Annotated in this window: 51 protein-coding genes (1 of these 51 only partly in view); 27 read left to right on the forward strand and 24 right to left on the reverse strand. The window is 69.1% G+C overall.

Annotated elements, in window-relative coordinates; translation table 11 throughout:
* Window positions 1-207: 207 nt before the first annotated feature.
* The 4 genes from AC1RAD_RS18360 (at window position 208) to AC1RAD_RS18375 (ending at window position 4,937) form a co-directional block, all read left to right on the forward strand.
* On the forward strand, window positions 208-1,035 hold the full coding sequence (locus tag AC1RAD_RS18360; RefSeq protein ID WP_070062643.1) for a response regulator transcription factor: 828 nt from the start codon (window positions 208-210) through the stop codon (window positions 1,033-1,035).
* Between the two features lie 6 nt (window positions 1,036-1,041).
* A complete protein-coding gene (locus AC1RAD_RS18365; protein WP_492736444.1) occupies window positions 1,042-3,363 on the forward strand; it encodes a sensor histidine kinase in 2,322 nt (773 codons plus the stop codon).
* 129 nt (window positions 3,364-3,492) lie between these two features.
* Entirely contained in the window at window positions 3,493-4,080 is a 588-nt protein-coding gene (locus AC1RAD_RS18370; protein ID WP_062474958.1) for a PadR family transcriptional regulator, read from the forward strand.
* Between the two features lie 14 nt (window positions 4,081-4,094).
* Window positions 4,095-4,937: a siderophore-interacting protein gene (locus AC1RAD_RS18375; RefSeq protein WP_492736446.1), complete on the forward strand. Its 843-nt coding sequence runs from the start codon at window positions 4,095-4,097 to the stop codon at window positions 4,935-4,937.
* Between the two features lie 133 nt (window positions 4,938-5,070).
* Here AC1RAD_RS18375 and AC1RAD_RS18380 read toward each other — a convergent pair whose 3' ends face one another.
* From AC1RAD_RS18380 to AC1RAD_RS18395, 4 genes are all read right to left on the reverse strand, one after another.
* Window positions 5,071-5,532 (reverse strand): DUF2846 domain-containing protein, encoded by a 462-nt coding sequence (locus AC1RAD_RS18380; RefSeq protein WP_172438357.1) that lies wholly within the window; start codon window positions 5,530-5,532, stop codon window positions 5,071-5,073.
* Between the two features lie 156 nt (window positions 5,533-5,688).
* The gene (locus AC1RAD_RS18385; RefSeq protein ID WP_492736448.1) at window positions 5,689-6,678 is read right to left on the reverse strand and encodes a magnesium and cobalt transport protein CorA; all 990 of its coding nucleotides are present in this window, start codon (window positions 6,676-6,678) and stop codon (window positions 5,689-5,691) included.
* 33 nt (window positions 6,679-6,711) lie between these two features.
* On the reverse strand, window positions 6,712-7,341 hold the full coding sequence (locus AC1RAD_RS18390) for a hypothetical protein (protein WP_492736450.1): 630 nt from the start codon (window positions 7,339-7,341) through the stop codon (window positions 6,712-6,714).
* Between the two features lie 73 nt (window positions 7,342-7,414).
* The gene (locus AC1RAD_RS18395) at window positions 7,415-7,648 is read right to left on the reverse strand and encodes a polysaccharide deacetylase (protein WP_095948895.1); all 234 of its coding nucleotides are present in this window, start codon (window positions 7,646-7,648) and stop codon (window positions 7,415-7,417) included.
* Between the two features lie 276 nt (window positions 7,649-7,924).
* Between AC1RAD_RS18395 and AC1RAD_RS18400 the strand changes: the two genes are divergently transcribed.
* From AC1RAD_RS18400 to AC1RAD_RS18415, 4 genes are read left to right on the forward strand one after another with little or no spacing between them, the layout of a single operon-like run.
* Complete coding sequence (locus AC1RAD_RS18400) at window positions 7,925-8,104, forward strand: hypothetical protein (protein WP_492736452.1); 180 nt, start codon at window positions 7,925-7,927, stop codon at window positions 8,102-8,104.
* A gap of 32 nt (window positions 8,105-8,136) precedes the next feature.
* Window positions 8,137-10,794 carry a DNA mismatch repair protein MutS gene (mutS, locus tag AC1RAD_RS18405; protein ID WP_492736454.1) on the forward strand — a complete coding sequence of 886 codons (2,658 nt, stop codon included), beginning with the start codon at window positions 8,137-8,139 and terminating at the stop codon, window positions 10,792-10,794.
* A gap of 28 nt (window positions 10,795-10,822) precedes the next feature.
* Window positions 10,823-11,662 (forward strand): proteasome-type protease, encoded by an 840-nt coding sequence (locus AC1RAD_RS18410; protein ID WP_062474940.1) that lies wholly within the window; start codon window positions 10,823-10,825, stop codon window positions 11,660-11,662.
* 2 nt (window positions 11,663-11,664) lie between these two features.
* On the forward strand, window positions 11,665-12,471 hold the full coding sequence (locus tag AC1RAD_RS18415) for an alpha/beta fold hydrolase (RefSeq protein ID WP_492736962.1): 807 nt from the start codon (window positions 11,665-11,667) through the stop codon (window positions 12,469-12,471).
* A 7-nt stretch (window positions 12,472-12,478) separates the two neighbouring features.
* Here AC1RAD_RS18415 and AC1RAD_RS18420 read toward each other — a convergent pair whose 3' ends face one another.
* Window positions 12,479-12,991, reverse strand: a complete 513-nt coding sequence (locus tag AC1RAD_RS18420; protein ID WP_492736456.1) for an MOSC domain-containing protein — start codon at window positions 12,989-12,991, stop codon at window positions 12,479-12,481.
* 114 nt (window positions 12,992-13,105) lie between these two features.
* Here AC1RAD_RS18420 and AC1RAD_RS18425 point away from each other — a divergent pair, with 114 nt between their 5' ends.
* From AC1RAD_RS18425 to AC1RAD_RS18445, 5 genes are all read left to right on the forward strand, one after another.
* Window positions 13,106-14,404, forward strand: a complete 1,299-nt coding sequence (locus tag AC1RAD_RS18425; RefSeq protein WP_492736458.1) for an RNA polymerase sigma factor — start codon at window positions 13,106-13,108, stop codon at window positions 14,402-14,404.
* A complete protein-coding gene (locus AC1RAD_RS18430; protein ID WP_062474928.1) occupies window positions 14,386-14,766 on the forward strand; it encodes a YciI family protein in 381 nt (126 codons plus the stop codon). The genes AC1RAD_RS18425 and AC1RAD_RS18430 overlap by 19 nt, the downstream gene beginning before the upstream one ends.
* Before the next feature lie 100 nt (window positions 14,767-14,866).
* On the forward strand, window positions 14,867-15,679 hold the full coding sequence (locus AC1RAD_RS18435) for an SDR family NAD(P)-dependent oxidoreductase (protein WP_492736459.1): 813 nt from the start codon (window positions 14,867-14,869) through the stop codon (window positions 15,677-15,679).
* A gap of 113 nt (window positions 15,680-15,792) precedes the next feature.
* Window positions 15,793-16,506 (forward strand): response regulator transcription factor, encoded by a 714-nt coding sequence (locus tag AC1RAD_RS18440; RefSeq protein ID WP_095948901.1) that lies wholly within the window; start codon window positions 15,793-15,795, stop codon window positions 16,504-16,506.
* Entirely contained in the window at window positions 16,416-18,347 is a 1,932-nt protein-coding gene (locus AC1RAD_RS18445; protein ID WP_492736461.1) for a sensor histidine kinase, read from the forward strand. Before AC1RAD_RS18440 ends, AC1RAD_RS18445 begins: the two co-directional genes overlap by 91 nt.
* Here AC1RAD_RS18445 and azu read toward each other — a convergent pair.
* The 3 genes from azu to AC1RAD_RS18460 form a co-directional block, all read right to left on the reverse strand.
* Window positions 18,340-18,792: an azurin gene (gene azu, locus AC1RAD_RS18450; protein ID WP_307589052.1), complete on the reverse strand. Its 453-nt coding sequence runs from the start codon at window positions 18,790-18,792 to the stop codon at window positions 18,340-18,342. The genes AC1RAD_RS18445 and azu overlap by 8 nt on opposite strands.
* Window positions 18,793-18,890: 98 nt before the next feature.
* A complete protein-coding gene (locus AC1RAD_RS18455; protein WP_492736463.1) occupies window positions 18,891-21,239 on the reverse strand; it encodes a cytochrome P450/oxidoreductase in 2,349 nt (782 codons plus the stop codon).
* A gap of 10 nt (window positions 21,240-21,249) precedes the next feature.
* Complete coding sequence (locus AC1RAD_RS18460) at window positions 21,250-22,224, reverse strand: Bug family tripartite tricarboxylate transporter substrate binding protein (protein WP_307637583.1); 975 nt, start codon at window positions 22,222-22,224, stop codon at window positions 21,250-21,252.
* A gap of 113 nt (window positions 22,225-22,337) precedes the next feature.
* Between AC1RAD_RS18460 and AC1RAD_RS18465 the strand changes: the two genes are divergently transcribed.
* Entirely contained in the window at window positions 22,338-23,147 is an 810-nt protein-coding gene (locus AC1RAD_RS18465; protein WP_062474916.1) for an IclR family transcriptional regulator, read from the forward strand.
* Window positions 23,148-23,157: 10 nt separating this feature from the next.
* On the opposite strand, the gene AC1RAD_RS18470 is transcribed toward AC1RAD_RS18465, so the two are convergent.
* A complete protein-coding gene (locus AC1RAD_RS18470; RefSeq protein WP_062474913.1) occupies window positions 23,158-23,982 on the reverse strand; it encodes an undecaprenyl-diphosphate phosphatase in 825 nt (274 codons plus the stop codon).
* A gap of 182 nt (window positions 23,983-24,164) precedes the next feature.
* Between AC1RAD_RS18470 and AC1RAD_RS18475 the strand changes: the two genes are divergently transcribed.
* A complete protein-coding gene (locus tag AC1RAD_RS18475; RefSeq protein WP_492736466.1) occupies window positions 24,165-25,022 on the forward strand; it encodes a hypothetical protein in 858 nt (285 codons plus the stop codon).
* Here AC1RAD_RS18475 and AC1RAD_RS18480 read toward each other — a convergent pair.
* The 3 genes from AC1RAD_RS18480 to AC1RAD_RS18490 are packed head-to-tail and all read right to left on the reverse strand — an operon-like array spanning window position 25,014 to window position 27,976.
* Window positions 25,014-25,664, reverse strand: a complete 651-nt coding sequence (locus AC1RAD_RS18480; RefSeq protein ID WP_492736468.1) for an aspartate/glutamate racemase family protein — start codon at window positions 25,662-25,664, stop codon at window positions 25,014-25,016. The genes AC1RAD_RS18475 and AC1RAD_RS18480 overlap by 9 nt on opposite strands.
* A 14-nt stretch (window positions 25,665-25,678) precedes the next feature.
* Complete coding sequence (locus tag AC1RAD_RS18485) at window positions 25,679-26,596, reverse strand: transporter substrate-binding domain-containing protein (protein ID WP_492736469.1); 918 nt, start codon at window positions 26,594-26,596, stop codon at window positions 25,679-25,681.
* A gap of 45 nt (window positions 26,597-26,641) precedes the next feature.
* The gene (locus AC1RAD_RS18490) at window positions 26,642-27,976 is read right to left on the reverse strand and encodes an aspartate aminotransferase family protein (protein ID WP_492736471.1); all 1,335 of its coding nucleotides are present in this window, start codon (window positions 27,974-27,976) and stop codon (window positions 26,642-26,644) included.
* A 139-nt stretch (window positions 27,977-28,115) separates the two neighbouring features.
* Between AC1RAD_RS18490 and AC1RAD_RS18495 the strand changes: the two genes are divergently transcribed.
* The gene (locus AC1RAD_RS18495) at window positions 28,116-28,982 is read left to right on the forward strand and encodes a MurR/RpiR family transcriptional regulator (protein ID WP_492736473.1); all 867 of its coding nucleotides are present in this window, start codon (window positions 28,116-28,118) and stop codon (window positions 28,980-28,982) included.
* Here AC1RAD_RS18495 and AC1RAD_RS18500 read toward each other — a convergent pair whose 3' ends face one another.
* From AC1RAD_RS18500 to AC1RAD_RS18515, 4 genes are all read right to left on the reverse strand, one after another.
* Entirely contained in the window at window positions 28,983-29,714 is a 732-nt protein-coding gene (locus AC1RAD_RS18500) for a GntR family transcriptional regulator (RefSeq protein ID WP_492736475.1), read from the reverse strand.
* Between the two features lie 164 nt (window positions 29,715-29,878).
* A complete protein-coding gene (locus tag AC1RAD_RS18505) occupies window positions 29,879-30,343 on the reverse strand; it encodes a (2Fe-2S)-binding protein (RefSeq protein ID WP_492736477.1) in 465 nt (154 codons plus the stop codon).
* Window positions 30,344-30,371: 28 nt separating this feature from the next.
* The gene (locus tag AC1RAD_RS18510; protein WP_492736479.1) at window positions 30,372-32,651 is read right to left on the reverse strand and encodes a xanthine dehydrogenase family protein molybdopterin-binding subunit; all 2,280 of its coding nucleotides are present in this window, start codon (window positions 32,649-32,651) and stop codon (window positions 30,372-30,374) included.
* 53 nt (window positions 32,652-32,704) lie between these two features.
* Window positions 32,705-33,289, reverse strand: coding sequence for a TetR/AcrR family transcriptional regulator (locus tag AC1RAD_RS18515; RefSeq protein ID WP_492736481.1), 585 nt, complete (start codon window positions 33,287-33,289; stop codon window positions 32,705-32,707).
* 169 nt (window positions 33,290-33,458) lie between these two features.
* Here AC1RAD_RS18515 and AC1RAD_RS18520 point away from each other — a divergent pair, with 169 nt between their 5' ends.
* Window positions 33,459-33,824 (forward strand): SPW repeat protein, encoded by a 366-nt coding sequence (locus AC1RAD_RS18520; protein ID WP_062474873.1) that lies wholly within the window; start codon window positions 33,459-33,461, stop codon window positions 33,822-33,824.
* A 131-nt stretch (window positions 33,825-33,955) separates the two neighbouring features.
* Here the strand turns inward: AC1RAD_RS18520 and AC1RAD_RS18525 are convergent, their stop codons facing one another.
* From AC1RAD_RS18525 to AC1RAD_RS18540, 4 genes are all read right to left on the reverse strand, one after another.
* A complete protein-coding gene (locus AC1RAD_RS18525) occupies window positions 33,956-35,455 on the reverse strand; it encodes an efflux transporter outer membrane subunit (protein WP_492736482.1) in 1,500 nt (499 codons plus the stop codon).
* Window positions 35,456-35,466: 11 nt separating this feature from the next.
* The gene (locus AC1RAD_RS18530) at window positions 35,467-38,727 is read right to left on the reverse strand and encodes an efflux RND transporter permease subunit (protein ID WP_492736484.1); all 3,261 of its coding nucleotides are present in this window, start codon (window positions 38,725-38,727) and stop codon (window positions 35,467-35,469) included.
* Between the two features lie 733 nt (window positions 38,728-39,460).
* Entirely contained in the window at window positions 39,461-42,586 is a 3,126-nt protein-coding gene (locus AC1RAD_RS18535; protein WP_492736486.1) for an efflux RND transporter permease subunit, read from the reverse strand.
* On the reverse strand, window positions 42,583-44,145 hold the full coding sequence (locus tag AC1RAD_RS18540) for an efflux RND transporter periplasmic adaptor subunit (protein WP_492736964.1): 1,563 nt from the start codon (window positions 44,143-44,145) through the stop codon (window positions 42,583-42,585). The genes AC1RAD_RS18535 and AC1RAD_RS18540 overlap by 4 nt, the downstream gene beginning before the upstream one ends.
* A 396-nt stretch (window positions 44,146-44,541) precedes the next feature.
* Between AC1RAD_RS18540 and AC1RAD_RS18545 the strand changes: the two genes are divergently transcribed.
* From AC1RAD_RS18545 to AC1RAD_RS18565, 5 genes are read left to right on the forward strand one after another with little or no spacing between them, the layout of a single operon-like run.
* A complete protein-coding gene (locus AC1RAD_RS18545) occupies window positions 44,542-45,063 on the forward strand; it encodes a DUF6622 family protein (RefSeq protein WP_492736488.1) in 522 nt (173 codons plus the stop codon).
* Window positions 45,064-45,104: 41 nt separating this feature from the next.
* Window positions 45,105-46,070, forward strand: a complete 966-nt coding sequence (locus AC1RAD_RS18550) for a sterol desaturase family protein (protein WP_070062584.1) — start codon at window positions 45,105-45,107, stop codon at window positions 46,068-46,070.
* Entirely contained in the window at window positions 46,067-46,381 is a 315-nt protein-coding gene (locus tag AC1RAD_RS18555) for a 2TM domain-containing protein (protein ID WP_159270941.1), read from the forward strand. The genes AC1RAD_RS18550 and AC1RAD_RS18555 overlap by 4 nt, the downstream gene beginning before the upstream one ends.
* A complete protein-coding gene (locus AC1RAD_RS18560; RefSeq protein ID WP_492736491.1) occupies window positions 46,378-47,460 on the forward strand; it encodes a sensor histidine kinase in 1,083 nt (360 codons plus the stop codon). Before AC1RAD_RS18555 ends, AC1RAD_RS18560 begins: the two co-directional genes overlap by 4 nt.
* Before the next feature lie 26 nt (window positions 47,461-47,486).
* Complete coding sequence (locus AC1RAD_RS18565; protein ID WP_492736493.1) at window positions 47,487-48,326, forward strand: LytR/AlgR family response regulator transcription factor; 840 nt, start codon at window positions 47,487-47,489, stop codon at window positions 48,324-48,326.
* A gap of 81 nt (window positions 48,327-48,407) precedes the next feature.
* Here AC1RAD_RS18565 and AC1RAD_RS18570 read toward each other — a convergent pair whose 3' ends face one another.
* Window positions 48,408-48,767, reverse strand: coding sequence for a hypothetical protein (locus AC1RAD_RS18570; protein WP_492736495.1), 360 nt, complete (start codon window positions 48,765-48,767; stop codon window positions 48,408-48,410).
* A 137-nt stretch (window positions 48,768-48,904) separates the two neighbouring features.
* Here AC1RAD_RS18570 and AC1RAD_RS18575 point away from each other — a divergent pair, with 137 nt between their 5' ends.
* From AC1RAD_RS18575 to AC1RAD_RS18595, 5 genes are all read left to right on the forward strand, one after another.
* Entirely contained in the window at window positions 48,905-50,722 is a 1,818-nt protein-coding gene (locus tag AC1RAD_RS18575; RefSeq protein ID WP_492736497.1) for a glutamine--tRNA ligase/YqeY domain fusion protein, read from the forward strand.
* 138 nt (window positions 50,723-50,860) lie between these two features.
* On the forward strand, window positions 50,861-51,826 hold the full coding sequence (locus tag AC1RAD_RS18580) for a GSU2403 family nucleotidyltransferase fold protein (protein WP_095948921.1): 966 nt from the start codon (window positions 50,861-50,863) through the stop codon (window positions 51,824-51,826).
* On the forward strand, window positions 51,823-52,383 hold the full coding sequence (locus tag AC1RAD_RS18585; protein ID WP_492736499.1) for a pseudouridine synthase: 561 nt from the start codon (window positions 51,823-51,825) through the stop codon (window positions 52,381-52,383). The genes AC1RAD_RS18580 and AC1RAD_RS18585 overlap by 4 nt, the downstream gene beginning before the upstream one ends.
* A gap of 43 nt (window positions 52,384-52,426) precedes the next feature.
* The gene (locus AC1RAD_RS18590) at window positions 52,427-53,326 is read left to right on the forward strand and encodes a peptidoglycan DD-metalloendopeptidase family protein (protein ID WP_492736501.1); all 900 of its coding nucleotides are present in this window, start codon (window positions 52,427-52,429) and stop codon (window positions 53,324-53,326) included.
* A gap of 22 nt (window positions 53,327-53,348) precedes the next feature.
* Window positions 53,349-53,678, forward strand: a complete 330-nt coding sequence (locus AC1RAD_RS18595) for a hypothetical protein (protein WP_083259292.1) — start codon at window positions 53,349-53,351, stop codon at window positions 53,676-53,678.
* Between the two features lie 17 nt (window positions 53,679-53,695).
* On the opposite strand, the gene AC1RAD_RS18600 is transcribed toward AC1RAD_RS18595, so the two are convergent.
* The 3 genes from AC1RAD_RS18600 to AC1RAD_RS18610 form a co-directional block, all read right to left on the reverse strand.
* Window positions 53,696-54,631: a M14 family metallopeptidase gene (locus AC1RAD_RS18600; protein WP_095948925.1), complete on the reverse strand. Its 936-nt coding sequence runs from the start codon at window positions 54,629-54,631 to the stop codon at window positions 53,696-53,698.
* A 115-nt stretch (window positions 54,632-54,746) separates the two neighbouring features.
* Window positions 54,747-55,949, reverse strand: a complete 1,203-nt coding sequence (locus tag AC1RAD_RS18605; RefSeq protein ID WP_062476947.1) for an ammonium transporter — start codon at window positions 55,947-55,949, stop codon at window positions 54,747-54,749.
* Between the two features lie 173 nt (window positions 55,950-56,122).
* A protein-coding gene (locus AC1RAD_RS18610) for a LytTR family DNA-binding domain-containing protein (protein WP_492736503.1) crosses the window boundary here: on the reverse strand, window positions 56,123-56,179 show its end. 879 nt of this gene lie beyond the right edge of the window; the window shows 57 of its 936 coding nt (coding positions 880-936); the start codon falls outside the window, past its right edge — the gene reads right to left on this strand; the stop codon is at window positions 56,123-56,125.

The following is a 56,179-nucleotide window of genomic DNA, read 5'->3' on the forward strand; positions in this document are numbered from 1 at the left end:
AGCCCCCCGTTTTCCCTCTGACAGACCCCCTCGCCGCGGCACCTTTTTTAAGGCCTCGGGCGGCAATGGCGGGCGGATCGATCAGGAATGAAGACCGGTCATTGGATGAATTTGCATTTCTTGTGACAATGATTACCAAATTAATTTCTTGGTTACATTGTTTCGGCCACAGGGCGTTCCAACGCGGTGCCGGCGCCCCCTCTTTCCATGTCCTATTGGTCACCTCCGGAGCCCCGGAGAGCTCATCTGCTGGTTGTCGACGACAACGTTGACGAACTCAAGCTCTTGCTGGAAACGCTGCGGGGCACCGGCTACCGCATCACGCTCGCCTTCGACGCGATGGAGGGCTACCGGCGGGCGACGACGCTGCAGATGGACCTGGTGCTGCTGGACGTGCGCCTGGGCGGCACCGACGGGTTTGCCGCCTGCCGCCTGCTGAAGGCCGACCCGGCCACGGCGGACATTCCGGTGATCTTCGTGACCTCGTCGGCCAGCCTGGAAGAGCGCCTGACGGGCCTGCGCGCCGGTGCGGTCGACTACATCGTGAAGCCCTTCGACCCGGCCGAGGTGATGGCCCGTGTCGAGATTCACCTGGCGCTGGCGGAATCCCGCAGGGCGCGCACCGCCCCTGCCCCGCAGCCGGCGCCCCCGCCCGACAGCCCCGCCGCGAACGACGGTGGCGCGCCGGGCTCGGGCATGGACCGCGCGCTCATGCAGGCGGCCGAGCGGCTGATACTGGCCGACCTGAGCCGCGTGCTGCCGCTGCGCGAGCTGGCGGCGCGCGTGGGCACGCACGAGAAGCGCCTGTCGCGCGTGTTCAAGGAACTGACGAACCGCACGGTGTTCGAGTTCGTGCGCGAAGCGCGGCTGCACGAGGCGCAGCGCCTGCTGCTCGAATCGGCCATGCGCATCGAGGAGATCGCCGCGGCGGTGGGGTTCTCGAGCGCCGCGAATTTCGCGACGGCGTTTCGCGAGTACTTCGACTGCACGCCCTCGGCCTGCCGCCAGGCCGGTGTCGAACGTTCCGGCACCTGACGCGCGATGCATCCGGTGCGCACACGCCCCTGGTGGGCAAGCGGTCTGCTGCTCGGCCTGGCCTTGTGGTTGTGGGGCTTCGCGGCCAGCGCGGCGGAAGCCGTCAGGTTCAGCGCGCTGACCCGGGGCAACGTTGCCGTCGAACAGACCATCGAAGTGCTGGAAGACCCCACGGCCCGCCTGTCGGCGCGCGAGGTGCTCGCCTTGCCCAGCGGCGGTGCGAACGGGTTCGTGCCCGCCACGCCCGACCAGCTGATGCGCGGGTTCTCGACCTCGGCGGTCTGGCTGCGCCTGTCGCTGGTCAACGATGCGCAGGAAGTGCGCACGGCGCGGTTCGGGCTCAACGTGACGTGGCTGCGGCATGTCGACTTTCATCTGCTGCGCACGCGCAATGGCCAACCCGCATGGACGCACGCGCAGGCCGGCGTGTCCGACCCGATGGACAGCACGCACCGCCACGACCGCATTCCGCAGTTGCAGATCGACCTGCAGCCGGGCGAGTCGGTGCAGGTGCTGGTGCGCGTGATGAGCACGGGCCAGATCAAGCTGGTGCTGGAGCTGCACACCGACGAGGCGTGGCACCACATCGAACGCAACCATGCGCTGCTCAGCGGCCTGCTGATCGGCGGGCTGCTGGCCTTCGCGGTGTACTCGGCGGCGCTGTGGTGGATTTCGCGCGCGCCGATGCTCGCGTTCCAGGCGGGGAGCTTTGCATTGCTGGCGCTGTACGAGGCCACCTACCGGGGCTATGCGCGCATCGCGCTGTGGCCCGACAGCACCGTCTGGAGCTACCGCGGCCACAGCGTGATGGTGGCGGCCACGGCGCTGTGCCTGCTGCTGTACTTTCACGAGCGCGGCCGCCAGAGCCCGGTGCGCGTGCCGGGGCGCCCGCTGCTGTTCGCGCTGGCCGGTGTCGAGATCGTCGTGCTGCTGGGCACCCTGCTCGGTCCCTACGCGACCTTCGCGGCCATCGGCATCGTGAACGCGCCGCTGATCGTGCTCGCGCTGACGGTCTGCACCTTCATCTACCAGCGGCGCGCCGGGCCGGGCGGGCGGCTGTCGCTGATGGTGATGCTCGTGATCTGCGTGGGCGCGCTGATGCGCATGTCGGCGCTGATATTCGCGGAGCGCTCGATGTCCGACTTCGACCACTATGCGCTGGCCTTCCCGGGCATGCTGGTGGGCGCGTTCGCGATCACGGCGTGGTCGTTCCAGGAGACGCGCCAGCGCAATGCGGCGCAGCAGACGCTGCTGCAGTGGCAGGCCCAGGAGCAGCAGCGGCTCGAAGAAGAAGTGGTGCGCAAGACCCGCGCCCTGAGCGAGGCGCTGGGCCAGGCCGAGCAGCGCACGCGCGAACAGAAGGAACTGCTGGCCTACATCAGCCACGACCTGCGCGCGCCGGTGGCCACCATCCTGGGCAACCTGAAGCTGATGCAGGACGGCAGCGACACGCCCGCGCCCGCGCGGCTCGCCACCATCGAGCGCAGCGCGGCCTACCAGCTGGAGCTGATCGATGACCTGGTCGACTACGCCAAGGGCGAGCTGGCGCCGCTGGCCGTCGAGGCGCAGCCGGTGCAACTGCGCACGCTGGTCGACAACGTCGCGCAGTACGCGCACGCGCTCGCGCAGCGCCAGCACAACAGCTTCGAACTGACGATCGACGGCGAGCTGCCGGCCCTGGTCCGCCTGGACGGCAAGCGGCTGCAGCAGGTGGTGCTGAACCTGCTGTCGAACGCGGCCAGGTTCACGCGCAACGGCGCCATCGGGCTGCGCCTGCAGGCGCAACCGAGCGACGGCGCGTGGCAGCTGCATTTCGAGGTGACCGACAGCGGCACGGGCATCGACGCCGACACGCTCGAGCGCATGACGCGCCTGCTGGCCGACAACGCGCCCAGCATGGCGGGCGGCGGCCTCGGGCTGGTGATTGCGCAGCGCATCGTGCAGCGGATGGGCGGGCGGCTCGCCATTCACAGCGGCATGGGCTCGGGGACGCGGGTGGTGTTCTCGCTGTCGACCGAGCCGGCGCCTTCGTCGGACGCGCCTGCACCGCCGCCATCGGAACCCATCGCCGCGCCGCGCCCGCGCGCCAGGCCCCGGGCGCGCGGCCGGCTGCTGCCGGTGTTGACGCCGCTGTCGCCGGCGCAGAAGGACGAACTCGAAGTGCTTGCCCGCGACGGCCGCTGGAGCGACCTGCACGAGTGGGTGAACCGGCTGGCCACGGAGGCGCACAGCCAGCCGATGGTGCTGACGCTTCGCCAGGCGCTGGACCGGCTGGATTTCGAGCAGATCCGGTTGATTGCGCGCGCGGCGCCTTTGCGTCCGCTGTAGCCCGCTCTCGCCCGAAGGAGCCCCCCAGCCAGAACCCATGCGACCGGCAGGGTCGCCCGATGGGTGGGCTTTCGCTTTCTATTTCGATATATCTAGAATAGTCTCGACCCACTCAAGAAAGCCACCCCCATGCGCCACCTTCACCACGCTCCGCACCACCATCACCACCGCCACGCCCCGCGCGGCGAACACGAAGACGGCCTGGCCGGCGGCGGCCGCGGGATGCGCGGCGGACGCGGCGGCGGCGCGGGCCGGGTGTTCGGCCACGGCGGTCTGCGCTTCGTGCTGTTGCAGCTCATTGCCGACAAGCCCTCGCACGGCTACGAGCTCATCAAGGCCATCGAAGACCGCCTGGGCGGCACCTACGCGCCGAGCCCCGGCGTGGTCTACCCCACGCTCACGCTGCTGGAAGAGCTGGGTTATTTGAGCGTGGAAACCGCCGACGTCGGCGGTCGCAAGCGCTACAGCATCACGCCGAGCGGCCAGGAGTTCCTGGCCGCCAACCGCGAGACGGCCGACGCCATGATGGCCCGCATGGCGGGCGGCGTGGACGGCGCCGGCCCGCGCGCCGGACGGCCCCCGCAAGTCACCCGCGCCATCGAGAACCTCAAGCTCGCGATGCGCCTGCGCCTCGGCGGCGCCCCCCTCACCGAACAACAAGCCCACGAATTCGCCGCGGTGCTCGACAGCGCCGCACAACAGCTCGAACGCATCTGAACCCATCTCTGCAAATGACCGACTTCACCACCACTGCTTCTTCTTCCAACACGCCCGACCGCACGCCCCGCCGCGTGCGCCACGAACTGCGTTTTCGCCAACTCACGGTGAAGACCGTGCAGCGCGTGACGCCGCACCTGATCCGCATCACGCTGACCGGCGACGCGCTCGAAGGCTTCACGAGCCCCGGCTTCGACGACCACGCGAAGCTGTTCTTTCCCGATGCCGCCACCGGCCAGCTCACGCTGCCGACCGCCGGCCCCGACGGCCCGGTGTGGCCCGAAGGCGGGCGCCCCGCCATGCGCGACTACACGCCGCGCCGCCACGACGCACAAGCCAACACGCTGGAGATCGACTTCGCGCTGCACGACGCCGGCCCCGCCACGCAGTGGGCCGAGCAGGCCAAGCCCGGCGACATCGTCGGCGTGGGCGGCCCGCGCGGCTCGTTCATCGTGCCGACCGAATTCGACTGGCACCTGCTGATCGGCGACGACACCGCCCTGCCCGCCATCTCGCGCCGCCTGGCCGAACTGCCGGCCGGTGCGCGCGTGGTGGTGCTGGCGGAAGTCGACAGCGCAGCCGACGAGATTCCTTTCGAAACGCAGGCCGAGCTCACGCTGCGCTGGGCGCACCGCCAGGGCGCCGCGCCGGGCCTGAGCCCGGTGCTGGTCGACACGCTGAAAGCGATGACGCTGCCGGCCGGCGACTTCCATGCGTGGGTGGGCTGCGAATCGGCGATCGCGAAGGCGCTGCGTGCGCACCTCGTGGGCGAGCGCGGCGCGAACCCGAAGTGGGTTCGGGCCTCGGGTTACTGGCGTCGCGGTGCCGTGGCGACGCACGACACGCACGACGAGTGAAACGCGGCGCAGGCGTCTAACGACGGCGCCTGGGGCTCGTCGTAGAACCAAGCACATCGGACGATTTCCGCCTCCAGTGCCTAGATTCGATGTGCCCAGTCAAGAGCGAAAGGCTGGCCCGCACCAGCCTTGATCAGGGCTTGCGCGCCTTCAAACGCTCCAACCCGAAGTTTTCTTGAAAGGCCATGCTTCGAATTTCCTGAGAAGCAATGGCCGCAGATGTTTCGCGCAGCCCAACATCGAGACACGTGACGTTGCCTGGAACCATGCATGTGTTCGTCTTGAGCGCCACATACTTGGCTTCGCCGGCGCGGATCGAAATGTCCATTTCGACAGGCTTCTTCAGCATGTCCCACGCCCACTCCAGGCGCAGCTTGTGGCTGCCTGGCGGCAGCGCAGCCCAGGAATAGCCCCCGGTATCCAGATTGAAGACATTGACACCATCCACATAGAAATATGCAGATCGAGCGCCCGAAGCGAACGCCTCTTCACGGTAAACGTAGACAACGCCGTCTTCCGGCTTGATGTTCTCCGCGGGTCGGAAAGTCGGCCCCCTCGCATTGGCACAGCCTGCCAACAAAACTGCCGTCAGCACGTACGCGAGTGCTCTTTTTCTGCGCATGTCTTCCCCCCTGTTGAACATCGGCTGATCCTATCTCGGCACCTCGGAGCCAGGAAGCGATCTGGCATCCAGGATGCTTCAACGCAACGTCAGCCGATGACAAGTCGCTTCAGCTTGGCAAGCCTCGCGTCAAAGCCAGCCGACACGCCTGAACCGGTAGTACAGGTACCCGCAGGTGCTGACGATCAGCCCCAGCGCCATCGCATACCCATAGCGGAATTTCAGCTCCGGCATGTGCTCGAAGTTCATGCCCCAGATGCCCGCGAAGGCGGTGCACACCGCGAAGATGCTGGCCCAGGCGGCGAGCCGCTTGGTCACTTCGCTCTCTTCGATGGTGACCATCGAGAGGTTCACCTGCACCGCCGTGGCGATGGTGTCGCGCACCGCATCGATCGAGCCGTTGATGCGCACCAGGTGGTCGCCCACATCGCGGAAATACTCCTGCGTGCCCACGCAGATTTGCGGCACGCGCCCGCCGTGCAGCTTGCCCGCCGCCTCCACCAGCGGCGCCACCGCGCGCTTGAGGATGAGGCTGCGGCGCTTCAGGTCGTACAGCTGCTTGATCTTGTCGCGCGCCGCGCCGCCCTGCGCAAAGATCTGCTGCTCGATGGATTCGAGTTCCACTTCGAGCGCGTCGATCACCGGAAAGTAGCGGTCGACCACCGCGTCCATCAGCGCATAGAGCACGAAGCCCGCGCCGTTGCGCAGCAGGTCGGGCTCGCGCTCGCAGCGCTCGCGCACGCCCAGGAAGCCCTGCTGGCTGCGGTTGCGCACCGACAGCACGTAGTTGCGGCCGACGAACACGTTGACCTCGCCCACGTTCACGCTGTGCCCGCTCTCGCCCTCGGTGTCGGTCGAGGGCTCGACCAGGTGCATCACGACGAACAGCGAGTCGCCGTACTCCTCCACCTTGGGCCGCTGGTGGCCGTGCTGGGCGTCTTCGACGGCCAGCGGGTGCAGGTCGAACTCGTCCTGCATCTGGGCCAGCTCTTCGGGCGTGGCGTCGCTCAGCGCCACCCAGACGAAGCAGCCGGCGCGGGAGATGTAGTCGCTGATGTCCTCGACGGGAATGTCGGCGAGCTTGGCGCCGTTTTCATAGGCCACGCAGTTGATCAGCATCGGGACGTTTCCCTCTTCGAACTTGGAATGAACTCAGGCCGCCGCATCGGAGGGTGCGGTCGCGGCCAGGCGGGCCGTGTCGGCCAGCGAGGCCTCGATGGCCTGCGTCTCGCGCGCGAGCAGGGCCAGCCCCTGGTCGGCGAACGCGCGGTGGCTGGCCACGTCGGCCCACAGGCTCGCCGCGGCTTCGGCACACGTCAGCGACGTGAAGCGGATGCGGCCCTTGGCCAGCGCGACGAAGCGCTGCTCGCGCAGCGGATCGGCCCGGTCCCAGGCGCCGCCGATGAGCACGCGCTTGCCGCGCTTGATGCGCGGTTCGCGCTCGGCGAAGAAAGGCAGCTTGGCGCCGAACCAGCCCGGCAGGCCGGTGTTCAGCGCGGTGTCGAAAGCCGAAGGCGCGGCGTTCGCCTTGGCAAATTCGCGCAGCGTGCCGAGCTGGTAGAGCGCCGGGTCCTTGGCGCCGCCCGTGCCCTCGACGGGCCGGATCACGGTCGGGCCGCTGTTGCCCGCGCCCGGTCGCCCTTCAGGCCGTTTCGACTTGCGCAGGTCCGCCAACTGGGCCGGCGACATGCACAGATACAGCGCCGCGAGGTCAGCGGGCAGGGTGGCGGTGTCCGGGAGCGCGTCCGCTGCAGGGCCTTTGATTTCATCCGACGGGGCCATGGGCGCCTTTGTTCTTCACGCGGGGTTTGCGCCGGGGGATTTTAGGAGCGGCGGTGCAGGCCGCCCGGCCGCGTCAGTGCTCGGGGCCGCCCTGCCCCTGCGGCTCGGGCGCCGGGGCCGGCAGCCATTGCAGCTCGTCCGGCAGGTACGGCCGCGACCAGCTCATGCCGTCCAGCCGCACGCGCAGCGTGAGCCCCCGCACGGTGGTCACGGTGCCGGGCTGCCCGTGCACCAGCACCCTGGCGCCCTTGCGGGCAGGCACATGAAATCGTTTCCGGATGTCCTCGTAGCTCACTGGGGTCTCCATCGATGAAGGTCGCGTGCGCCCGCGTAGTCATGCGCATGCGCATGACTACGCACGGGGGAAGCGTCTGGATTCAAGAACGGCCAAGAAGCGCGTGCGGCGGGGCGCCGCGCATGGAACAGGCCACATGGTGGATCTGCGCTGGATCCCCACAAAGTTCACGGTCATCGGGCCCGGCATGGTGCCACGCGACGCGACAACCCCCGGCGCTTCTCGACAATGCCGACCCGAGCCAGAAGCACACGACCGCCCGGCGACCCCTCTCAGGAAGAACAGGCCATGAAGACCGACACCGCCATCCGCCACGTCACCCCGCCGAGCACCAACCTCTTTCTGGAACTGGGTTTTGCGCCGGCCAAGGCCCGGCGCCTGCAGGTCGCATCGCACAAACAGATCATCAAAGCGCGGGTCGAAATGCTCAGCCGCATCGGCAAGCCGGTCACGTTGACCGTCGGCTGATCCCCGTCCGCCCGTCCCCGATAATCGCCCGAGTGAAAACGACGACTGCCCACCCCGCCCCCTCCTCCAGCGACTTCTCCGGGCACACGCCCATGATGGCGCAGTACCTGGGCCTCAAAGCCGACCATCCGGACACCCTGCTGTTCTACCGGATGGGCGACTTCTACGAACTGTTCTGGGCCGACGCCGAAAAGGCCTCGCGCCTGCTCGACATCACGCTCACCCAGCGCGGCCAGTCGGCCGGGCAGCCGGTGCTGATGTGCGGCGTACCCTTCCACTCGGTCGACACCTACCTCGCGCGGCTCATCAAGCTGGGCGAATCCGTGGCCATCTGCGAGCAGGTGGGCGAGGTCGGTGCCAGCAAGGGGCCGGTCGAGCGCAAGGTGGTGCGGGTGGTCACGCCCGGCACGCTGACCGACTCGGAACTGCTCAACGACAAGAGCGATTCGCTGCTGCTCGCCGTGCATGCGGGCACGCGCAATTTCTGCGGCCTCGCCTGGCTCAGCGTGACGGGCGCCGAGCTGCGGCTGGCCGAGTGCCCGGCCGATGCGCTCGAAGCCTGGATCGCGCGCATCGCACCGAGCGAGCTGCTGTACAGCGCCGAGGTCACGCCCGCCTTCGAGCAGCGCCTGAAGGCCGCGCGCGCGGCCGTGCCGTTCACGCTGTCGCTGCGTCCGGCCTGGCAGTTCGACCCCGGTCTGGGCGAGCGCAAGCTCAGCGAGCAGATGGGCAGCCACAGCCTCGCGGCCTGGAACGCCGAATCGCTGGGCAACGCGCACGCCGCCGCCGCCGCGCTGCTGGGCTATGCCGAGCACACGCAGGGCCGCGCGCTGTCGCACGTGCAGCGGCTGTCGGTGGAACGCGACGGCGACCTGATCGAGCTGCCGCCCACCACGCGCCGCAACCTGGAGCTGGTGCAGACGCTGCGCGGCGAAGACGCGCCCACGATGTTCTCGCTGCTCGACACCTGCATGACGGGCATGGGCAGCCGCCTGCTCAAGCGCTGGCTGCTCTCGCCGCGCCGCGACCGCAGCGAAGCCCAGGGCCGGCTCGACGCCATCGGCGCGCTGCAGTCCCCCGGGCCCGGCGCCACCGCCGCGCCCTGGCGCACGCTGCGCGAGCAGCTGAAGAACACGAGCGACGTGGAACGCATCGCGGCGCGCATCGCGCTGCGCCAGGTGCGCCCGCGCGAACTGGTGGCGCTGCAGCTCGCGCTGTCGAAGGCCGAGCAGCTGGCACCGCTGCTGCCGGGCGCCGCCGCGTTGCTGGCGCAGATCACCGAACGCCTGGCACCGCCGCCCGGCTGCGCGGACCTGTTGGTGCGCGCGATCAAGCCCGATCCGTCGGCGCTGGTGCGCGACGGCGGCGTGATCGCCACGGGCCACGACGCCGAGCTCGACGAGCTGCGCGAGATCAGCGAGAACTGCGACGACTTCCTGCTCAAGCTCGAGATCAGCGAGCGCGAGCGCACCGGCATCAGCAACCTGCGCGTGCAGTTCAACCGCGTGCACGGCTTCTACATCGAGGTGACGCAAAGCGCGCTCTCGAAGGTGCCCGACAACTACCGCCGTCGCCAGACGCTGAAGAACGCCGAGCGCTTCATCACGCCCGAGCTCAAGGCCTTCGAAGACAAGGCGCTGAGCGCGCAAGACCGCGCGCTGGCGCGCGAGAAGTGGCTGTACGAGCAGTTGCTCGACGCGCTGCAGCCCTCGGTGCCCGCGCTCACGCAGCTGGCCGGCGGCATTGCCGCGCTCGACGCGCTGTGCGCGCTGGCCGAGCGCTCGCACACGCTGAACTGGCGCGCGCCGACCTTCGTGTCGCACCCGTGCATCGAGATCCAGCAGGGCCGCCACCCGGTGGTGGAGGCGCGGCTGGCCGAGAAGTCGTCGGGCGGCTTCATCGCCAACGACACGCAGATGGGGCCGCAGCAGCGCATGCAGATCATCACCGGCCCGAACATGGGCGGTAAGTCGACCTACATGCGGCAGGTGGCGATCGTGGTGCTGCTGGCCTCCATCGGCTCGCACGTGCCGGCCACGGCCTGCCGGCTCGGGCCGATCGACGCGATCCACACGCGCATCGGCGCGGCCGACGACCTGGCCAACGCGCAGTCGACCTTCATGCTCGAGATGACCGAGGCCGCGCAGATTCTGCACAGCGCCACGGCGCAGTCGCTGGTGCTGATGGACGAGATCGGCCGCGGCACCAGCACCTTCGACGGCCTGGCGCTGGCGGCCGGCATCGCGGCGCAGCTGCATGACCGCAGCAAGGCCTTCACGCTGTTCGCCACGCACTACTTCGAGCTCACCGAGTTCCCGGCCACGCACCACGGCGCCGTGAACATGCACGTGAGCGCGACCGAGTCGGGCCGCGACATCGTGTTCCTGCACGAGATGCAGCCCGGCCCGGCCAGCAAGAGCTACGGCATCCAGGTGGCGCGCCTGGCGGGCATGCCCGCGGCGGTGGTCAACCACGCGCGGCAGGCGCTCGACGCGCTCGAATCTCAGCATGCGCAAACGCGTGCCCAGGTCGACCTGTTCGCGCCGCCGCCGGCCACCGAAACCCCCATGGCCAGCGCCGTAGAATCCGCGCTGGCTGCCCTCGACCCGGACACCATGAGCCCGCGCGAAGCCCTCGACGCGCTCTATGCCCTCCAGAAACTGAACGCACGTGAACGCAGTACCGCATGAGCGGGCCCAGTTCCTGCAAGGCGAACCCATGACTTATTGCGTAGGCATCAAACTCAACGCCGGCCTGGTGTTTCTCTCCGACTCGCGCACGAACGCGGGGGTCGACCACATCAGCACCTTCCGCAAGATGATCGTCTACGAGCAGCCGGGCGACCGCGTCATGGTGCTGCTGTCGTCGGGCAACCTGAGCATCTCGCAGTCGGTGCGCGAAATTTTGCAGATCGAAGAGCTGCGCGAAACGCGCGAAGACGGCACGCAGGGCGAACCCATCACCATCTGGAACGCCAAGAGCATGTTCGACGCCGCGCGCGTGCTGGGCTCGGCCGTGCGCCATGTGTACGACCGCGACGCCGAGGCGCTCAAGCATGCGGGCCTGGACTTCAACGTGTCGTTCATCTTCGGCGGGCAGGTCAAGGGCGAAGGCATGCGCCTGTTCCTGGTCTACGCCGCGGGCAACTTCATCGAAGCCACCACCGAGACGCCCTACTTCCAGGTCGGCGAGTCGAAGTACGGCAAGCCCGTGCTCGACCGCGTGCTCACGCCCGAGACGCCGCTGGACGAAGCCGCCAAGTGCGCGCTGGTGTCGATGGACTCGACCATGAAGTCGAACCTGTCGGTCGGCCTGCCGCTGGACCTGGTGGTGTATGAGGCCAACAAGCTCGAGACCGACCGCGTGATCTGCATCGACGCCGACAACCCCTACTACCGCATGATGCACAACAGCTGGGGCCAGAAGCTGCGCGAGGTATTCGACAGCATCGAAGACCCGGTGTGGGACGACAGCGCCACCGAACACCCGCTGCGGATGCCGGCCACGCGCCACAGCCCGCTGCGCAAGATCTCCACGCCCGACGAAAAGCTCATCTGAATCTGTCCGTGCCTCCTGTCATTTTTTCGCACGGCAACAGCTTTCCGGCGAGCACCTACCGCGTCGTTCTCGACAGCCTTCGCAGCCGGGGCTTCGAGGTCGACGGCATCGAGAAATTCGGGCACGACCCGAAGTACCCCGTCACCGACAACTGGCCGCACCTGGTGCAGCAGCTGGCCGACTTCGCCAAGCTGCGCGCCGACCGCGCGGGCGGCCCGGTGTTCCTCATCGGCCATTCGCTGGGCGGTTTCCTGAGCCTGATGTGCGCGGCGCGCCACCCCGAGCTGGCGCGCGGCGTGCTGCTGATCGACTCGCCGATCCTCGGCGGCTGGCGCGCGAACACGCTCAACGTGGTCAAGCGCACGCCGCTCATGAAGAGCATTTCGCCCGGCGCCGTGAGCCGCAAGCGCAAGAACAGCTGGGAGCACCGCGAGGCGGTGTTCGAGCACTTCCGCAGCAAGAAGGCGTTCGCGAAGTGGGACGAGCAGGTGCTGCACGACTACATCGACCACGGCACCTTCGACAGCGAAGACACGCGCTCGCTGAGCTTCGACCGCGACGTGGAAACCGCCATCTACAACACCCTGCCCCACACGCTGGGCGGGCTGCTGCGCCGCCATCCGCTGAAGTGCAAGGTGGCCTTCATCGGCGGACGCCAGTCGGTCGAGATGAAGCAGGTGGGCATGGCGATGACCGAGCAGGTCACCAAGGGCCGCATCACCATGCTCGACGGCAGTCACCTGTTCCCGATGGAAAAGCCGCTGGCCACGGCGGCGGCCATCGAGGCCTCGCTGCGCAACCTGATGTAGGTGGTGTTCAGGCGGTGCGGCAGGCGACCGCGTCGCCGACGCGCAGCACACCGCCACGCAGCACCCGCGCCGTCACGCCGCCATGCCCGCGCATGGCGTTGTAGCCACCGGCGCCGAGCAGCTCTTCCATGCGCGAGCAGGGCTCGCAGGGCCCGGTGATCTCGAGCAGCACCTCGGGCCCGAGCGCCAGCACCAGCGGCTGGTCGCGAAACAGCGAGCGCGCCGCCAGCAGGTTGAGGCCCGACACCACGAGGTTGCGGCGCAGCAGCCCCGCGTCGACACCCGCCACGCGCTGCGCGAGCGCCGCGACAACCGGCAGATGCTCCGCCTGCATCAGCGTGACCTGCCGCTTGCCACCGCCGCGCCCGGCACTGTTGCGGTCACCGGCCAGGCCCAGCCCTTCGATGGCCTGAACCTCCTGCACCGATTCGACAGGCGTGCGCCGCGCGGGGCGCAGCAGGATGGCGTCGAGCCGGCCGGGGTGCGGAAACTGCCGGGTCAGGGCGTGGAGGTCGGACATGCGCTGCATTGTCCACGCGGACTTTTTTTTGCGTACCGCTGTCGGCCCGCCGCATACTGGCGCGTCCTTGGGGTTGAACCTGCCTTCTTCGAAGCGACACGCACCGCGCCGACGATGACCACCACCGAGCTGAGCTGGATCGCCACCACGCTGACCGCCGCGCGCCCGCGCGCGGTGGCCGCGCTGCTGCGCTACTTCCGCGACCTGGACACGGCCGAGGAAGGCTTCCAGGAAGCCAGCCTGCGCGCGCTGCGGCACTGGCCCGAGCACGGGCCACCCGACGATCCGCTGGCGTGGCTGATCCTCGTGGGGCGCAACGCGGCGCTCGACGAGCTGCGGCGGCGCGACCGGCACGATCCGCTGCCCGAAGAGGACGACGGCGACGCGGACATGGCCCTCGACCCCGACCTCGCCGAACAGCTCGACCAGTCGCACTACCGCGACGACGTGCTGCGCCTGCTCTTCGTGTGCTGCCACCCCGCGCTGCCGCTCGCGCAGCAGATCGCGCTCGCGCTGCGCATCGTCTCGGGGCTGTCGGTGCCGGAGATCGCGCGCGCCTTCCTGGTCGGCGAGCGCGCCATGGAACAGCGCATCACGCGCGCCAAGCAGCGCGTGGCCGCGGCCGGCCTGCCCTTCGATGCGCCCGGCGCGCGCGAACGCGGCGAGCGGCTGGCGGCCGTGGGCGCGGTGGTCTACCTGCTGTTCAACGAAGGCTACGCGGCCAGCGGCGGCACGGCCCATGTGCGCGTGGCACTGTGCGAAGAGGCGATCCGCCTCGCGCGCCTGCTGTGCGACCTGTTCCCCGACGAGCCGGAGACCACCGGCCTGTGCGCCCTGCTGCTGTTGCAGCACGCGCGCGCCGATGCGCGGCTCGACGCCGGCGGCATGGTCGTGCTGCTCGAGGACCAGGACCGCACGCGCTGGCACCGCGCGGCGATCGACGAAGGCCTGGCCCTGCTCGACGCCGCGCTGCGCCAGCGCCGCATCGGGCCGTACCAGCTGCAGGCGGCCATTGCGGCCACGCACGCGCGGGCCGCATGCGCCGCCGACACCGACTGGGCCGAGATCGACCGGCTCTACGCCGGGCTCGAACGGCTGCAGCCTTCGCCCGTGGTCACGCTCAACCGCGCGGTGGCCGTGGCCAAGGTGCGCGGGCCCGAGGCGGCGCTGGCGATGGTCGATACGCTGACGGAACCGCTGTCGGCGTACTTCCACTTCCACGGCCTGCGCGGCGGGCTGCTGATGCAGCTGGACCGCGGCGACGAAGCGCGCCGCGCCTTTGCCGACGCGCTCGCGCTGGCCCGCACCGCCGCCGAGGCCGCGCACATCCGCCTGCTGCTCGACCGTCTCGGTGCGGGCGCCTCTTCCGACTCCCTTCAAGCAAAGGACGCACGATGCTCTATTCCATCCTGATCTACGGTTCCGAAGCTGCGGCGGCCGGCTGGGCGCCCGAGGTCGAAGACGAGATGCTCGAGCGCCACACCGACCTGCGCGACGAGCTGCAGGCCGCCGGCCGCCTCGGCACCGTGCTGCGCCTGATGCCCGACACCGCCACCACCGTGCGGCACGCCGGCGCCGCGCACCCGCTGGTGACCGACGGGCCGTTCGCCGAGACGAAGGAGCAGCTGATGGGCATCTACATCGTCGAGTGCGAGTCGCTCGAAGAGGCGCGGCATGCGGCGCGGCGGCTGGACTTCGAGGGCGGCGTGTTCGAGATCCGCCCGGTGACCTGGTACGACCCGGGCGTGATCGCGCCGCGCATCCCGCAGGTCTGAAAAAAACTCCACTGCGCTGTCGGATCAGCTGGGCCTGCGCCGTCCTTGGAACGAGCGCCCGCATGTCGCGGGTCGCCATTCACGCCAAGGAGAAGCTCTCATGCCCTCGAATGTCCAGTCCTTGCAAGACCGCTGCGCCGTGATCCACGGCGGCAGCGGTGCCCTCGGCGGCGCCGTCGCCCGCGCCTTTGCACGCGAAGGCGCCCGCGTGTTCATCACCGGCCGCAACCGCGACAAGCTCGACGCGGTGGTGCGAGACATCACCCAAGCCGGCGGCCGCGCGCAGGCTGCGGTGGTCGATGCGCTGGACGAAGCCGCGATGCTGCGCCACGCGGCCGAGGTCGCCGAGCAGGCCGGCGGCATCGACCTCGCATTCAACGCGGTCGGCGTCTTCCACGTGCAGGGCCGGCCGCTGGCCGAGTTGTCGCTGGAGGACTTCTTCCTCCCCATCCACGCCTACACGCGCAGCAACTTCCTCACCGCCAAGGCCGTGGCACCGCACATGGCGGCGCGCGGCGGCGGCGTGATCCTGTCGGTGTCGACGCCCGCCTCGCGCCTACCCGGCCCCGGGTACCTCGGGCATGCCGTGGCCTGCGCCGGCGTGGAGGGGCTCGCGCGCCACATGGCGGGCGAGCTGGCGGCCTTTCGCATCCGGACCACCTGCATCCGCTCGCACGCGATTCCCGAGGCGGTGGCCGCGGGCTCGCACAGCGGCGAGGTGTTTCGCCCGGCGGCCGAGCGCATGGGCCTCACGGTCGAGCAGATGCTGGCCGCGCGGCCCGAGGGGCTGCTGGTCGAACGCCTGCCCTCGCTGGACCAGCTCGCGGGCACCGCGGTGTTCCTGGCCTCGCCGCTGGCCGGGGCCATGACGGGCGCAATAGTCAACCTGAGCGGAGGGGTCATCCTCGATTAGGGTTGTGGTCGCTCTGAATTAACATCAAGATACAAATAGGAACTTTAGAAACAGTCGTTTCATTTAAGAAAAAACGTTGCACCACGTACACCACGGCTCAAAAATGTCGTCCTATGTCTGCCCCTCTCCTGGAAGACGTTGAAGTGGTCTCGCTGAGCCCCGCGCTGGTGGTCGAAGACGATCCGGCGATGCGCGAGCGCCTGGCGTACGTGCTGTCGACGCTCGGATGCGACGAGCCCCAGATCGCCTGGGCCGACAGCCTGACCTCGGCCCGCTCGCTGCTGGAGCAGCAGCATTTCGGCGTGGCGCTGGTCGACATCGGCCTGCCCGACGGCAGCGGCGTCGACCTGATCGAGTGGATGCACGTGCATCACCGGCTGGTGCCCGCCGTGGTGATCTCGGCCTGGCGCACCGAGGCCGTGATCTTCGCGGCGCTGCGTGCCGGCGCCATCGGCTACCTGCTGAAGGAACGCGACGACCTCGAACTCAGCATCGCGCTGCGCAGCATCGAGCAAGGCGGCGCGCCGATCGACCCGGCCATCGCCCGCCGCATCCTCGGCTGGGTCGCGACCCAGCTGCCCGGCCTGCCCTCGCCGCCCGACGACCCATCGCTGACGCCGGCCACCACGCCCGTCATGCTGACGCCGCGCGAGCGCAAAATCCTCGAGCTCGTGTCGCAAGGGATGAGCAACCGCGACATGGCGGAGGCGCTGTCGATCTCCAGACTGACCGTGGAATGCCACACCAAGAACATCTACCGCAAGCTGGCCGTCAACTCGCGCACCGAGGCGGTCTACCAGGGCCGAAGGCAGGGCCTGCTGCGCTGAGGCTCCTTGCGGGCCTGCTGCTGTGGGCCCTGTGGCTGCTGCTCTCGTCGGGCAGCGCGCACGCACAAACACCTGTTGTTCCCGAACTGCGCGCCGAAGCCGCACGCGGCACCGGCTGGGACGACACGACACCGCCCGCCGACGGCTGGACGCCCGTCGCCCTGCCCGACAGCTGGGCCACGCGCTGGCCCGGCTTCGACGGCGTGGTCTGGTACCGGTTGACCTGGGAGCAGCCCGTACCCGTGACCGAGACCGGACTGCTGCTGCACTACCTGAACATGGCCGGCGAGGTCTCGCTCAACGGCACGACGATCTGGCGCGACCGCAGCCTGGTCGAGCCGCTCACGCGCGCGTGGAACTCGCCGCGCTACTGGGTGCTGGCCGCGCCGCAGCTGCGCGCGGGCACCAACACGCTGCTGGTGCGCGTGTCGGGCCTGTCGGCCTACCAGGCCGGGCTGGGGCCGGTGAGCCTGGGCACGCCCGCAGCCATGCAGGCCGAGTTCGGCCGCGAGCAGCTCATGCGGCGCGACCTGCAGGTGTTCGGCCTGGCGACCAGCGCGGCGGTGTCGGCCTTCTTCGCGGCGTGGTGGCTGCTGCGGCGGCGCGAGACGGCCTACGGCTGGTTCGCGGCGATGTCGGTGCTGTGGCTGCTGTTCGGCTACAACCAGATCGCCACCAGCCCGTGGCCCTTTGCCAGCAACCACAGCTGGCAGGCGCTGAACACCTCGCTGCTGCTCTTCTTCAGCGTGTCGTACGGCGTGTTCGTGCTGCGCTTCGCCGGGCGGCGCCTGCCGCGCCTGGAGATCGCGGCGTTCGCGGTGGCGGCCGTGGGCGTGCTCGACCTGTGGTTCGCGGGCACCGCCAACCTGCCCACGCACCGCGCGATCTGGACGCTGGTGGGCGGCCTCACGATCATCGTCGTGAACAGCAGCGGCATCTTCCACGCACTGCGCCACCGGGGCAGCCCGATGCGTTCGCTCGCGCCGTTCATGGCGGTGTCGGCGCTCACGGGCGCGCACGACCTGCTGGTGTTCACGCAGGTGATCGACAGCAACATCTACTACACGACCATGTCCTCGTACGTGCTGCTCTTGGGCATGGCGCTGACGCAGGCCGGGCGCTTCGTGCAGAGCCTGCGGCGCATCGAGAACTTCAACACCGAGCTGATCGAGGAAGTGAATGCCGCCAAGGCCGAGCTCGCGTCCACGCTCGCGCAGCAGCACGCGCTGGAGCTCGCGCACGCGCGCATCGGCGAGCGCGTGGCGCTGGTGAGCGACCTGCACGACGGCCTGGGCGGCATGCTGGTGGGCAGCATCGCGACGTTGGAGCGTACGCCCGAGCACCTCAGCGCGCCGCAGTTGCTGGCGATGCTCAAGAGCCTGCGCGACGACCTGCGGCTGATCATCGACGCCACCGGCCGCGACGACGGGGCGCGCGCGCTCGGCGAGCTGCTGGCGCCGCTGCGCTACCGCAGCGCGCAGCTGCTGGACGCGAACGGCATCGACTGCCGCTGGAAGGTCTCGGGCATCGACACGCTCGAACTCGCGCCCTCGCAGAGCCTGGACCTGATGCGCTTCCTGCAGGAGGCGCTGACCAACGTGCTCAAGCACAGCGCGGGCCGGCGCGTGGACGTGACGGTGGCGCGCGCGGGCGCCGAACTGCAGCTCAGCGTGCGCGACGACGGCCGCGGCTTCGCGGTGGATGGCGTGAGCGGCGGCGCGGGGCTGCGCAACCTGCGGGCGCGGGCGCGCCGCCTGGGCGCGCAGCTGCAGCTGCAGTCGCGCCCCGGCGAGACGCAGGTGGTGCTGCGGATGCCCTTGGGCGGTGCGGCGGTTACTTGACCAGCGCCAGCGTGCCCTTCATGAGCGACGCGTGGCCCGGGAACGAGCAGAACCACGCATAGCTGTCCCCCGCCTTGAGCTTGCTCACGTCGAAGCTCACGGCATCGGTCTCGCCGCCGCCGATGACCTTCGAATGCGCGATGACGCGGGCATCGCCCGGCTTCACGTAGGCCTTGTCCAGCCCCGCGCCGATGCCGTCCGCCGCCACGCCTTGCGCGTCGGCGGCCTTGCTCAGCACCCAGTTGTGGCCCATCGAGGCCTTGGGCAGCTTGCCGACGTGCTTGAGCTTCACTGTGAACTGCTTGCAGCTGGCCGGCACCGCGATGGCGCTCTTGTTGAACTGCATCGCGTCGTTGCCTTCGATCTCGATGTCGCAGGTGGCGGCCAGCACGGGGCCGGCGAGCAGCGCCGTGAAAAGCAGGGCCGCGGTGGTTCTCGTCTTCATCACATGGTTCCTTCGGTGAGGTGCCGATTCGGCACGCCCCACTGTGCGGTGGGCGTGCCGCGAAACGCTTGCGATGGATCAATGCGTGGCGAAAAGTCTCAGAGTTCGAGCACCAACCGTCCCTCGCAGGCGCGAGAACAGCAGGCCATCATCTTCGTGTTCGCATCGCGCTCGCTGCGCGTGAGCACCACGTCGCGGTGATCGACCTTGCCGGCCAGCACGCGCACTTCGCACGAGCCGCACAGGCCTTCCTCGCAGTCGCTTTGCACGTCGACGTTGGCCGCGCGCAGGGCCGTCAGCAAGGTCTGGTCGGGCGGCACGGTGATGACGAGGCCGGAGTCTTTCAGCTCCACCTCGAAGGCATGTTCCTTCGAGGGGTCGAGCGTGGCCAGCGTCGATTCGAAGTGCTCCACGCGCAGCGCGCCCTCGGGCCACGCGGCGCAGCAGTCTTCAAGCGCTTCGAGCATGCGCAGCGGGCCGCAGGCATACACCTGCGCGCCGGGCACGGGCGTGGCCAGCAGCGCGCGCAGGTCGTTGCGCCGGCCTTCGTCGGCCGCATGCACGTGCAGGCGCTCGCCGTGCAGCGCGGCCAGCTCGTCGACGAAGGCCATGCTCGCGCGGCTGCGGCCGCTGTAGTGCAGCTCGTAGTCCATGCCCAGCGCCTTGGCGCGCCGCGCCATCGCGCTCACGGGCGTGATGCCGATGCCGCCGGCGATGAAGATCGCCTTCGGCAGCGACTCGTCGAGCCGGAAGTGGTTGCGCGGGCCGCGGATGCGCAGGCGATCGCCCACCTTCACGTTCGCATGCACCCAGGCCGAACCGCCACGGCCTTCGGGCTCGTGCAGCACGGCGATCTCCAGCGCGTGGGCTTCGTCGGGATCGCCGCACAGCGAGTACTGGCGCGACAGCTCGGGCGTGCCGCATTCGACGTCGATGTGCGAGCCCGGCGTCCAGCGCGGCAGCGGCTTGCCGTCGGGCGACACCAGGCGCAGGCGCACGATGCCGTCGGCCACCGGCGTCACGCGCTCGACCACCACGGGCCGCGCGATGGCGTGCGCCGACGGCTCGCCGATGCGCACCGGCACCTGCACGTCGCGCAGGCCGGCATTGCCGCGCTCCGGGTTGACGCGCGGGTCCCATTCCACCCACAGGTGCTCGGGGCCGCGGAACGAGGTGTTGGGCACGTAGCTGAAGCGTTGCTCCGACAGGCGCATGTGCGGCAGGCGCCGCGTGAACTCCTCCAGGAAGATCTGCATCTCCATGCGCGCCAGGTTCTTGCCCATGCACTGGTGCGAGCCGTAGCCGAAGGTCAGGTGGTCGCTGGCGTTGTCGCGGCGGATGTCGAACAGGTCGGCATCGGCGAAGTGGCCTTCGTCGTGGTTGGCCGACGAGGTGACGATCAAGAGGCGCGAGCCCGCCGGCAGGTCGACGCCGCCGACCTGCGTGTCCTTGGTGACGAGCCGGCGCCAGGCGGCCACCGAGCCGTTGTGGCGCAGGCACTCTTCCACCGCGTTGGGAATGAGGCCCGGGTCGTCGCACAGCTCCTGCCACACCTGCGGATGCTGCAGCAGCAGCTTCACGGCGTTGGCGGTGGCGTTGGCGGTGGTCTCGTGCGCGGCGACGATGCCGGCCATCATCATCGAGTGCAGGTACGAGTCGGTGACGACCTCGGGGTGCTGCATCTGCTTGCGGATGCCGTACTGCATCCAGCCCGGTGCGTCGGGGTCCTGGCGCATCTTGTCGAGCACCTTGCCGGCGTACTGCCAGAAGTTGCCGACGGCGTGCGCCACGGCCACCTGCTCCTCGGGCTTGGGGCGGCCCCAGGTGTTGACGGTGTGCGCGATGGAGTATTTGCGCAGCGTGTCCATGTCTTCCTCGGGCACGCCGAGAAAATGCAGCGCCACGGTGAGCGGAATCTCCCACAGCATCTGGTCGACGAGGTCGGCGCGGCCGTCGTCGACGAAGCGGTCGACATAGCTGCGCGCGAGTTCGCGCACCAGCGGCTCGTGGTGCTTCAGCGCCTCGGGCGTGAACGGGTCCATGAGCGCGCGGCGGCGCGGCATGTGGGCCGGCTCGTCCTCGTTCACCAGCGTGCGGTTGAGCGCAAAGCCGTAGCTTGCGAGCACGGCGTTGGCTTCTTCACCCGTGGGCGTGATCTTCTCCAGCGCGTTCGACGGGCTGAAGGTGAGGTTGTCGCGGAACACCGCCTTGATGTCGTCGTAGCGCGTGATCACCCAGTAGCCCAGCTTGGGGCTGTAGAAGATCGGCTCCTGCTCGCGGGCCCAGCGCACGTACTCGGGCGGGTCTTGCTGGTAGCCGTCCTCGAAGGGATCGAACCCGGCGGCGCGCTGGCTCACGGGGCAGCCGGTGGGCGTGCGCTCGGCAGAGAGCGCCCCGTGCGCGACGGGGCAACCGGAGGTGCGCGATGGCATGGCGGTATCGGACATGGCAGCAGACTCAGTCGAGCGTGATCTTCAGGTCGCGGATCAGCTTGTGCCAGCGCGCGGTCTCGGCCTTGAGCAGCTCGGTGTACTGCGCGGGCGTGTTGCCCACGGGCTCGACGCCGAAGTCGACCATGCGCTTGTTCACCGAGGGCTCGTGGATGGCCGCCACCAGCTGGCGGTTGAGCGTGTTCACCACGTCGGCCGGCGTGGCCGCGGGCACCACCACGCCGACCAGCGCGGCGGCCTCGACGTTCTTGTAGCCGAGCTCGGCGAAGGTGGGCACGTCGGGCAGCTGCGGCAGGCGCGTGGGGTTGGCCACGGCCAGCGCGCGCACCTTGCCGCCCTTGATGAAGCCGGCGCCGGCGGCCATGTCGACCATCATGGCCGGCAGCTGCCCGCCGACCACGTCGGCCAGTGCGGGCGCCGCGCCGCGGTATGGCACGTGGACCATGAAGAGCTTGGCCTCGACCTTCAGCAGTTCCATCGCCAGGTGGTGCGGGCTGCCCGCACCGGCCGAGGCGTAGTTGATGCCGCCCGGCTTGGCCTTGGCCTGCGCGATGAAGTCCTTGGCGGTGGCAAAGCCCGAGTTGGCGCCGACCACCAGGATCATCGGAAACTTGCCCATCAGCGTGACGGGCGCCAGGTCTTTGGTGGGGCTGTAGCTCAGCGACTTGTACAGCGCCGGGTTGAACACCAGCGTGCCGTTGTCGGCCGAGAGCACGGTGTAGCCGTCGGCCGGGGCGCGCGCGGTTTCGGCGGCGGCCAGCGCGGTGTTGCCACCCGGCTTGTTGTCCACCAGCACCGGCTGGCCGACCTGGGTCGACAGCGTCTGGGCGACGGTGCGCGCGAGGAAGTCGGAGCCGCCGCCCGCTGCGTAGGGCACGAGCCAGCGGATCGGCTTGGCGGGGAAAGCGGTCTGGGCGCTGGCGGCGGTGGCCAGCGCAGCCAGGGACAGGACCGCAAGGCCGCGGGCGAAGTGCTTCTTCATCGGGGTGTCTCCGGGGTGGAAATTGTGTATTGCGTAATTATCATACGCATTGCGTAATCATCAATCCGCGGGTTTACCCGGCCACCGAGGCCGCCACCTAAGATGCCGACGACATGACCTCCCCCGCCGAAGCACCCTCTTCCCCTCCCCGCGAGCGCCGCCAGCGCGTGCAGTCCGCCGAGACCGGCATGGCCGTGCTCAAGGGCCTGGCGCACCTGGGCGGGCGCAGCAGCCTCACGGCGCTGGCCACCCATGTGGGCGAGAGCCCGGCCAAGGTGCACCGCTACCTCGCGAGCCTGATGGAGGAAAGCCTGGTGCGCCAGGACACCGCCTCGCAGCACTACTACCTGGGGCCCGAGGCGATCCAGATCGGCCTGGCCGCCATGCGCCAAGCCGACCCGATCCGCGCGGCCGAGCCCTGCCTGATCCGCCTGCGCGAATCGCTGGAGGTGACCTGCTTCGTCGCGGTGATGGGCAACAAGGGCCCCACCATCGTGCGCTTCGAGGAGCCGGGCCTGCCGGTGACGGTGAACGTGCGCGCCGGCTCGGTGATGTCGATGCTGTGGTCGGCCACCGGGCGCGCCTTCCTGGGCCTGCTCGACGAGTCGCGCGTGGTCGCGCTGGCCGAGCAGGAACTGGCCGACGCCACCGAGGACATGCGCGCGCTGCTCGATGCCGACGACCCCATCGGCGCGCTGCGCCGCGAGGTGCAGCAGGCGCACTGCGCCATCGTGCGGGACACCTACCTGCGCGGCATCAGCGCCGTGGCGGCGCCGGTGTACGACTACGCGGGAAGGGTGTGCGCCGTGATCACCGCGCTGGGCGCCACGGGCGGGTTCGACCCGTCGATCGACGGGCCGATCGCCATCGCCGTGCGGCGGGAGGCGAAGGCCGCCGGCGCGCTGCTGGGCGCGGCGGCCTGAAGCTGCCGGCTTATTCCGCCCAGACCACCGCGCCGGTCCACGCCGTGGCCAGCACCACGATGCCGAAGGCGATGCGATACCACGCGAACGGAATGAAGTTGTGCGTGCTGATGTACTTCAGCAGCCAGCGCACGCACAGCCACGCGCTGATGAACGAGAAGGCCAGCCCCACCGTGAACATCGGAATGTCGGCCACCGACAGCAGCGCGCGCTCCTTGTAGAGGCTGTAGGCGCCCGCGCCGATCAGCGTCGGAATCGCCAGGAAGAACGAGAAATCGGTCGCCGCCTGGCGCGACAGGCCCAGCAGCATGCCGCCGATGATGGTCGAGCCGCTGCGGCTGGTGCCGGGGATCATCGCGAAGCACTGCACCAGGCCGACCTTGAGTGCGTCCCAGGGCGTCATGTCGTCCACGTGCTCGACGCGCACCGAACCGGGCGGGCGCTTCTCGGCCCACAGGATGATGAAGCCGCCGATGATGAAGGTGCTGGCCACCACGGTCGGGATGAACAGGTGCGCCTTGATCATCTTGCCGAACAGGAGGCCCAGCACCACCGCGGGCAGGAAGCCGATGACGATGTTCAGCGCCAGCCGGCGCGCCTTGGGCTGGCGCGGCAGCGCCACCACGGTCGAATGGATCTTCTGCCAGTAGACCAGGATCACCGCGAAGATCGCGCCGGTCTGGATGGCGATGTCGAACACCTTGGCCTTGGCGTCGTCGAAGCCCAGCAGCGAGCCCGCAAGAATGAGGTGGCCGGTCGACGAGATCGGCAGGAATTCGGTCAGACCCTCCACGATGCCCATGACAGCGGCCTTGACCAGCAAAACGATATCCACGCGTACTCCTTGAAAGAGCGGCAATTATGGCGAGGCCATCGGTCAGGCCCTGTTCAGGCGCCGTTCCGCCGGTGAAACGCAAGGCAGCCCGCCCACGGAAATACCTAGTTCAGGTGATGTTCGACCTCGGCGCGTTAATACATATTGATAACAGTTATTCATCTGCGCCCGAAGGAGCATCCATGTCAACGTTCACCAGCGGGAGTGAACTCGAGGACTGCGTCGCAGAAGAACGCCCCTCGACGCTCGACGACCATGTCGAAGACCGTCTCAAGAGCCCCTGCCAGCGGGAGCGGGAGCAGTGCCACGGCATGCTGCGCGTGGCCGAAGCCACCGGCGCCTCGGCCCACGAGCTGCGCCAGCTGACGCAGCGCCTGGCCGACATCGACCGCTGCGGCGCCAGCGCCTGCATCGTCGCGCAGGGCCATGTGGAGGCCGACCGCATGGCCTCCGGCCTGCAGGCCAACGCCGCCCTGTGCATCGACTTCCGGTTGCTGGAGCCGCTGGGCCCGGCCCATGACAAGAAATGGTTTGCGCGCTGGAAGTTCTGGAGCTTCCTGCTCGGCGCGGCCGGCCCGGTGGCCGCGCTCACGCTGCAGGGTCTGGCGCTGCGGCCGGCCGAACCGCACGACGCGCACGCCGACCTGGTCGCCAAGTCGCGCAAGGTGCTCGAAAGCTGGCGCCGCACCTCCGACACCCTCTTCTGGCACGCGGTGGAAGACTACGTGCGCCAGCAGGCCTTCTCGCTCGAGACCCAGGCCTACCTGATGCACTGCGTGGCGTCGGTCTTCGCCGCCGACGCGCCCGTGCTGTGCGACGCCGAGCGCGAACGGCTGGCCGCCGTGCTCACCGACACCTACTGCGACGCGCTCGGCACGGCGGCGACCATGCCCTCGTCGGACATCTACCGCCGCCTGGCGCAGGGCCTGGAAACCGACAGCGGCAACGCCGGCCCGGGCCGCCCGCTGGCGCGCGGCGAGGCCGCGCAGGTGGCGATGACCACGCTGGTCACGGTCGTCGGCAACGGCGGCTCACACTGAAGCTGAAGCACGCCGGCGCAGCGCGCGCACCGCGCTGTCGACCGTCGTCAGCACAGGCAGTCCACTCGCTGCCTCGCAAGCACCACGCGCCCGCGCCATGCTGAACTGAGCCAGGGCGATGCGCGTGCAGCCGCGCGCACGCAGCGCGGCGGCCTGTTCGGCGATGAGCGCGTCGTGGCGCTGCGCGTCGCCCGCATCGAGCGCGGCCAGCGCGCCCTCGGCCAGCGCGAGTTCGAGCGCCATGCCCGAAGGAAACTCCGGCGGCATCGATTCCAGCGTGCGCGCGAAGGTCGCGATCAGGCCCAGCCGGCCTTCGCCCTGCACGGCCTCCTCGATCATGGCCTCGTTGGGCTTGAGCACCGGAATGCCCGCGTGCCGCTGCGCCACCGCCTCGATGCACGGCCCGAAGGCCGAGCAGGTGAAGAGGATGCCGCGCGCGCCCGTGTCCACCGCGTACTGCGCCAGGCGCTGGAAGCGTTCGTGCATCGCCGCGTCGAGCCCCTTGCCGTCGCGCGCGAGGTCGGCCGAGAGGCTGTCGTCCAGCAGGTTCATGCGCACGGCCTCGGGCCAGTCGCGCGCGAAGGCTTCGTTGATGGGTGCGACGGAATGCGAGAGCGCGTGGATGAGGGCGATGCGTGTCATGAAGTCAGGTGAGATCAGATGCCCTTGGACGACGGGTTGGCAAAGGCCTCCTTCGTCTCGGCATTGAGCGGGTAGTTGATGTTGATGCCCTTGGGCGGAATCGGCGACATGAACCACTTGCCGTAGAGCTTTTCCATCTCGCCGGACTTCATCATGCCCGACACCACGCGGTCCACCAGCGCCTTGAAGGCCGGGTCGTCCTTGCGGAACATCAGCGACTGGTTCTCGGTGCGCAGGCTCTCGCCGGTGATGACGAAGTCCTTCGGGTTGCGCGCGTTGGCGATCTGGCCCGCGAGCAGGATGTCGTCGAGCACGAAGGCCTGCGCGCGGCCGCTCTCGACCAGCAGGAACGAGTCGGTGTGGTCCTTGCCCGAGAGCTGGTTCACCTCGAGGCTGCGGCCCTTGTCGGCCGCACGCAGCAGGCGAAACGACGTGGTGCCTGCGGTGGTAACCACGGTCTTTCCCTGCAGGTCGGCGATGCTCTTGATGCCCGAATCGGCCTTCACCAGCGTGCGCACGTTGTAGCGGAAGATGTCCGGCGAAAAGGCCACCTGCGACTGGCGCTCGACCAGGTTGGTGGTGGAGCCGCACTCGATGTCCACCGTTCCGTTCTGCACCAGCGGGATGCGGTTGGCCGAGGTCACGGCCTGGTACTTGACCTCGACGGCCGGCAGCTTCAGCTCAGTCTTCACCGCGTCGACGATGCGGTTGCAGATCTCGATGCTGTAGCCCACGGGCTTGAGGTTGGCGTCCAGGTACGAGAAGCCGAACGAGGCTTCGCGGTAGCCGAAGGTGATGGCGCCGCTGGCCTTGATCTTGGCGAGCGTGTCGTTGGCGGGCTGCGCCTGCGCGGGAGCGGTCGGTGCCAGGGCGGCAAGGGCCAGCGCGAAGGCGGCGGCGGCGATGGAAAGCGACGGGCGAAGCTGGGGCATGGAACGCTCCTCGGAACGGCGGTTGAAGAAAAAAGGGGCGGTGGCTCAGCGCGCGGCGCTGCGCGTGACCGCGTCGACCGAGGCGGCGAGCCGCGCGACGATCTCCTGCAGGTGGTCGCGCGTCGCGATGTACGGCGGCGCCAGCAGCACGTGGTCGCCCTGGCGCCCGTCCACCGTGCCGCCGAAGGGGTAGCACAGCAGGCCGCGCGCCATCGCGTCCTTCTTGAGGCGCGCGTTGACGGCCAGGGCCGGATCGAAGGGCTGCTTGCTCGCGCGGTCGGCCACCAGCTCGACGCCCCAGAAGAAGCCGCGCCCGCGGATGTCGCCCACGTGCGGGTGGTCGCCCAGCGCCTCGGCCAGCATCGCGCCGAAGACAACGCCGTCGTCGCGCACCTTGGCGACCAGGCCGTCGCGGCGGATCACCTGCTGCACCGCGAGTGCCGCCGCGCAGGCCATCGGATGGCCCAGGTAGGTGTGGCCGTGCTGGAAGAAGCCGCTGCCCTTGGACATGGCCTCGACGATGCGGCGCTGCGCGAGCACCGCGCCGATCGGCTGGTAGCCGCCACCCAGGCCCTTGGCGACGGTCATCAGGTCGGGCACCACGCCCTCCTGCTCGCAGGCATGCAGCGAGCCGGTGCGGCCCATGCCGCACATCACCTCGTCAAGGATCAGCAGCACGCCGTGCTTGTCGCACACGGCGCGCACGGCCTTGAAGTAGCCCGGCACCGGCGTGAGCACGCCCGCGGTGGCGCCGCCCACGGTCTCGGCCACGAAGGCGATCACGCGGTCGGCGCCCTGCGCGACGATGGCCGCTTCGAGCTCATCTGCCAGGCGCAGGCCGTACTGCTCGGCGCTTTCACCTTCGCGCTGCTCGCGGTACGGGTAGCACGGTGCGACGTGCGTGGCCGGCACGAGGATGGGTGCGAAGGGCTCGCGCCGCCAGGCGTTGCCGCCCACCGCGAGCGCGCCCAGCGTGTTGCCGTGGTAGCTCTGGCGGCGCGCGATGAAGTGCGTGCGCTGCGGCTGGCCGACCTCCACGAAGTACTGGCGCGCCATCTTCAGCGCCGACTCCACCGCCTCGGAGCCGCCGCTCACGAGGTACACGTGGCTCATGCCTTCGGGGGCAGAACCGATGAACTCGTCGGCCAGCTGCTCGGCCACCTCGCTCGTGAAGAAGCTGGTGTGGGCGTAGGCCAGTGTGTCGATCTGCGCGTGCATGGCGGCCATCACCTCGGGATGGCCATGGCCGAGCGAGGACACGGCCGCGCCGCCCGAGGCGTCGAGGTATTCGCGCCCGTCGGCGTCGCGGATGAACATGCCCTGCGCGCTGGCGGCAACGGGCGGGGTCTGGCGAAGGTGGCGGTGGAAGACGTGCGTCATGGCGGGAGAAAAGCTGGGGGCTGTGTTTGGAACTAACGTTTCGGCCAAATTATTGTTTGGAACATTTGTTCCGTCAACTCCCGGAATTTCCCTGCTCCGGTACATTCGTTCCAGACACCGAGAGAAAAGAGACACCGCCATGGGCGCCAAAGAACTGATCCGCCAGCGTTTCAACGAACTGAGCCCCGCCCTGCAGCAGGTGGCGCGCTACGTGCTCGACCACCCCAACGAAGTGGTCACGGGCTCGATGCGCAACGTCGGCACGCGCGCGCAGAGCACGCCGGCCACACTGGTGCGCTTCGCGCAGCACCTGGGCTTCGAGGGCTGGCCGCAGCTGAAAGAGTCCTTCGCCGCCGACATGGGCCTGGGCACCGAGACCTACGGCGGGCGCGCCAAGCAGCTGGTGGGCCGCGTCGCCGACCAGGGCCTGGCGGGCGAGATGTTCGAGGTGCAGCGGCGCAACCTGGAGCTCACGCACCAGCAGAGCGGGCCGGCGCTGCTCAAGGCCTGCGCGCTGCTGGAGAAGGCGCCGGCCGTGCACGCGGCGGGCTTTCGCGCGTGCTTTCCGATCGCCTTCTCGTTCGTGTACGTGTACCGGCTCTTTCGCACCAGCGTGCACCTGGTGGACGGCCAGGGCGGCTCGCTCGAGATGCAGCAGCGCGCCTTCGCCAAGGGCGACGCGCTGGTGGTGGCGAGCTTTGCGCCCTACTCGCGCGAAGCCTTGCAGGTGGCCGAGGCGGCGAAGGCGGCGGGTTGCCGCATCGTGGCGATCACCGACAGCGTGACCTCGCCGCTGTCGCTGCTGGCGGACGAGACGCTGCTCTTCACCATCCACAGCCCCTCGTTCTTCCCCTCGGTCGCCGCTGGCGTGGCCGTGACGGAAGCGCTGGTCGAGCTGCTGGCGAGCCGCGCGGGCAAGCCGGTGATCCGGCGCATCGACCAGGCCGAGGCGCAGCTGTTCGAGTCGGGGGCCTACCTCATGGCGCCCGTGGCGCGGGGCGGCTGATCAGGCCAGCGCGCGGGTGCGGCCGGCGCTCTGGCGCAGGTAGAGCACCAGCAGGTCGCGATTGGCGTTGATGTGCTCGCGCATCGCGGCTTCGGCGCCCGCCGCTTCCTGCCGGCCGAGCGCCTCGACGATGCAGCGGTGCTCTTCGAGCGCCTGCAGGGCCTGGCTGTGCCGGTACAGCAGCATCGCGGCATCGTGCCTGTGCGGGCGCGAGCGGCTGTCGAAGATCACCGGCAGCTGGCAGGCGCGCTGCACGGCCTCGCTGAGCCAGCGGTTGTCGGCCAGCGACAGCAGCCTGTGGTGGAAGGCCTGGTTCAGGTCCTGCCACAGGTCGGCCCGCTCGTCGGTCCATTCGCCGCTGTCGTGCAGCAGCGCATGCTGCTCGTCGACCATGGCCGTCAGTTCGGCCAGCGCCTCGTCGTCCAGGCCACGCTCGCTGAGCAGGCGGCAGCCCATGCCTTCGAGCGTGGCGCGCACGCTGAAGGCGTCGAACACGTCCTTGGCGTCGAAACGGCGCACCTGGAAACCCCGCTGCGGGTGGTAGACCAGCAACCCCTCGTCGGCCAGCCGCGCCATGGCGCCGCGCACAGGGGTGCGCGACACGCCAAGCTCGTTGGCGAGCGAAATCTCCATCAGGTGGGCGCCGGGGGCGATCGCACCGTCGAAGATGCGGGTGCGCAGCGTGTCGGCCACGGACAGAACGCGCGTCCGCGAGGGATCTGGGGGGGTCATCGAAAGTCGGAAACAGGGGACGGCCGGAAGCGGGCCGCGCGGATGGTACGGCGGCGTATCGAAGCTTCATATCCCCAATTTCCGTAAAAATACCGTTCTGGCGACTTTTTCGAGAATTACGGAAAAATTATTAACTTCTGTAAACAACCACCCCGGTTTCTGCGTTACCGCCCCGCTGTTTCTGCCGCCAGGTGGATCGCGGCGCGAATCCGGGGGTAGGTGCCGCAGCGGCAAATGTTGCCGCGCATGGCGTCCGAGACCTGGTCGTCGCTGGGTTTGGGCGTGGCTTTGAGCAACGCGCAGGCCGACATCAGCTGGCCGCTCTGGCAGTAGCCGCACTGCACCACGTCGACCTCGGTCCAGGCCGCGCGCAGGGCGTCGGCCTCCCGGCCCTTCAGGCCCTCGATGGTGGTGACTTCGCGCCCGGCCACGGCCTCCAGCGGGGTGACGCAGGAGCGCACGGCCTGGCCGTCCAGGTGCACGGTGCAGGCGCCGCACAGCGCCTTGCCGCAGCCGAACTTGGTGCCGACGAGCTTCATCTCGCCGCGCAGCACCCACAGCAGCGGGGTGTCGGGCTCGGCGCTCACGGTGGCGGTCTGGCCGTTGATCTTCAGCGTGGTGGTGTTCATGGGGTGTCTTTCTTGCTGTTCTGGGAGATCAGGCCAGCCGCAGAGGCAGGCTGCGCAGGCGCTGGCCGGTCAGCGCGAACACGGCGTTGGCCACGGCGGGCGCGATGGGCGGCGTGCCGGGCTCGCCCACCCCGCCGGGCGGCACCTCGGCGCCGGTGCCGGCGAGGATGTCGACCTCGATGGCCGGGCACTCGTCGATGCGCAGCGGCGTGTAGTCGTGGAAGTTGCTCTGCTGCACCTGGCCGCGCGCCACGGTGATCTCGCCGCGCAGCGCGGCCGACAGGCCGAACACGATGCCGCCTTCCATCTGCTGGCGGATCAGGTTCGGGTTGACCGGCAGGCCGCAGTCGATCACGCACACCACGCGGTGCACGCGGATCTGCCGCTCGGGCGTCACCGACACCTCGGCCACCTGCGCCACGATGCTGCCGAAGGCGCGGTGGATGGCCACGCCGCGCGCGCGCTTCGTGCCGTCGGGCCCGTCTGCCAGCGGCTCGCCCCACTTGGAGAGTTCGGCCACACGCTTCAGCACCGCCAGGTGGCGCGCGTCCTTGGCGAGCAGGCCGGCGCGGAAAGCCACCGGGTCCTTGCTCGCGGCGACGGCGCATTCGTCGATGAAGCTCTCCACGAAGAATCCGTTCTGCGAATGCGCCACCGAGCGCCAGATGCCGGTGGTGACGGCCGATTCGACCGGTACGTGCGCCACGCGGGCCTGCGGGAAATCATAGGCGGTGTTCCAGGCGCCGTCGGTCGAGTTGTCCATGAACGACGGCGCACCGAGGCTGGAGCCGGCGCTGGTGGTCTGCCACGCGACCAGCGCACCCGCCGCGTCGAAGCCGGCCTTGCACAGCGCCACGTAGGCGGGGCGGTAGAAGTCGTGCGTCATGTCTTCCTCGCGCGACCAGATCAGCTGCACCGGCGCGCCGCCGGCCTCGCGCGCGAGCTGCGCGGCCTGCACCAGGAAGTCGATGAAGTAGCGCCGTCCGAAACCGCCGCCCAGGTAGGTGACGTGCAGCGTGACCTTGTCGGCGTCGATGCCCAGCGCCTTGGCGACCGCGGCGCGCGCGAAGCCCGGCGCCTGCGTCGGCGCCCAGACGGTGGCGGCGCCGTCCTTGAACTGCACGGTGCAGTTCATCGGCTCCATGGTGGCGTGCGCCAGGAAGGGCACGCGGTACTCGACCTCGATCGTGCGCGCGGCGGACTTCAGCGCCGCCGCCACGCCGCCGGTATCGAGGCGGGCGTTGCCCGCGTCGGCGTCGAGCGTGCGCGCGAGGCGGTCGATCATCTCGGCGCTCGACAGGCTCGCGGCCGGGCCGTGGTCCCATTCGATGTCGACCTGCTTCAGCGCCCGCATCGCGTGGTACGGCGTGTCGGCGATCACCGCCACGCCGCCCGCCGTGCTGCCGGTGCCGACGAGGCTCGCGGCCACCGGCTCCAGCGCCATCACCTTGCGCACGCCGGGCAGCGCCTCGGCGGCTTTCGCATCGAAGCGCGCGACGCGGCCGGCCAGCGTCGGGCACATGGCGATGCTGGCGTACAGCAGGCCCGGCGGCAGCACGTCGATGCCGTAGGTGGCGGTGCCATTGAGCTTGCCGGCGTTGTCGATGCGGCGCTGCGGCTGGCCGATGACGCGGAAGTCGGCTTGCGCCTTGAGCTTCACTGCCGTGGGCAGCGGCTGCTGCGCGGCCTTCGCGGCGAGTTCGCCGAAGCGCGCACTGCGGTTGGAGGCCGGGTGCAGCACGCGGCCGGCCTCGGTGCGGCATTCGCTGGCGGGCACCTGCCACTGCGCCGCCGCCGCGCCCACCAGCATGAGCCGCGCCGACGCGCCGGCCTCGCGCACCGGGCCCCACTGGTCGGTGACGCTCGACGAGCCGCCCGTGCCCGAGAGCCCCGGGATCGTGCGCAGCAGCTTGCCCACGACCTGGTGCGCCGCGCGCTTGCCGAAGCCCTCGTCGCCGGGCCTGAAAGGCAGCGCGTCGAGGATCATGGCCTGGTTGTTGTAGATGGCGTCGAAGCCGGCCTGCTCGAGCCGCACCTGCGACACCGCGGCGTCCATTTCCTCGGCCAGCAGCATCGCCAGGCCGGTGTGGGTGCCCTGCCCCATTTCCGATTGCGTCATCACCAGCGTGACGGTGTCGTCGCTGCCCACCTTGACCCAGCCGTTGAGTGCGACCTGCCCGTTGCCCGCCGGCAGCGGCGCGCCGGGCACAAGGCGCGAAGCCGCCGGCGTGGCGGCCCAGCCGACGACCAGGGCGCCGGCGGCGCCGAGGGTGCCGAGCACGAAGTGGCGGCGTTTGAGTGTGGGCATGGCGGGGTCTTTCTTCGGTAGGGGTCTTGTCGTTCGTGCGGAAGGTGTCGTCGTCAGGGCGGCACGGCGATGCCTTGCCAGAAGATCTCGAAGCCGGCTTCGGCGTAGTCGAACGCGGGCGCCGCGTCGCCGGCCTGCGCGATGTAGCCGACGGTGGTCTCGGCCATCGCCGTGAGCATCGCGCCCAGGAATTCGATCGGCCGCTCGACGACCAGCCCGCGCCGCATGCATTCCTGCGCCACCGCTTCCAGCCGTGCGAACGGCGCCATGCCGGCGGCGCGGCTCTCGTCGCTCAGTTCGTCGGAGACCTTGAGCTGCGCCAGCACGCGCAGCTTGCCGGGGTGCGCCACGCCCCAGCGCACGTAGCGGTCCCAGATGTGGCGGAACTGGGTGCGCGGATCGGCCGCTTCGGGCCAGTCGGCCAGCATCACGCCGGCCAGCTCGGTCTTCAGCACGCGGTACAGCGCGTCGGTCAGCAGCGCCTTGCTCGCGAAGTAGGTGAACAGCGTGCCCTCGGCCACACCCGCGGTGCGCGAGATCGCCGAGGTCGGCGTGGCCCACACGCCGCGCCGGCCGAACTCGACCAGCGCGGCCTCGAGGATGGCGTTGTGCTTGTCGACACTGCGGGGGCGGGCCATGCGCGGGCGGTCTCCGTCGTTCGTTTAATTGAGTGTTCACTCAAGTATAGGAAGGCGGCGCCGATCCGCAAGCCCCGCGCGGCCCGCGCCATGCCGCATGGCGGAACCACGGCGCAGCGCGGCAGTCCAACCAGAGTCGTGGCGTCGTGCTGCGACAGGAGGTACGACCATGAAGCATGTGAAGCATTGGCAGGACCCCGTCAACGCCGTCGCCGGCGTGTGGCTGATCGTCTCGCCATGGGTACTGGGCTTTCAGGGCAATTCGCTCGCCATGTGGACCATGGTGGCGACCGGCATCGTGCTGGGCGCCGTGGCCTTGGGCGCGACCTTCGTGCCGCACCAGTGGGAAGAGTGGACCGAAGTGGCGCTGGCAGCCTGGCTGGCGGTGTCGCCCTGGTTGCTCGACTTCCGCATGGTCGAGCCGGCGCTGGTCAATGCAGTCCTCGTGGCTGCGGTGATCATGGTGCTCGCCCTCTGGGTCCTGGTGACAGACAAGGACTACCTGGGCGAGGCCCTCGACCGACCAGCGCACTGATGGGGAGAGAGCGATCCTGTGAGCGCCGAGCGGTGACCACCGCCGCGAAGCGACGACGCCCGGTCCGGTGTTCGCGCCGGTCGGGCCGACGGGCCAGGCAGGTTCCCATGCCCGCCCGCAACACCCGCCCCTTACGGTGTGCGGGAAGCGGCGTTGTTGTTTGAAGGGCTGTTGCCGGCCGGGCGGGTCGCCCCCATCCAGTCGGCCTGCCAACCGCCGCCCATGGCCTGGATCAGCGCGATTGCCGCGGCCTGGCGATTGACCTGAAGCTGCACGAGCGCGCGCCGCGCGCTCAGTGCGGCGGCCTGCGCCTGCACCACATCGGTGTAGCTCACCTGCCCCGCGCGATACCGGTTGAGCAACTGCTGCTCGGTCTTGTCGGCCGCTGCCGTGGCCTCACGGCGCAAGCCTTCCTGCTGCGCCAGCGTGGCACCGGTGGTCAGCTGGTCTTCTACGGTCTGGAACGCGGCCAGCACGGTCTGCCGGTAGCGCGCCACGCTGGCCTCGTGGCCGGCCTTGGCGGCATCGACGCTGGCGCTGATGGCGCCCGCATCGAACACCACCTGCGCCACCGACAGGCCCAGCCCCCACAGCGTGTTGGCCGCGCCGAAGAGGTCTCTCACGCGGCTGGCATTGCTGCCGACCGAGGCCGTGAGCGAAATGTTCGGGTAGTAGGCCGAGCGCGCCACGCCGATCTGCGCATTGGCCGCGGCCACCGCGCGCTCCGCCGCCGCGATGTCGGGGCGGCGCTGCAGCAGCGTCGAGGGCACGCCGGTCGGCACGCCGGGCACCGTGGGCGTCCAGCGCGCGGGCGGCAGGCTGAAGTCGGCCGGCGCCACGCCCACCAGCATCGCGATGGCGTGCTCCAGCGTGGCGCGTGTGCGCTGCAGGCCCACGCGGTCGGCCTTGGCGTTCACCAGTTGCGTCTGCGCCTGCAGCACGTCGGTCTGCGCGGCAATGCCGGCGGCGTAGCGGTTGCTCGTGATCTCGAACGCGCGCTGGTAGCCGAGGATGGTTTCGTCGAGCAGCACGATCTCGGCGTCGGCCTCGCGCAGCGAGAAGTAGTTGGTGGCCAGGTCGCCGACGGCCGACAGCCGCGCCGAGGCCAGGTCGGCTTCGCTGGCTTGGGCGTTGGCCTGCGCGCTGTTCACGGCCTCGCGCAGGCGGCCCCACACGTCGGGCGTCCAGCTCGCGCCCAGCGTGGCGCCGAAAGTGTTCGACGGGCTGGCCGAGGCGTTGCCACCCACCGTGCCCGAGCGCTTGCCGCTGCCGTCTAAGGACACCGACGGGAACAGCCCCGCGCGCTGCTCGCGCACCAGCGCCTGGGCCTGCGTGTAGTTGGCGACAGCGGCGGCGATGTTCTGGTTCGACACCTGCACGCGCGCCGCGAGTTCGTCGAGCGTGGCGTCGCCGAAGAGCTTCCACCACTCGCCACGGTCGAGCGCGTCGGCCGGCGCGGCGGGCAGCCAGCCGTCGGCGGCGGGCTGTTCCTTCCAGCCGGCCGATGCCGCCGACTCGGGCACCTTGTAGGCCGGGCCCACGGCGCAGCCGGCGAGCACGGCGGCCAGCGCGAGCGTGCTCAGTGCGAAGAAACGGCGTGAAGGGCCGCTAGAAGAAAAGGAGGCATTCATGGTCATGGGTCTCAGGCGGCCGGGGCGCGGCTCAGCGCGTGTTCGTTCTTGCCGCGGCGGCGCAGTTTGTCGAGCAGCAGGTACACCACCGGCGTGGTGAGCAGCGTCAGCAGCTGGCTCGCGATGAGCCCGCCGATGATCGCCACGCCCAGCGGCCGGCGCAGTTCGGCGCCCTCGCCGAAGCCGATGGCCAGCGGCAGCGCGCCGAGCGCGGCGGCCAGCGTGGTCATCAGGATGGGGCGGAAGCGCAGCAGGCAGGCCTCGCGCACCGCCTCGAGCGGGCTCAGGCCGCGCGAGCGCTCGGCCTCCAGCGCGAAGTCGATGATCAAAATGGCGTTCTTCTTCACGATGCCGATCAGCAGGAACACGCCGATCAGCGCGATGATGGAAAACTCCATGCGGAACATCAAGAGCGCCAGCACCGCGCCCACGCCGGCCGAAGGCAGCGTCGAGAGCACCGTCACCGGATGCACCAGGCTCTCGTACAGGATGCCCAGCACGATGTAGATCACCACCAGCGCCGCCACGATCAGCATCGCCTGCTGCCCCTGCGACTGCTGCGCGCTCAGCGCGGTGCCGGCAAAGGCGCCGCGCACGTTGGTCGGCATGGCGATGTTGGCCTCGGCCTTGGCGATGGCCTCGCGCGCGTCGCCGAGGTTGGCGCCCTCGGCCAGGTTGAACGAGATGGTGGTGGCGAGCTCGCCGTCTTCATGGCTCACCGACGTGGCCACCGACTGCTCCTCGAACTTCGCCACCGCCGACAGCGGCACCAGCGCGGTGGCCGTGTTGCTCAGCACGTTGCCGGTCGAGGCGTTGCGCGAGCCGGCGTTGGCCGACACCGGCACCGTCGCGGCGGCGGCGCTGGCAGAGGCCGTCGTGCTGCCCGTGGACGTCGTGGCCGCCACCTGCGTGGTCACCGCCTGCCCCGCGACCACCGAGGTCTTCGTGGCCGGCACGTACACGTCGCGCAGCGCGTTCGGGCTGCGCGTGTAGCCCGGCGCCCACTCCATCACCACGTGGTACTGGTTGAGCTCGGTGTAGATGGTCGCCACCTGCCGCTGGCCGAAGGCGTTGTACAGCGCGTTGTCGATGGCGGTGGAGGTGAGCCCCAGCCGCCGCGCGCTGTCGCGGTCGACCTTGGCCACCGTCTCCACGCCGTTCTGGTCCTGGTCGGTGTCGATGTCGGTCAGCGTGGGCTGCTGCTTCATCTCGTCGGCCAGCTTCACGGCCCAGGTGCGCAGGTCGGACAGGCTGTCGCTCTTGAGCGTGTACTGGTAGGTCGAGTTGCTGGAGCGCCCGCCCGAGCGCACGTCCTGCACCGGGCCGAGGAACACGCGCAGCCCCGTCACCTGCGCCAGCTGCGGGCGCAGCCGCGCGATCACGGCCAGGCCGCTGTCCTTGCGCTGGCTGGCCGGCTTCAGGTTGACGAACATGAAGCCGCCGCCCGCGCGCCCACCGCCCGTGAAGCCCACCACGGTGTCGACCGCCTCGTCCTTGCGGATGATGTCGACCACCTCGCGCAGCTTGGCGCCCATGGCCTGCGACGAAATGCTCTGGTCGGCGCGCAGGCCGCCGTTGAGCTGGCCGCTGTCCTGCTGCGGGAAGAAGCCCTTGGGCGCCGCGCTGAACAGGTAGACATTGAGCCCCACCACCGCCAGCAGCACGACCATGACGATCGCCTTGCTGTCCAGCGCCCAGTCGAGTGCGCTCTCGTAGCGCTTGAGCATCCAGTCGTAGCTGCGCGCCGCCGCGCGGCCGAAACGGCCTTGCGGCTTGTTCTTGTCGTGCTCGCCGCCGGGCTTGAGCATCCACGCGCACATCATCGGCGTGGTGGTGAGCGAGATGACCAGCGAGATCAGCACCGCCGCCGACAGCGTGACCGCGAACTCGCGGAACAGCCGCCCCACCTGCCCGCCCATGAACAGCAGCGGAATGAATACCGCCACCAGCGACACGCTGATCGACAGCACCGTGAAGCCCACTTCCTGCGCGCCGAGCAGCGCCGCCTTCATGCGCGACATGCCGGCCTCGATGTGGCGGCTGGTGTTCTCCAGCACCACGATGGCGTCGTCCACCACGAAGCCCGTGGCCACGGTGAGCGCCATCAGGCTCAGGTTGTTGAGGCTGAAGCCCAGCAGGTGCATCACCCCGAACGTGCCCAGGAGCGCCACCACCGTGGCCACCGCCGGCACCACCGTCGCGCGCACGCTGCGCAGAAAGAGGCTGACCACCAGCACCACCAGCAGCACCGCGATGACCAGCGTCATCTCCACCTCGCGCAGCGAGCTGCGGATGGAGTTGGTGCTGTCCGAGGCGACCTGCAGCGTCACGTCCGGCGGCAGTTGCGCCTGCAGCTCGGGCAGCAGCGCGCGCACGTTGTCGACGGTCTCGATGATGTTGGCCGAGGGCTGGCGCGTGATCAGCACGATGATCGCCGGCTCGCCGTTGAACAGGCCCAGCGTGCGCGTGTCTTCCACGCCGTCGATCACGTCGGCCACCTCGCGCAACCGCACCGCCGCGCCGTTGCGCCAGGCCACGACCATCGAGGCGTAGTCGCTCGCGCGCAGCGCCGGGGTCTGGGTGTAGATCTGCAGCTTGCGGCCTTCGCCCTGCACCATGCCCTTGGGGCGGTTGGCGTTCGAGGCCTGGATGGCGGCGCGCACGTCTTCGGTGCTGATGCCGTAGCGGTTGAGGGCGAAAGGGAGCAGTTCGATGCGTACCGCGGGGAGCGAGCCGCCGCCTATCTCTACGTCGCCTACGCCGTCTACTTGAGACAGGCGCTGGCTGACGATGTTGGAGACGGCGTCGTAGATCTGGCCTGGGGTCTTTGTTTTGGACGTGAGGGCCAGGATGATGACTGGCGACGCGGCTGGGTTGGCTTTGCGGTAGGTGGGGTTGCTTCTTAGCGTGGCGGGCAGGTCTACGCGGCTGGCGTTGATGGCGGCCTGGACTTCTCTGGCGGCGCCGTCGATGTTGCGGCTGAGGTCGAATTGCAGGGTGACTCGGGAGGAGCCTACCGAGCTGGTGGACGTCATTTCGTTGACGCCTGCGATGGTTCCTAGGTGTCTTTCCAGTGGCGTCGCGACGCTGGTTGCCATCGTCTCTGGGCTTGCGCCTGGGATCGAGGCTCTTACCGAGATGACTGGATAGTCGACTTGGGGTAACGGGGAGACTGGGAGGACGAAGAACGCTGCGATTCCTGCCAGGGCGATGCCTATGGTCAGGAGGACTGTGCCTATGGGGCGGCGGACGAAAGGACGCGACAGGTTCATCGCAGTGCCTCGTTTTGCTTCCCGAGGCCGGGTCTCGGCCCGGCGGCCGACCTACTTTTCTTTGCTTCGCCAAAGAAACGTAGGCAAAAGAAAGGCGACCCTGCTGTCTGCGTCCCTCCGCTTCGCTGCGGGCAACCTGCGGTGCTCGCGTTTCGCGGGGTCTCGCCCAAACTCGCTTCGCTCAAACAAGGGCGAGCCCTGATCCGCGAAACGCTCCGCTCCTTGGCGCATACAGAAGGGGTTGGGATACCAACGGGCCATCGCTTCGCTCGGCCAGTGGGCCGCAGCAGGCGCTTTGCGCCTGCTGCGGCTGGGAATGGTTGGTGCGCTGGCGCTGATGCTGGTGCTGGTGTTGCCGTTGGGGTTTGCGCTGCCCTTGCTGTTGGCAAGGAGCCGCGCGCCGGCAAAGCCGCGCGCAGGGGCATTGAATTCGGCTGTTGGTACTCCCGGGCCGAGCGAAGCGACGGCCCGAAGCTCCCCTCCCCTCTGGCTGCGCCGAGGAGCGGAGCGTTTCGCGGATCAGGGCTCGCAGCTGTTTGAGCGAAGCGAGTTCTGCGAGACCCCGCGAAACGTGAGCACCGCAGGTTGCCCCGTAGCGAAGCGAAGGGGTCGCAGACAGTGGGGTCGCCTTTTCTTTGCTTACTTTCTTTTGGCGAAGCAAAAGAAAGTGAGTCCGCCGCCGGGCGGAACTCCCGGCCCCGGGAAGCAAACAAGCAGCAGGAGTACAAACAGATCAAGCCGCCTCCTCCTCAAGCTCAGCAGAAGACCGACGCGCACTCCCCCCACCCAACCGATCAAACGCCAGATAAATAACCGGCGTAGTAAACAAAGTCAGCATCTGACTAACGATCAACCCCCCAAAGATCGCAAGCCCGAGAGGACGTCGCAACTCAGCCCCGTCCCCAAAACTGAACATCAAGGGAACAGCAGCAAACAAAGCCGCCAACGTAGTCATCAAGATCGGCCGAAACCGCAACAACGCAGCCTGATGAATCGCCTCACGAGCAGACTTCCCCTGCGTCCTCTCCGCATCAATAGCAAAGTCGATCATCATGATCGCGTTCTTCTTCACGATGCCGATCAGCAGGATGATCCCGATGATCCCGATCACCCCCAGGTCATTGCCAGTCAGCATCAAGGCAAGCAAAGCCCCAACCCCGGCAGAAGGCAACGTAGACAAGATCGTCAACGGATGCACATAGCTCTCGTACAGCACCCCCAGCACGATGTACACACAAACCACCGCCGCCAAAATCAACCACAGCTGATTCGACAACGACTTCTCATAAGCCCCAGAAGCCCCCAGAAAAGTCATCGTCACACTGCTAGGCAACCCGATCTCTTTCGCAGCCGCGCGAATCGCCGCCACCGACCCACCGAGTGACACTCCGGGTGCCGTATCGAAGTTCAACGTACTCGCCGGATACTGCGCCACGTGCGTGATCTGCAACGGCGCCTGCCGCTCGCTGATCTCCGCAAAGGCCGACAGCGGCGTCGCCGTGCCCGACCCCGCAATGAGGTTCAGCTGCCCCAGCGTCTGCGGCGTATTCACCATGCCCGGCTGCGCCTCCAGGATCACGCGGTACTGGTTCGTCTCCGTGAAGATGGTCGACACGATGCGCTGCCCGAAGGCGCTGTACAGCGCGTCATCCACCGAACTCGCAGTGATCGACAGCCGCGACGCCGTGTCGCGGTTCACGTTCACATACGCCGCCAGCCCCTGCGCCCCGGCATCGCTGCTCACGTTGCGCACCTTGTCCGATTCCTGCAGCTTCGCCACCAGCTTCTGCATCCACTCGGTGACCAGCGCACTGTTCACGCCTTCGAGCGACACGCGGTACTCGGTCGGCCCGGTCTCGGCGTCGATGGTCAGGTCCTGCGTGGGCTGCAGGTACAGCGTGAGGCCGGCCACCTGCCGCACGCGCTCGCGCAGGCGGTCCATCACCTCCTGCTGGTTGTCGTGGCTGCGGGTCAGGTTGATGAGCATGCTGCCGGTGTGCAGCATCGTGTTGTTGGCCGCGTCCACGCCGACGAAGGAGCTGAGGTTCTCGACGTCGTGGTCTTCGAGGATGGCGCGCGCGGCCTGCTGCTGCAGCTGCGCCATGCGCTCGAAGGACACGTCTTGCGCGGCCTGCACGCGGGCCTGCAGCTGGCCGGTGTCCTGCGTGGGAAAAAGGCCCTTCGGGATCGTGAGGTACAGCAGCACGGTCAGCACCAGCGTGAGCAGCGCCACCAGCAGCGTGAGCGGCTGGTGCGCGATCACCCAGTGCAGCGAGCGGTCGTAGCGCACCATCACGCCGTCGAAGAAACGCTGGGCGCGCGCGCCGAAGCCGGTGCCCGACGGGTCTTTCTTCGGTTCGTGCTTGAGCCAGCGCGCCGACATCATCGGCACCAGCGTGAGCGACACCACGCCCGAGATCAGGATGGTGATCGCCAGCGTCACCGCGAACTCGCGGAACAGGCGGCCCACCACGTCGCCCATGAACAGCAACGGAATCAGCACCGCGATGAGCGACACGGTCAGCGAGATGATGGTGAAGCCGATCTGCGCAGCGCCCTTGAACGCGGCCTGCAACGGTTTCTCGCCCTCCTCGATGTAGCGCGCGATGTTCTCGATCATGACGATCGCGTCGTCCACCACGAAGCCGGTGGCGATGGTCAGCGCCATCAGGCTCAGGTTGTTCAGGCTGTAGCCCAGCAGGTACATCAGGCCGAAGCTGCCGATGAGAGAGATCGGCACGGCAATGCTGGCGATGACGGTGGCGCGCAGGCTGCCCAGGAACGCGAAGATCACCAGCACCACGAGCACCACGGCCAGCACCAGTTCCATCTCGACGTGCTGCACCGACGAGCGGATGCCGGCGGTGCGGTCGCTCAGCACCTCGACCTGCAGGCCCGCGGGCATGCCGGCCTGCAGCTCGGGCAGCTGCTTCTTGATGGCGTTGACGGTGGCGATCACGTTGGCGCCGGGCTGGCGCTGCACGTTCAGGATGATGGCCGGCGTGAGCTGCACCTGCCCGTCGACCTTGCGCCCGGCCCAGGCACCGAGCTGTGTGTTCTCGGCGCTGTTGACCACGCGCGCCACGTCGACCATGCGGATCGGCGCGCCGTTCTTGTAGCTGACGATGAGGTTCTTGTAGTCGTCGACCGTGAGCAGCTGGTCGTTCGAGTTGATGGTGTAGGCGCGCTTGGGGCCGTCGAAGCTGCCCTTGGCGCCGTTGGAGTTGGCCGCGCTGATGGCGGTACGCAGCGAGTCCAGCCCGATGCCGTTGGCCGCCAGCGCCTGCGTGTTGGCCTGGATGCGCACAGCCGGGCGCTGCCCGCCGCTGAGCGACACGAGGCCCACGCCCGAGACCTGGCTGATCTTCTGCGCGAGCCGGGTGTTCACGAGGTTCTGCACCTCGGTGAGCGGCAGCGTGTCGGAGGTGATGGCCAGCGTGAGCACCGGCGCGTCGGCCGGGTTGACCTTGGCATACACCGGCGGCGCCGGCAGGTCGGCCGGCAGCAGCGAGCCGCCGGCGTTGATGGCGGCCTGCACTTCCTGCTCGGCGACGTCCAGCGTCTGGCCCAGCGAGAACTGCAGCGTGATGATCGACACGCCCGCCGCGCTGGTCGAGCTCATGCGGTCCAGGCCCGACATCTGGCCGAACTGGCGCTCCAGCGGCGCAGTGACGGTGTTGCTCATGACCTCGGGGCTGGCCCCGGGGTAGAGCGTCTGGACCTGGATGGTCGGGTAGTCGACCTGCGGCAGCGCCGCCAGCGGCAGGAAGCGGAACGCCACCAGGCCGGCCAGCACGATGGCCAGCATCAGCAGCGAGGTGGCGACCGGCCGCAGGATGAACGGGCGCGAGGGGCTCATGGGCTGCGCCGTCCCTCACCACTGCGTTCGCCACCGCCACCGGCGCCACCGCGCTCGGCCATGCGCTGCCAGCGCTCCAGCGCGGCGGGGTCGCCGCGGTCGAGGGCTTCGAGGAAACGCTTGCGGCGTTCGAGTTGTTCGGGATCGTCCTTGGCCGCATCGAGCATGCGCTGGCGCTGCTCAGCGGTGGGGAGCTTGGCGGGCGTGGCCGCCGGTGCGGGCGTGGTGGCCGGCGGCGCTGCAGCCGGCGCAGCCGTTCCTGCAGCGGGTGCGGCCGGGGCCTGCGAGGGCGAAGCCGGCGCCGCCGCTTCGGCGGGACGAGCACCGCCGCCCTGCGCACCGCCGCCACCTTCCTGCCGGCGTCCTCCACGCCGTCCGCCCGGCGCTGCCGCCCCGGAGGCCGCACCGGCCGGCCGGTCGACCGTGGTCTGCACGCGCGCGCCGTCCTTCAGGCGGTCGCCGCCTTCGGTCACCACGGTTTCACCGGGCTGCAGGCCCTTGGTGATGGAGGCGAAATCGACGCTCGATTCGCCGCGCGTCACCGGCCGCTGCGAGGCCGTGTTCTCGGCCGTCACCACGTACACGTAGTCGCCGTTCGGGCCGTGGCGCAGCGCCGTGACCGGCACCACCACCGCGCTACTCACGGTGCGCAGCAGCAGCCGCAGATTGACGAACTGGTTCGGGAACAGCGCGCCGTCGGCGTTGGTGAAGCGCGCCTTGGCCTTCACGGTGCCGGTCTGCGTGTCGACCATGTTGTCGAGCGTGGAGAAGCTGCCGTCGGCCAACCGGCGCGTGCGCGTGCGGTCGAAGGCGGTGGTGGCGAGCGTGGCGCCCTGGCCCAGCCGCTCCTGCACCTCGGGCACGCGGTCTTGCGGAATGGCGAACTCGACGTCGATGGGCGCGATCTGCGTGATGGTGGCCACGCCGCCGGTGCTGCCGGTCGAGATGTAGTTGCCCGCGTCCACCGGCCGCAGGCCGATGCGCCCGCTCACCGGCGCCGTGATGCGGCTCCAGGCCAGGTTGAGCTTGGCGGTGTTCTCGTTGGCGCGGTCGATGGCCACGGTGCCTTCGAGCTGCTTGACCAGCGCGGCCTGGGTGTCGACGTCCTGGCGGGCGATGGAGTCCTGGCCGAGCAGCGTCTGGTAGCGCTGCAGCGTGACGCGCGCCGCGGCCAGCTGGGCCTCGTCGCGCTGGCGGGCGCCGGCGGCCTGCGCCAGCGCGTTCTCGAAGGGCTGCGGGTCGATGGTGGCGAGCACGTCGCCCTTCTTGACCATCTGGCCTTCCTTGAACAGCACGGCCGTGAGCACGCCCGACACCTGCGGCTGCACCGTCACGTTGGCCAGCGGCGTGACGGTGCCCAGCGCTTCGAGCTGCACCGGGATGTCGGCCTGCCGCGCGACGGCGGTGCCGACGGTGCTGGAGGCCGGGCCTCCGCCGCCCGCCCGACCGCCGGGCCCGCCGCCACCTGGGCGGCCTGCGCCTGCACCCGGTCCGCCCGCGCCCGGTGCCGGCGACTTGGAACGCTGCACCAGGTACCAGGCGCCGCCCCCGAGGGCCACCAACAGAAGCAGGGCCAGCAGGCTCCCGACCCAGCGACGCCGACGCGCCGGAGGATGGGTCGGCGACACGACGGGTGGCAGGGGTTCGGGAGGCGTTTGGGAATCCATGGGCGGTGCGTGCGAAGGGGTGCGAAAAGGCGGCCTGAAGGGAGGCGGCCTAGAGTACAGCGCGAAATATCACTCCCGCAGTTTTCCGTGCCGTAAAGCGACGGTAAAGCTTCCGTTTGCGCGGCGCCCCGCCATCGCCGGGGTCGCCATTCGCGCCGGCGACCGGCACTTCACGCCGCCCACCCGCATTTCGTCGCATGGCCGTGGCGGGGGCCGGGCGGCATCGGCACAGTCCGCTCCATCGATTCCCTGCCCCCTTTGTCTTCTTCCAACCGAACGGAGCCTCTCATGCTGATGCAAATCCTTCTTCACACCCCGAAGTGGGTGTTCGCCGTGTTCGTCCTGCTGGCCTGGCTCGGTGGCCGGCAGCTCGTGGCCAACCGCATCGGCCTGAACCGCGTGCTGGTGATGCCGGTCGCCATGGCCGGCCTGTCGTTCTGGGGCGTGGTGTCGGTGTCCGGCGAGTCGGCCGGCGCCCTGCTCGGCTGGGCCGTGGCCGCGCTGCTGCTCATGGTGCTGGTGCTGCGCCGCCCGCTGCCGGCGACCATGCGCTACGACGCGGCGGCGCGCCAGTTCGAGGTGGCCGGCACCGCCGTGCCGCTGATGCTCATGATGGGCATCTTCCTCACCAAGTACGTGGTGGGCGTGTCGCTGGCCCTGCATCCGGAGCTGCGCCACCAGGCCGCCTTCGCCCTGGGCGTGCCGGCGCTGTACGGCGCCTTCAGCGGCATCTTCGCGGCCCGCGCCGCGCGCCTGTGGCGCCTGGCCGCCGCGTCGGGCGCGATGGTCAGCGGCGCCCGCGCGGCCTAAGATTCCGACGCCCCGCCCGCCCTTCGCCGCCAGGAACCGCCATGACCGTGCTCGTGTTGATCCTCAAGATTTCCATCTCGGTGGTGCTGCTCGCCTCGCTGGCCGAAGCGCTGGTGCTGTCGTGGCGCAATGGCTGGCGCAGCTACGACTGGAAGGCGGCGGGCATCTCGGTGTTCGATTTTCTGGTGCGCGAATACCCGCTGCGCTGGCTGCTGCCACTGGCCTTCTGGGTCGGCGCCATGGACTGGCTCTACGCCCACCGGCTCTTCACGCTGCCGATGGACCACTGGACCGGCTGGCTCGCCTGCTTCGTCGGCCAGGAGTTCTGCTACTACTGGTACCACCGCGCCGCGCACCGCGTGCGCTGGTTCTGGTGCACCCACGCCGTGCACCACTCGCCGAACCAGCTGAACCTGTCGGCCGCCTACCGCTTCGGCTGGACCGGCCGGCTCACCGGCACGCTCGCCTTCTTCCTGCTGGCGCCGCTGTTGGGCATGCCGCCGCGGATCATCTTGCTGATGCTCACGCTGAACCTGCTCTATCAGTTCTGGATTCACGCGACCTGGATTCCGAAGCTCGGCCCGCTCGAATGGGTGCTCAACACGCCCTCGGCCCACCGCGTGCACCATGCCTCGAACCTGGAGTACCTGGACGGCAACTACGGCGGCGTGCTGATCGTGTTCGACCGCCTGTTCGGCACCTACATCCCCGAGCGCGCCGATCTGCCCTGCCGCTACGGGCTGGTGAAACCGATCACCTCGTACAACCTGTTCGAGATCGAGTTCAGCCAGTGGCGCGACCTGTGGCGCGACCTGCGCTCGGCGCGTTCGCTGCGCGCCTTCGTCGGCTACCTCGTGAAGCCGCCGGGCTGGCGGGCGGACGGGCCGGGCGAGACCACCGAGGAGCTGCGCCAGCGCGCGGCCCTGCCACCTTCACCGTCGATGCCGGCATCGGCCGCCAGCGACTTCGTTCCCCTTTCACCTGCCTCTCTCAAGGAGCTGTCATGACCCCCATGTCCTCTTCCTCTTCTTCCTCCTCCTCTTCTTCGTCCGCCGACATCGAGCGGCGCGCCCGCCGCCGCGCCGGCGCCAAGATGGGCTGGTTCATCCATGCCTTCGTCTATGTGGTCGTCAATGTCGGGCTGGTGGCGCTTGCCGCCTCGCGCGGCCACAACTGGGCCGTGTACCCGCTCATGGGCTGGGGCCTGGGCCTGCTGATCCACGGCGCCGTGGTCTGGCTCATCGCGCCCGGCGGCGGCCTGTACGACCAGCTGCTGGAACGTGAGCGCCGCGCGCTAGGTGGCGGGGACCGCCGGTGACGGCCACGGCGGAAGACACGCCACGCCCGTCGCGCTTTCGCGCCGAGAACCTGCGGGACATCCTGCGGCACGGCCTGATCACGGCCACCTTCTGCTGCGTCATCGCCGCAGCACTGACCGTCTCGGGCATGGGCAGCTGGAGTTCGCAGATGGTGTATTCGCTGTCGATCGGAACGATCAGCTGGCTGGTCATCGACACCGGGCGCCTGTTCATCAGCGGCCACCAGAACGTGCTCTGGCCGCACGGCCCCTGGGGCTTCGTGCTGGTGGCCTTCGGCGTCACGCTGGGCTTCCTCGGCGGCGGCGCCATCGGGGACGCCTGGGTCGGCCGGCCGCTGTTCGACTTCACGGGCTTCGCCCGGCACCGGATGGTCTCCACCATCGTCATCACGCTGGCGGCCACCATCGGCATGTGCTACTTCTTCTACAGCCTCGGGCGCAGCAAGCACATGCAGCGCCAGCTCCACCTGGCACAGCGAGACGCCACGGACGCCCGCCTCAAGCTGCTCGAAACCCAGCTCGAGCCGCACATGCTGTTCAACACGCTGGCCAACCTGCGCGTGCTGATCACCGTCGACCCGCCACGCGCCGTGGCCATGCTCGACCGCCTGAACAGCTATCTGCGCATGACGCTCAGCGGCTCGCGCGCGCTGTCGCATCCGCTGTCGGCCGAGTTCGACCGGCTGGGCGACTACCTCGAGCTGATGTCGGTGCGCATGGGCGAGCGCCTGCGCTACACGCTCGACCTGCCCGACGACCTGCGCGACACGCCCGTGCCGCCGCTGCTGCTGCAGCCGCTGGTCGAAAACAGCATCCGCCACGGCCTCGAGCCTCAGGTCGAAGGCGGCGAAATTGCCGTGCGCGCGCGCCGCGAGGCGGGCGAACTGGTCATCGAGGTGAGCGACACCGGTGTCGGGCTCGGTGCGGCACCGCAACCGTCGGAAGGCAGCGGCTTCGGGCTCGAGCAGGTGCGCGAGCGGCTGGCCACCGTGTACGGCGAGCAAGGCCGCCTGAGCCTGGCCCCCGCGCCGACGGGCGGCGGAACGCGCGTCACCCTGAACCTTCCCCTGCCCGCCTGAACAGGCCCCACGACAACAAGAAGACGATGCCCCTCACCGCCCTCATCGCCGAAGACGAACCCCTGCTGGCCCAGGCCCTGCAGGCCGAACTGGCCGCCGCCTGGCCCGAGCTGCGCGTGGTCGCCACCGCCCGCGACGGCCGCAGCGCCGTGCGCGAGGCGCTGCGGCTGCTGCCGCAAGTGCTGTTCTTCGACATCCGCATGCCCGGCCTGGACGGCCTGGGCGCCGCCGCCGAGCTGGCCGACAGCTGGCCCACCGACGAAGCGCCGATGCCGCAGCTGGTGTTCGTGACCGCCTACGACGAGTACGCCGCGCGCGCCTTCGAGGCCGAGGCCATCGACTACGTGCTCAAGCCCGTGCAGCCCGAGCGCCTGCGCAAGACCGTGGCGCGGCTGCGGCAGGCGCTGGCGGCGGCCGCACCGTCGATGACGCCACCCATCCCGGCCGACGAGGTGCTGGAGCGCACCCTCGCCCAGTGGCGCCAGGTGCTGGGCGCCGCCGGCGGTGCGCCGTCGGCATCGTCGTCGCCGTCAGCGCCGCTGCGCATGATTGCCGCCAGCGATGCCGGCGGCGCCACCGTGCGCATGGTGCCGATCGACGAGGTGCTGTATTTCGAGGCCGCCGACAAGTACCTGCGCGTGCTCACCGCCACGCAGGAATACCTGATCCGCACGCCCCTCAAGCAACTGCTGCCCCAGCTCGATGCCGACACCTTCTGGCAGGTGCACCGGGCGGTGGTGGTGCGCAGCGCGGCCATCGAGGCGGTGCACCGCGACGAGGCCGGCAAGCTGCACCTCGCGCTGCGCGGGCGGGCCGAGAAGATCCCGGTCAGCCGGCTCTACGCCCACCTGTTTCGCGCCATGTGAAATCCAGGCGCCGGGCGCGCAGCAAAAAGCCGGCCTTTTCGGGGCCGGCTTTTTTCATTCAGTCACGAATGGCGTTGTAAATCAGCGCCAGTGGCCGTGTCCGTGGCCATGACCGCGGTGATAACCACGACCGTAGTAGCGCGGGCCGTAATAGGCCGGCGGCGGTGCGTAGTAGACCGGTGCCGGGCGGTAGTACACCGGCGGCGGCGGACGGTAGTAGACCGGGGGCGGCGGTGCGTAATACACCGGGGCCGGCGGCGCATAGACCGGGGCCGGGTAGTAGGCGGGACCGCCCACGCCGACCGCCACGCCGGGCACGCCGACGCCGATCGACCAGCTCACGTCGCCGCGGGCGCTGGCCGAGCTGGCGGCAAACAGCGCACCGAAGGCCACCGCACCGGCGGCGGCCCATTTGAAGAGGGTAGAACGTGTGACGCTCATGATGTGGGACTCCTTGTTGGGGGGCGTTGTGCGCCCCATGTCCGTATTGAACGCTGCAATTGCAAAGCGGGTGGACGCTGCATTGTGAAGAGCGTTGCCAAAAGTAACCCCGACAGGCCCCCCTCTAGAATGACGCGATGACCTCCCCGACCGACAAAAGCGGCACCAAAACGACCGCTGCACCGAGCAATTTCCTGCGCCACGTGATCGAGAACGACCTCGCACAGGGTGCCTACGCAGGCCGCACCTGGGGCGGTTCCCCGGGCGACGCCGCCCACCACGCCCAGGGCATGCCCGACCCCGCCAAGGTGCGCATGCGCTTTCCGCCCGAGCCCAACGGCTACCTGCACATCGGCCACGCCAAGAGCATCTGGCTGAATTTCGAGCTGGCCAAGGAATACGGCGGCGTGTGCCACCTGCGCTTCGACGACACCAACCCCGAGAAGGAAGAGCAGGAGTACGTCGATTCCATCCGCGACGCCGTGAAGTGGCTGGGCTACGAAACCTACCTGGCCGACCGCCCCAGCGCGCCCGGCACGCTTCAGGAACACGAGTACTTCGCCAGCAACTACTTCGACTTCATGTACGAAGCCGCCGAGTACCTGATCGGCGCCGGCCTGGCGTATGTCGACGAGCAGACGCCCGATGAAATGCGCGCCAACCGCGGCGACTTCAACACGCCCGGCACCGACAGCCGCTTTCGCGCCCGCACACCCGACGAAAACCTGGCGCGCTTTCGCGAGATGCGCGATGGCAAGCTCGCCGATGGCGCCGCCATCCTGCGCGCCAAGATCGACATGGCGAGCCCCAACATCAACATGCGCGACCCCGCGCTGTACCGCATCCGCCGGGCCACCCACCACAACACGGGCGACAAGTGGTGCATCTACCCGATGTACACCTACGCGCACCCGATCGAAGACGCGCTGGAGCAGATCACCCACTCCATCTGCACGCTCGAATTCGAAGACCAGCGCCCCTTCTACGACTGGCTGCTCGACCGCCTGGCCGAAGGCGGCCTCGTCGCCAGCCCGCACCCGCGCCAGTACGAGTTCGCCCGCCTGAACGTCACCCACGTGATGACCAGCAAGCGCAAGCTGCGCCAACTGGTCGAAGAGAAGCACGTCGACGGCTGGGACGACCCCCGCATGCCCACCATCGCCGGCCTGCGCCGCCGCGGCTACACGCCCGCCGCGCTGCAGCTGTTCTGCGAACGCAGCGGCACCACCAAGTCCGGCGGCTGGATCGAGTACGCCAGCCTCGAGGCCGCGCTGCGCGACACCCTCGACCCCATCGCGCCGCGCGCCATGGCCGTGCTCGACCCGGTGAAGCTCGTCATCACCAACTGGGGGGAGCTGATGGGCAGCAACGACGCGCTCGACGACTGCTCCGCCCCCGTGCACCCGCACCACCCCGAGATGGGCAAGCGCGAATTCAAGCTCGGCCGCGAGGTCTGGATCGAGCGCACCGACTACGAAGACGTGCAGCCCAAGGGCTTCTTCCGCCTGTTCCCCGGCAACAAGGTGCGCCTGAAGTACGGCCACGTCATCGAATGCACCGGCGCCACGCGCGACGCCGACGGCAAGCTCCTCGAAGTGCAGGCCACGCTGGTGCCCGACACCAAGAGCGGCACGCCCGGCGCGGACGCGATCAAGGTCAAGGGCAACATCACCTGGGTCGCCGCGGCGGATGCCGTGCAGGCCGAGGTGCGGTTGTACGAGCGCCTGTTCGCCGAAGCCAACCCGGGCAGCGGCGAGCTGCTGGACGAACTGAACAAGCACAGCCTCGAGGTGTGCACGGCGTTCGTCGAGCCGTCGCTGGCGAAGGCCGAGCCCGGCGTGGGCATCCAGTTCGAACGGCATGGCTACTTCGTGCGCGACACGAAGGGCGGCGCTGCCGGCGGACAGGTGGTGTTCAACCGCGCGGCGGGGATGCGGGACAGCTGGGCCAAGTAAGCCCACTGGTCGCGTTCTCCCGCAAAGCCGGGGCCGTTGTGGCTCCGGCTTTTTTCATGCCTCATCAGTTGACATAAGTTATTGATTTGAAATAATTTTCCACATAAATTAAGACTCTTGGTTTTTATACGGAAAATCATGAACTTCCAGGACATCGGCGACGACGCCCGGCGCCAGTACATCGATGCCAGAGCCACGTTCGAGGCCCTCGAAGCGGCGGAAGTGCAAGCCGCGGGCGTGCGCGGTGGCATGTACTGGAAGACGGTGAACGGCGTCGAATACCTCGTGCGCACCAGCACCCGCAACGCACAAAAAAGCCTCGGGGCACGGAGCCCTGAAACCGAGGCCATCCACGCAGGCTTCGTCCAAAGAAAGGAAGAAGCCGAAGGACGCGTCAAGGATCTCGGCGAGGCACTCGCCCGCCATCAGCGCATGAACCGGGCGCTGTTCGTCGGCCGCGTGCCGACCATCGTCATCGACATCCTCGACATGCTCCAGCGCGCGGACATCGCGGAGCACTTCACCGTGGTGGGCACGCACGCGCTCTACGCCTACGAAGCAGCAGCGGGCGTGCGCCTGCAGAGTGCCGCCGTGGCCACGCGCGATGTCGACCTGCTCTGGGACACGCGCAAGCGTTTTCGCCTGGCAACGCAGCTCAAGCGGCTCGATTCGTCCATGCTGGCCTTGCTGCGCAAGGTCGACAAGACCTTCGCCTTGATCGCCGATCAGCGCTACACGGCGGTCAACAGCAAAGGCTTCGAGGTCGACATCCTGCGTCGCGAAGCACAAGAGCATGACCCCCACCCGGCACAGCTCAGCGACGATGAAGACGACTTCTGGGCCGTGCAAGCCCACAACGCCGAACAGTTGGTGAGCGCCCCGCGCTTCTCGGCCGTCGTGGTCGGCACCACCGGGCACATGGCGCGCATGAACACCGTGCATCCACTCGCCTTCGTGCGCTTCAAGCGGTGGTTGGCCCAGCGACCCGATCGCGATCCACTCAAGTCTGGACGCGACAGCTTGCAAGCGGACACCGTGGAAGAACTGGTGCGAGACTATCTGCCGCAGCTGGCCGATGCGCCACGCGATGCCACCCGCCCATGAATCTGCCGACCAGCTCCCGCCTCATCCGCTTCAACAAACCCTACGGCGTCCTCAGCCAGTTCACGCCCGAGGGCCGCTGGCGCGGGCTGAAGGACTTCATCGACCTGCCCGGTGTCTACGTCGCCGGCCGCCTCGATGCCGACAGCGAGGGCCTCCTGCTGCTCACCGACGACGGCAAGCTCCAGGCGCGCATCGCCGATCCGCGCTTCAAGATGGAGAAGACCTACTGGGTGCAGGTCGAGGGCGTGCCGACCGACGAGGCGCTGGCGGCGCTGCGCAACGGCGTGCAACTCAACGACGGCCCCACGCGCCCCGCACGGGCGCGCCGGCTCGATCCGCCGCCCGAGGTGTGGCACCGCGAGCCCCCCATCCGCGAGCGCAAGCTCATTCCCACCGCGTGGCTGGAGCTGGCGATCAGCGAAGGCCGCAACCGCCAGGTGCGGCGCATGACGGCGGCCGTCGGGCTGCCGACGCTGCGCCTCATCCGCGCCGCCATCGGGCCTTACACGCTCGACGGGCTCGCGCCCGGAACCTGGTTGGAACAGAGCGGCGGCTGAACCGCCGCACCCTCAACGCCTCATTCGAATCCTGTCCATGCACATGAACCTTCCTTTCTCCGATCTCCCTGCTGCCGCATTGAACCGCCGCAGCGCCGTGCTCGGCGCCCTCGGCCTGCTGGCGCTGCCTGCCGGTGCCGCGGCCCCGGCCAAGAAAAACAACAAGCCGCAGGCGCCTGATGTCTGGCCGCGCGCCTTGCTGGTGCCGGGCGGCGTTGCCCGCCTGTCGCTCGGCCCCGCGGCCACGCGCCCCAAGGCTTTCGCCGGTGATGTGCCGGTGCTGGTGCTCGGCGATCCGATCGAATGGACCGCGCTGGTCGGTATTCCGCTGGCCACCCCACCCGGCGAAGCCAGCATCAGCGTGCGCGCCGAGGGCAACAAGCCCGAGCGCCAGATCGCCTACACCATCGCCCCGAAGCAGTACCGCGAACAACGCCTGACAGTGGCGCCGCGCACGGTCGACCTATCGCCCGAGGACGAGGCTCGCTACACCAAGGAGCGCGATCACCTGACCGGCGTGATGGCCACGCTCTCCGACCTGCGCCCCGACGCCGCGCTGCAGATGCGCGTGCCTGTGCCGGGCCGCCGCTCCAGCTCGTTCGGCCTGCGCCGCGTGTTCAACGGCCAATCGCGCAATCCGCACAGCGGCATGGACATCGCAGCCGGCACCGGCACGCCCGTGCGCGCGCCGCTGGCCGGCAAGGTGATCGACACCGGCGACTACTTCTTCAACGGCGGCACCGTCTGGGTCGACCACGGCGGCGGCCTGCTGACGATGTACTGCCACCTGAGCCGCTGGGACGTGAACGTGGGCGACGTGCTCAAGGCCGGCGAGCCGCTGGCCGCCGTGGGCGCGACGGGGCGGGTGACCGGGCCGCACCTGCATTGGGGGGTGATGCTGAACCGGACGATGGTGGACCCGGCGTTGTTCGTTGCGGGTTGAGGCACCCAGCCGGAACGCCGTCATGCGTGACAAAGCGCCGACCCTCTTCACCGAAGCCTGCCTCGCCTCCTCGTTCGCCCCCACCGAACGCCGCGAAGCCCTCGCCCGCCTCAACACCCTCTTGCACCCCGCCCTGCAGCGGATCGTCGCCGCCGAGGTCGCCGCGGGCAACCGCGTCGTCGATGTCGGCATCGACTGGCCCGACGAGGGCTCGGTGCACGTCACGCTCCAAAGGCACTTCACGGCCCGGCACGCCGGCAAGCAGGCCGCTTTCAGCCTCTGCGACGACCCGCACTACTGGCATGCCGACTACAGCACCGCGGACAAACCGCGGCACCTGCTGATCTGCTGAACTGAAGAACGCCGGCCTCAGAGCGGCCTGGTCAGGTACACCGCCTCGCGCCCCACGATCGTTCGCTGCGCGGGCATGAAGATCGTGCAGTCGTCGCACGGCGCGCGGATTTCGTCCGGGCCGTTGGTGGCGATCAGCTCGCCCTTGGCGAAGGTCTCGAAGCCGATCAGCGGGCGCACGAAGGCGAAGTCTTCCGACTTGATCACGTGCGTCTGCAGCAGCTCGAAGCGACGCTGCTCGCCGGGCGCGGGCACGGCCGGGTCCTTGTCGATGAGGCCGAAGTGCGCCAGGAAGTCGAGCGAGATGGCGGTGGCCAGCTCGGAGGCCGAGCGCAGGAAATGCTGGCCGCACTCGGCCACCAGCGCCACGCCCTTGCCGTCGGCCCGGCCATGCTGGCCGTGCTGGATCAGCGGCGTGCCCGAGCCCAGGCCGTCGGGCATCACCAGGTGCACCGACGGGCGGCCGATGGCCATGGCGGCCTCGGCGTTGCGGTCGAAGGCCGGGTACACCCAGAACGGGATCACGGGCTGGCTCGTGGAATGGATGTCGAGGATGTGGTCGGCCGCGCTCACCACCGGGCGCAACTCGCGGGCGCGGCGCAGCTCGGGGCTGTCCTCGCTGCCGTCGAGCCATTCGGGCGACCACACGCGGTTGAGGTTGTGCACCAGCTGGCGGCTGTCGAAAGGCAGCGCCTCGTTGAAGGACTCGTAGGCCGCCACGTTGGCAAAGCTGACGGTGAGCGTGCCGATCTTCGGGCGCACGCCGGTGTCGAGCAGGTGCGTGGCAGCGGTCATGCCGCAGATCTCGTTGCCGTGCGTCAGCGCGTTGATCAGCACGTGCGGGCCGGGCTTGCCGGACTCGAAGCGGTGCACGTAGTCGATGCCGACGTTGCCCTCGCGGTAGGCGGAAAGATCGCGGGGGAGGACTTCGAGGGCGGGGGGAGATTGGGTCATTGGGGGTGGTGAACAGGTGGGATCGGAGGCCGCCGGCAAGTTTGCTACAGCTGGCAAATTCGTGCCGTGCGCCGCAAATCCCCCGATGCGGCTCATGTCCTGAGCCGCATCGCCCTCACCAGTTCACTTCCCGCTCCGGCGTCGCCGAAATGTGGTGGATCGACAGGTCCGCCCCGTCGTATTCCTCTTCCTGCGACAGCCGCAGCCCCATGGTCGCCTTGAGCACGCCGTACACCACCGCACCGCCGATCAGCGCCCAGACCACGCCGAGCAAGGTGCCGATGAGCTGCGCCCACAGGTTCACGCCGCCGATGCCGCCCAGCGCCTGGGTGCCGAAGATACCGGCCGCGATGCCGCCCCAGGTGCCGCACAGGCCGTGCAGCGGCCACACGCCGAGCACGTCGTCGATCTTCCATTTGTTCTGGGTGCGCGTGAACATGAAGACGAAGATGGCGCCGGCCACGCCGCCCGCCACGAGCGCGCCCAGCGGGTGCATGAGGTCGGAGCCGGCGCACACGGCCACGAGGCCGGCGAGCGGGCCGTTGTAGACGAAGCCGGGGTCGTTCTTGCCCATGGCCAGCGCCACCAGCGTGCCGCCGACCATGGCCATCAGCGAGTTGACGGCGACGAGGCCCGAGATCTTGTCGATGCTCTGCGCGCTCATCACGTTGAAGCCGAACCAGCCCACGCACAGCACCCACGCGCCCAGCGCCAGGAACGGGATGTTCGACGGCGGGTGTGCGCTGAGCGAGCCGTCGCCGCGGTAGCGGTTGCGGCGCGCGCCCAGCAGCAGCACGGCCGGCAACGCGAGCCAGCCGCCCACGGCGTGCACGACGACCGAACCGGCGAAGTCATGAAACTCGTGGCCGGTGACCGAGGCGATCCAGCCCTGGATGCCGAAGGCCTTGTTCCAGGCGATGCCCTCGTACAGCGGGTAGACGAAACCGACGATCACCGCGGTGGCGATCAATTGCGGCCAGAACTTGGCCCGCTCGGCGATGCCGCCCGAGATGATGGCCGGGATGGCCGCCGCGAAGGTCAGCAGGAAGAAGAACTTCACCAGCTCGTAGCCGCTTCTTGCCGACAGTTCGGTGGCGCTGACGAAGAAATGGGTGCCGTAGGCCACGCCGTAGCCCACCAGGAAGTACACGATGGTCGAGACCGAGAAGTCGACCAGGATCTTGACCAGCGCATTGACCTGGTTCTTCTTGCGCACGGTGCCCAATTCCAGGAAGGCAAAGCCGGCATGCATGGCCAGGACCATGATGGCGCCGAGAAGGATGAACAGCGCGTCAGCGCCCTGTTTGAGTGCGTCCATGAGAGCTTCTTGCAGGTTTTTGGTTTGATTTGGTGCGTCGCACCCGAACGGCTCGGGGCGCCGGCGCAAGAAAGCAAAAATGGTGCCTGCAGGCTCTTGAATGGTGCGAAACGACCCAGGAATGGGCCGATTTCGCAGGGCACGCACCGGATCGGAACGCGCCGCCGGAGCGCTCAGCCGCCGCGCAGCGCGTCGCGATACCGCCGGCTGCAGGGCACGCTCGTGCCGTC

The organism is Variovorax sp. GW823-FHT04B03 (assembly GCF_058796495.1).

Coding starts and splice junctions, on each gene's coding strand:
- AC1RAD_RS18370 (WP_062474958.1), top strand. CDS start 3,493: ATGCGCCACCTTCACCACGCTCCGCACCACCATCACCACCGCCACGCC.
- AC1RAD_RS18605 (WP_062476947.1), bottom strand. CDS start 55,949: ATGGACGCACTCAAACAGGGCGCTGACGCGCTGTTCATCCTTCTCGGC.
- AC1RAD_RS18520 (WP_062474873.1), top strand. CDS start 33,459: ATGAAGCATGTGAAGCATTGGCAGGACCCCGTCAACGCCGTCGCCGGC.
- AC1RAD_RS18590 (WP_492736501.1), top strand. CDS start 52,427: ATGAACCTTCCTTTCTCCGATCTCCCTGCTGCCGCATTGAACCGCCGC.
- AC1RAD_RS18510 (WP_492736479.1), bottom strand. CDS start 32,651: ATGCCCACACTCAAACGCCGCCACTTCGTGCTCGGCACCCTCGGCGCC.
- AC1RAD_RS18530 (WP_492736484.1), bottom strand. CDS start 38,727: ATGAACCTGTCGCGTCCTTTCGTCCGCCGCCCCATAGGCACAGTCCTC.
- AC1RAD_RS18490 (WP_492736471.1), bottom strand. CDS start 27,976: ATGACGCACGTCTTCCACCGCCACCTTCGCCAGACCCCGCCCGTTGCC.
- AC1RAD_RS18485 (WP_492736469.1), bottom strand. CDS start 26,596: ATGCCCCAGCTTCGCCCGTCGCTTTCCATCGCCGCCGCCGCCTTCGCG.
- AC1RAD_RS18575 (WP_492736497.1), top strand. CDS start 48,905: ATGACCTCCCCGACCGACAAAAGCGGCACCAAAACGACCGCTGCACCG.
- AC1RAD_RS18570 (WP_492736495.1), bottom strand. CDS start 48,767: ATGAGCGTCACACGTTCTACCCTCTTCAAATGGGCCGCCGCCGGTGCG.
- AC1RAD_RS18600 (WP_095948925.1), bottom strand. CDS start 54,631: ATGACCCAATCTCCCCCCGCCCTCGAAGTCCTCCCCCGCGATCTTTCC.
- AC1RAD_RS18410 (WP_062474940.1), top strand. CDS start 10,823: ATGACTTATTGCGTAGGCATCAAACTCAACGCCGGCCTGGTGTTTCTC.
- AC1RAD_RS18375 (WP_492736446.1), top strand. CDS start 4,095: ATGACCGACTTCACCACCACTGCTTCTTCTTCCAACACGCCCGACCGC.
- AC1RAD_RS18400 (WP_492736452.1), top strand. CDS start 7,925: ATGAAGACCGACACCGCCATCCGCCACGTCACCCCGCCGAGCACCAAC.
- AC1RAD_RS18545 (WP_492736488.1), top strand. CDS start 44,542: ATGCTGATGCAAATCCTTCTTCACACCCCGAAGTGGGTGTTCGCCGTG.
- AC1RAD_RS18430 (WP_062474928.1), top strand. CDS start 14,386: ATGCTCTATTCCATCCTGATCTACGGTTCCGAAGCTGCGGCGGCCGGC.
- AC1RAD_RS18515 (WP_492736481.1), bottom strand. CDS start 33,289: ATGGCCCGCCCCCGCAGTGTCGACAAGCACAACGCCATCCTCGAGGCC.
- AC1RAD_RS18420 (WP_492736456.1), bottom strand. CDS start 12,991: ATGTCCGACCTCCACGCCCTGACCCGGCAGTTTCCGCACCCCGGCCGG.
- AC1RAD_RS18365 (WP_492736444.1), top strand. CDS start 1,042: ATGCATCCGGTGCGCACACGCCCCTGGTGGGCAAGCGGTCTGCTGCTC.
- azu (WP_307589052.1), bottom strand. CDS start 18,792: ATGAAGACGAGAACCACCGCGGCCCTGCTTTTCACGGCGCTGCTCGCC.
- AC1RAD_RS18500 (WP_492736475.1), bottom strand. CDS start 29,714: ATGACCCCCCCAGATCCCTCGCGGACGCGCGTTCTGTCCGTGGCCGAC.
- AC1RAD_RS18555 (WP_159270941.1), top strand. CDS start 46,067: ATGACCCCCATGTCCTCTTCCTCTTCTTCCTCCTCCTCTTCTTCGTCC.
- AC1RAD_RS18550 (WP_070062584.1), top strand. CDS start 45,105: ATGACCGTGCTCGTGTTGATCCTCAAGATTTCCATCTCGGTGGTGCTG.
- AC1RAD_RS18385 (WP_492736448.1), bottom strand. CDS start 6,678: ATGCTGATCAACTGCGTGGCCTATGAAAACGGCGCCAAGCTCGCCGAC.
- AC1RAD_RS18465 (WP_062474916.1), top strand. CDS start 22,338: ATGACCTCCCCCGCCGAAGCACCCTCTTCCCCTCCCCGCGAGCGCCGC.
- AC1RAD_RS18480 (WP_492736468.1), bottom strand. CDS start 25,664: ATGACACGCATCGCCCTCATCCACGCGCTCTCGCATTCCGTCGCACCC.
- AC1RAD_RS18535 (WP_492736486.1), bottom strand. CDS start 42,586: ATGAGCCCCTCGCGCCCGTTCATCCTGCGGCCGGTCGCCACCTCGCTG.
- AC1RAD_RS18565 (WP_492736493.1), top strand. CDS start 47,487: ATGCCCCTCACCGCCCTCATCGCCGAAGACGAACCCCTGCTGGCCCAG.
- AC1RAD_RS18525 (WP_492736482.1), bottom strand. CDS start 35,455: ATGAATGCCTCCTTTTCTTCTAGCGGCCCTTCACGCCGTTTCTTCGCA.
- AC1RAD_RS18495 (WP_492736473.1), top strand. CDS start 28,116: ATGGGCGCCAAAGAACTGATCCGCCAGCGTTTCAACGAACTGAGCCCC.
- AC1RAD_RS18585 (WP_492736499.1), top strand. CDS start 51,823: ATGAATCTGCCGACCAGCTCCCGCCTCATCCGCTTCAACAAACCCTAC.
- AC1RAD_RS18580 (WP_095948921.1), top strand. CDS start 50,861: ATGAACTTCCAGGACATCGGCGACGACGCCCGGCGCCAGTACATCGAT.
- AC1RAD_RS18390 (WP_492736450.1), bottom strand. CDS start 7,341: ATGGCCCCGTCGGATGAAATCAAAGGCCCTGCAGCGGACGCGCTCCCG.
- AC1RAD_RS18455 (WP_492736463.1), bottom strand. CDS start 21,239: ATGTCCGATACCGCCATGCCATCGCGCACCTCCGGTTGCCCCGTCGCG.
- AC1RAD_RS18595 (WP_083259292.1), top strand. CDS start 53,349: ATGCGTGACAAAGCGCCGACCCTCTTCACCGAAGCCTGCCTCGCCTCC.
- AC1RAD_RS18475 (WP_492736466.1), top strand. CDS start 24,165: ATGTCAACGTTCACCAGCGGGAGTGAACTCGAGGACTGCGTCGCAGAA.
- AC1RAD_RS18435 (WP_492736459.1), top strand. CDS start 14,867: ATGCCCTCGAATGTCCAGTCCTTGCAAGACCGCTGCGCCGTGATCCAC.
- AC1RAD_RS18460 (WP_307637583.1), bottom strand. CDS start 22,224: ATGAAGAAGCACTTCGCCCGCGGCCTTGCGGTCCTGTCCCTGGCTGCG.
- AC1RAD_RS18395 (WP_095948895.1), bottom strand. CDS start 7,648: ATGGAGACCCCAGTGAGCTACGAGGACATCCGGAAACGATTTCATGTG.
- AC1RAD_RS18440 (WP_095948901.1), top strand. CDS start 15,793: ATGTCTGCCCCTCTCCTGGAAGACGTTGAAGTGGTCTCGCTGAGCCCC.
- AC1RAD_RS18425 (WP_492736458.1), top strand. CDS start 13,106: ATGACCACCACCGAGCTGAGCTGGATCGCCACCACGCTGACCGCCGCG.
- AC1RAD_RS18505 (WP_492736477.1), bottom strand. CDS start 30,343: ATGAACACCACCACGCTGAAGATCAACGGCCAGACCGCCACCGTGAGC.
- AC1RAD_RS18445 (WP_492736461.1), top strand. CDS start 16,416: ATGCCACACCAAGAACATCTACCGCAAGCTGGCCGTCAACTCGCGCAC.
- AC1RAD_RS18360 (WP_070062643.1), top strand. CDS start 208: ATGTCCTATTGGTCACCTCCGGAGCCCCGGAGAGCTCATCTGCTGGTT.